Origin of the sequence: Gellertiella hungarica (assembly GCF_014197145.1) — a bacterium.
GTDB lineage: Bacteria > Pseudomonadota > Alphaproteobacteria > Rhizobiales > Rhizobiaceae > Gellertiella > Gellertiella hungarica.
On sequence record NZ_JACIEZ010000008.1, the window covers coordinates 111,918 to 168,590 of the forward strand.

Sequence of the window (56,673 nt, forward strand, 5' to 3'; positions counted from 1 at the left end):
ACGACGTGGCCCAGGCGCTGGATGGAAAGTCGATCCCTTTCCTGTTCGTCAGCGGCTATGGAGAGCAGAACCTTCCCAAGGACTTCGCCGGACGGCCCATCCTGACCAAACCCTTCAGCGGCGAGGAATTGATAGAAGGCGCAACGGGCGTCCTTGGCGAGCGGCATTACTCTGCCTGAGGCAGAGCGACAGCCATGCAACCGCCGGCGTGCAACGGTGTTTACCGTCTGCATCAAGTGGCGGAGAATGCACCATGGATACCTTAGCCGAGGGCAGCCTGCTTCAGGCAGTGCCCTCCAGTCTGCCTGATCTCGTCTATGCGCCGGATATCGAAGCGCCCATAACCCGCAAGCTGGGAAAGCGCGGCTTTCTCTATTACGACGCGGAGGGGCATCGTATCGCGGACCGCGCCGAGATCGAACGCATCAACCGGATCGCGGTGCCGCCAGCCTATAGAAACGTCCGCATCGCCTCCGACCCGCGCGCCCATCTGCAGGCGGTCGGCTGGGACGAGCGCGGCCGGAAACAATATCGCTATCACGCCCTGTGGACCGAAGGGCGCGGCGAGGCAAAGTTTTCACTGCTCACGGACTTTGCCGAAGCACTTCCTCTCATCCGCGAGCGGGTGGACGCCGATCTTCGCCGGCGAAAGCCGGATCGCGACAAGGCACTGGCCTCCGTCGTATGGATCATCGACAACCTCCTCATCCGCGTCGGAAATCCGGCTTATGTCCGCGATAACGGATCCTTCGGGGCGACGACGCTCCGAAACCGTCATGTAGCCATCGACGGCTCCGAAGTCCGTTTCAGGTTTCGCGGAAAGTCAGGCAAGGAGTGGCGCCTTTCCCATCGCGACCGGCGGATCACGCGGACGCTCAGAACCCTACAGGAACTGCCCGGACAACAGCTCTTTCAGTATATGGATGCCGAGGGCGCTCTTCACCCGGTGCGCTCGCAGGACGTGAACGCCTACATCCGGGAAGCCACGGGAGCAGACTTCTCATCACGTCAGTTCCGCACCTGGGGAGCAACCCGGCTCGCCGCGGTCGAACTGTCGAGGCTTGACGAGAACGTCAGCGAGCGCGAACGCAAGCGCATGACGAACAGCGTGATCGACAAGGTTGCGGCACGGCTCGTCAATACCCGCGCGGTCTGCCGCTCCTCCTACATCCACCCGACCGTGCTCGAAGGATTTGAAGAGGGCAGCCTGAAGGACCTCTGGACCCTTCGTCTGTCGCGAAGCGAGAGGCTGCGCCGCTGGCTGGACGAGGATGAACTCCGGGTCCTGCAATGGTTGCGCCAGGCGCAGCAGGCGAGAGCGGCACCATTCCAGCCATGACGAAATCCCCCCGAAGTGTTTTCGTGGATGAGTTGAAAGTTAAGAGCTTTGCATTAGTCTGGGCGAAATTCCCCTGTGGGCAAGGACGGCGTCCGGGGCTTGAGACATGCGAAATCCGTTGGGTTACTTTATCGATCCGGAGCGTCAGCGCGCCTTTTCGGCAGCGGCTGCAACGATCGGCTTTTTTGTTGCCCTTGGACTTTTCGCAGGCTTTTACGCCAACACCGTCGACAACATCGTGGACCGGTTCCTGAACCGTGCCCTCGAGAACCTCCAAGCCCCGGTCGCTGCGGCCAGCAAGGGATTCGAGGCGCTGAATGCCGCTCCCCGCAACGATCGCTGTTCGGAGGAACTCGTCGAGCGGCTTCGCGATGCCTCGTTTCTCCCCGACGGCATCAACGAATTCATGCTCGTCAATGACGGAAAGGTGGAATGCACGAGCACCCTGGGGCTGCTTGCCACACCATTCGAGCTCGGAACCCCCTCGATTGATGCGCTGCCCGGAGGCGGACGCATCTACCGGTTCGGGGTGAACCTGTCGGCCCTCGGCCATCAGGGTCAATATGCCTCCATCGTCCAGGAGGGACGTTTCGCGGCCATCCTCCCTTCTCCCGACATGCCGGGTGCCGCTCCCTCGTGGCTGGCGCTGGAAGGACTGGCCTGGAATGCGGCCCGGCATGTTCCCTACCGGCTGTTCGGACAGGTCGATCTGTTTTTCGACCATCAGAGAACCAATCCCGATGGCGGCCACCTCGCCACCACGCGTCTGCTTTGCACTGCCGACGGCGTGCTGTGCGCCACCGGCAGCATCTCGCTTGCCGAACTGGCACGGAACGGCCTTGCTTGGGGGTTGCTGGCACTGGCCTTCAGCGCCCTTTTCGGCAGCTTCGTCGCCAGCCGTTTCACTGCCTTCCTCCAGCGAACCTTCCGGCTGGAAGCGCGCCTGATGCGCAATCTGGTTCCCGATCGCATCCAGCTTTGCTACCAGCCGATCCTGGATACCCGCACGCGCGGTATCACGGGTTGCGAAGTCCTGGCGCGCTGGAAGGATCTCGATGGCTCGATCGTCTATCCCGACCGGTTCCTGCCCATCCTGGAGCGCGAAAAGCGCATGCTGGAATTTACCCGGATGGTCGTCGACAAGGCCTGGGTCGAGTTGTCGACCTGCCTCCCGCCCGGCCAGAAACTGCAGGTCAACATCAACATCTCGCCGCAGAACGTTCCAGACCCTGCGCTCCCGGGCCTCTTCGACCGCTTCCTTCAGGAGCCCCGCCGCTTTACCCTCGCGGTGGAGCTCGTGGAAACCGAAAGAATGTCCTTCGAGGATGCCGAGCACCTGATACAGCGGCTCAGGGAAAAGGGCATCCGAACCTATATCGACGATTTCGGAACGGGGTATTCCAATCTCGAGAATCTGGCGCGCCTTTCCGTCGATGCCGTGAAGCTGGACAAGAGCTTCGCCCTCGCCCCGGAAAACAGCCTGATGGGGGAAATGCTGGAATTCGCGCTGAAGATGGCAAAGGCCATCGGGCGCTCCACGGTGGTGGAGGGCGTTGAAACGCCGGAGCGGTTCGATCAGCTCCTCAAGCTCTCTGTTCCCGTGGATTACATCCAGGGCTATTTCATCGCCCGGCCGGTGGATATCCGCTCCTTCGCGGCTTTCCTGGCGCAGGGCAACTCCTGGAACAACGGCGCGCAGCAGACCCAGCGGCGGGCATGAGCCGCCGCCGGACCCTCGGATCGACCGTCAGCGAGCGTTATACTTGGCGTCGACGTCGTTGATCGCCCGGACGTTGCCTGCAGACCGTCCGTTCTCGTCGAAGGTCTGGGCGAGGAAGGCGTCTGCAATCGCCTTTGCCAATTCCGTGCCGATGACGCGCGCGCCCATGGTGATGATCTGCGCGTTGTTCGACAGCGCGGCTCTTTCTGCCGAATAGGTGTCATGCGTGAGCGCAGCGCGAATGCCCGGCACCTTGTTCGCCGCGATGCAGACGCCGATGCCGGTACCGCAGACGAGAATGGCGCGGTCGTAGGTGCCGTCGATGACGCCCGAAGCCACCCGATCGGCGAGATTGGCGTAGAAGGCATCCGGGCCCGCATCCGTGCGGGAAATCTCCGACACCTCGTGCCGGTCCTTCAGGTAGTCCGCGAGGACCTTGGCGAGGCCTTCCCCCGCGCTGTCTCCGGCAATGGCGAGTTTCATGTCATGCTCCTTTCAGGGTGGCGGCGCATTTCGACAGGATGTCGAGATAGCCTTCGACGTTCCAGGCCGAACGCCCGATGAACAGCCCGTCCACATGGGGGCAGGCGATGAGTTCCTCACAGTTGCCCGGATTGACCGAACCACCGTAGAGGCAGGGTATGCGGCGCCCGAGAAGATCCCCGGCCACCTCGATGATCTCGGCCTGGCGGGCATCCGCGTAATCGGACGTGGCCGGAATTCCGTTGACGCCGATGGCCCAGACGGGTTCGTAGGCCAGCAGGATATCCGCGTTCCTCTGGTCGCCGGAAAGCCTTGCAAGTGCCCCGCGCACCTGCGCCGCAAGCACCTCTCGCGCCCTGCCGCTCTCCCGTTCGGCCAGTGTCTCGCCGATGCAGATGAGGGGAACAAGCCCGTGACGCACGGCGGCTTCCGTCTTCAGACCCACGGTCTCGTCGGTCTCGCCGAAATGTTCGCGCCGCTCCGAGTGTCCGAGTTCCACCAGATCCAGATGGCAGTCCTTCAGCATGACAGGGGATATCTCGCCCGTCCAAGCGCCCTCATCCGCCCAGTGCATGTTCTGGGCGCCCACTTTCACGGACGTGTCCCGCAGCAGGGCCTTTACCTCGCGCACCGCAGTGAAGGGCGGAATGACGAAGCGCTGGGTGCGGGGATCCCGCCCGCCATCCGCTGCCTTGAGGCCTTCGGCAAACTGGCGGGCTTCCGCCAGCGTCTTGTTCATCTTCCAGCTCGTGCCGATCCAGAATTGCGGCTTTTCCGTCATGCTACCGGTTCCTTGTCTTTCGCCACGTCCAGCATGGCGCCATTCTTTTCAAAAGCCTCGAGCGCCTCCCGCGGCGGCAGATCGTCCGTGATGACCCGTTCGAAATCGCTGATCCTGGCCAGCACATGCAGGGCGCTCTTGCCGAAACGCTGGTGATTGACCAGCAGGCAGGCCCTCGATGCAGAGGCGATCATGGCACGTTTTGCCCTGATGACGCCGTCGTCCATGTGGAACGCCATGCCGCCGGACACAGCCGGCGCCGAAATGAAGGCGATGTCTGCCCTCAGGCGCGCCATCGATTCCTCCGTCACCACGCCGAAATAGGCGTTGAACTTGGCCGAATAGACGCCGCCAAGGGCAATCGTCGTGATGCCCGGCTCCATGCGCAGTGTCTCGATGATGGCCGCATTGTTGGTGATGACCGTCAACGGGCGCTTGCGGGGCAGGATTGACCCCAGGACAGCCGCCATCGAACCGTCGTTGACCGCCACCGTCATTCCAGGCTCGATCAGTTCCAGCGCGGCTTCGGCCATGCGGCGCTTGGCTTCGCCCTCCTGCCGCTCGCGAAAGCGGAAATCGCTTTCAAACTGGGTGCTCGATTCGATCGTGGCACCGCCGCGCACCTTGCGCAGCATGCCGGCCTCTTCGAGATCGTCGAGATCCCGGTGAATGGTCATCCGGGAGACGCCAAACCGCTCCGAGAGGGCATCGAGCTCCACCATCCGCTGTTCGACCAGAAGGTCCATGATGGCCTGTCTGCGATCTTCCCGTTTCATGGACGTCTCTCACCGAGATATTTCATGACCGGGAAAATAACACACCATGTAACATTATCAAGACAATTTATGTGATATTGTGATGATATCTTGTCACATGCGCATAGGGAGTGGTAGGGAGGTCAGGCCACCCATCGCATCAGCCCTTCAAGGAGTTGTTATGAAGTTTTTTGCCGACACGGCGGTCGTCGCCGATATCAGGGAGCTCAATGACTACGGTCTTCTGGACGGGGTCACCACCAACCCGTCGCTGATCGCGAAATCCGGTCGTGACTTCAAGGAAGTGATTGCCGAGATATCGGCGCTGGTCGACGGTCCGGTTTCGGCCGAGGTGGCGGCTCTGGATTTCGAAGGCATGGTGGCGGAGGGCGAGCATCTTGCAAGGATCGCATCGAACGTCGTGATCAAGCTGCCGCTGACGCTTGCCGGCCTCAAGGCCTGCCGTCACTTTGCCTCCAGCGGCATCCGCACCAATGTCACGCTCTGCTTCTCGGCCAATCAGGCGCTGCTCGCAGCCAAAGCGGGCGCAACCTATATTTCGCCCTTTGTCGGCCGCCTGGACGATCTGAACATCGACGGGATGGAGCTGATCCGGGACATTCGCGTAATCTACGACAATTACGGCTTCGAAACGCAGATCCTGGCCGCTTCGGTTCGCACCGCCAATCACGTGCGGGAAGCGGCGCTCGCCGGGGCCGATGTGGCAACGATACCGCCTGCGGTCATCAAGGGTCTCGCCTCTCATGTGCTCACGGACAAGGGTCTGGAGCAGTTTGCCAGAGACTGGGCCGCGACCGGTCAGACGATCCTCTGATCGCTTGAGGGGGGCGGTCGCTTCCTCCCCCTTTACAGGCCTTCGAGAAGCGCCTGCGCCGTCCGCTCGTCGGTGATCAGGCCGTAAAGGGTACGGCTTTCGAGGACGGCGCGAATGGCACCGGTTTTGGCCGGCCCTCCTGCCACCGCGACGATCCGGTCGTCGTCGCGGCCGCGGAACGAAACGGACAGCGTCCGCGCCGTCAGCGGCGTTTCGAGCATGCGTCCGTTGATATCGAAGAAGTGTCCGAGCAATTCGCCCGCCGCGCCATCACGCGAAATCGCGCGGATCTCCTTCGGCTCGATCATGCCCGAGGCCACCAGCTGCGCGTCCGCCTCCACCGTTCCGATGCCGACGATCTTCAGGTCTGCATTATTGGCAAGATCGAAGACCTCGCCCACGCCGCGCTGCGCCAGCAGGACCTCCCTGTCTTCGGTGGAATTGGCAAAAAAGGGAACCGGCATGACATAGGCAAGCGCGCCCGTCTTTTCGGCAATGCGGTGCATGACGTCATGGGGATTGACCGAATAGTTCCGCGTCAGCCCGCCAAGCAGGGAAACGAAGCGCACGTCCCGCGCGGCGAGGCGCGGCATGAGATGGACGGCAGCCGCCAGGGTGCGTCCGTGACCAAGCCCGATCACCCGGTGCTCGCCCAGTTCGATCGCGCGTTTCAGGAAGCCCGCCCCAGCCTGTCCGAGCGCTCTCAGGGGCAGCCCCTCCTCGCCCAGATCGGGAGCCACTTCGCAGTATTCGAGGCCGAAGACACGGGCAAGTCGGGTCTCCAGTTCCACACAGCCGGTGATGTCGCCGTCGATCGAGACCTTCACGACGCCATCGGCGACTGCACGAGCGATCAGCCGGTGGGCCTTCACCGAAGGCACGCCGAGCTGCTTTGCCACGGCCGCCTGGGTCAGCCCGCCCACATAATGCAGCCATGCCGCCCTGACGGCGAGCGATTCGTCGGTATCCACAACGGGCAGCCGGTCTTTCATGGGGACTCCTCAACAGCGGAACGGGTTGCCGCGATCAGCTTGCGGCCTCGAGGATGGCAAGCAGTGTCGCCTGATCGAGCGGCACCGGATTGGCCTTCATGGAGGATGACGCCAGTGCGGCTTCGGCGGCTGCCTGCCGGTCCTGTGCCGTGATTCCCATGCCGCCGAGCGTCATGAGACCAGAAGCACGCGACCAGTTCGCCAGAGCCGAGAGCGCCTTCCCGGACGTCGTTTCGAAGGCCTGCCCGATGAAGCCGAGCACTTCCTCGATCCGCCGAGCCTTCTCCGGTTCGGTCACCGCATCCCGATTGGCGGCAAGGGCATAGGGCAGCAGGGCACCGCAGATTGCGCCGTGCGGGGCCTCGCTGAGGCCGCCGAGCGGGCCCGCCAGACCGTGGACCACGCCGAGGCCGGAATTCGCAAGCGCAAGCCCGCCGCAAAGGCTGGTCCAGGCGATCTGGTCACGCGCAGCCTCCTCCTCCCGAAGCATCAGAATTCGCAGCGCCGAAAGGCCGGACTGGATGGCGTCGCGGCAAAGGGCGTCGGTGAGGCGGTTCGCGCGGCTGCTGATGTAGGGCTCGATCACCTGCGTGACGGCATCGAGGCCGGATTCCAGCGTGACGCGTCTGGGAGAGTTGTCGGTCAGCGCGGGATCCACGATGGCAAGTCTTGCAAGCATCCGCGGGTCGCGCAGACTTACCTTCCGCCGGTGTTCGGGCACCCCGATCACGGCATTCTTCGTCACTTCGGCACCGGTGCCTGCCGTCGTCGGCAGGGCGATGAAGGGGAGCGGGTCGTCTTCGAGAACGCGCCCCGTTCCCACGACCTCGAGATAATCGATGATGGGCCCGGACGCGCGGACCAGTGCCGCTATGGCCTTTCCGGCATCGATGACGGAACCGCCGCCGATCGCCACCACCACATCGGAACCGGAAGCCCGCGCGGCTGCAATTCCCATCTCGATCAAGGGAAGGTCCGGTTCTCCGGGAACGGCAAATCCCGAGATCTCGGCCCCCAGCGCCTCCAGCTCCGCGGCCATCCAGTCGGCTCTCGCCGGCGTTCGACCGTGAACGAGGAAGACCTTGCGGCCAAACGGCAGAATGCGGCGGGCGGCTTCCGAGGCCTTGCCTCGTCCAAACAGGATTTCACCGGCGGTCTGGAAGACAAGCGATTGCAGGGTCATGGTCCTCTTCCGATATCGGCCGTCGCGCACGGAGCGGCGTGCTCCATCGCATGGCATCTCAAAGAAACGCACGCCGTCATGCGGCGGCGGGCGGCGGCCCGCATCCGCTTTTCGCCGGAAAGTGCACCAAAATCCAGTGTTTTCCCGGAGAGCCGGCTTTACCCCGCGAGATCACCGGCCCCGGTGTCGATATGCGGGGCCCAGAACGCGATGCTTTCGGCGATCTGGGGGATTACCTGCCGGTCATTGGGCTCCCGCTCCTTGAAGGACAGCTCAAGGCAGATCTCGTTGTCCACCGCACCGCCCTCGGCAAAGGCCGCAAGCAGCGGCTCGGGCTGTATCCGCCCCTTTGCGTTGAACTCGGCGGTGAATGGCCTGTGCCCGCCCTTGTCCATCAGGCTCTGCTTGATGTGGATGATCGGCGATACCTTCGGGACCGCGCGTGCCCAGGCATAGGGGTCGTAATCCGCGGGATTGGAAGAGGTGACGTCGCCGTGGTCGATATCGGCCATCATCCACATAGGCACGGCCATGTTTGCTGCGCTCAGCCGGTCCTGCAGCGCCAGGCAGGCGTCGATGGTTTCCCCGAATTCGCGGCCGATGCTCATCGGCTCCCAGAAGACATAGTCGAGCCCGGCAGCCTTGGCGTGCTCCGCAACCTCTGCCCAGCAATCGATGGCGATCGATGTCAGCTCCTCGCGCCGGACCCGATCGTCGAAATCGCGATAGGTGAAGATGGCAAACTGGGTTCCGACCGACTTGCCGCCGAGATCGCCGATGATGTCCGCGAAGGTCTTGAACCAGTCCACATAGTAGCGGCGCACCTCGGCATCGGGATGGCCGAAATGGTTGAGCCGGCCATACGGGCCGGTCATGCCGGACGTGACACGCACCCCCGTTCGCCTGAGAGCACGGTCCATCTGCCGCGTGAGGCGGCGGATGACGGGCGCCTGCCAGCTGGGATTGATGAACTCATGGGTAAGCTGCAGATCACGGATGCGCAGGTCGCGGGCAACCGTATCGATGAGGTCGTCCGGATCGGCGAAGCGATTGACGAGCGGGTTGGTGTTCAATGAAAGCGAGAGCGGCATTGGTCTATCCTTGAATTCAGGCGGCGGCGCGGTCGAACTCGGCAGCGAACCAGCTCTCGAACGCCGCCTTCTCTTCAGGCGTCAGATGCAGGGCCTGCTTTGTGCGCCGGACAAGCACGTCTTCTGCCGTCTCGGCCCATTCCCGCGCCACCAGGTAGCGGACTTCCGCTTCGTAGAGATCGGCACCGAAATGACGGCCCAGTCCGTCCAGGCCGGTTGCGCCGGCCACGATCTGCTTCAGGCGCGCGCCGTAAAGACGCCCATAATGCTGCATCAGGCTGCGTGGCATCCAGGGATAGGCGGACTTCGTCGCATCGATGAAGCGGACATAGTCGGCGTCCGGTATTTCCCCGCCCGGCAATGTCGCCGTTCTCGTCCAGTCGGGCCCCATCCTGGGGAAATGGACGGCGATCTTCTGCAGCGCATGTTCGGAGAGCTTGCGGAACGTGGTGATCTTGCCGCCGAAGACATTGAGGATGGGCGCACCGCCGGTCTCGTCGAGATCGAAGACATAGTCCCGGGTGACGGCCGAGGGGTTGCCCTTGCCATCGTCGAACAGAGGGCGCACGCCCGAGAAGCTGGTGATCACATCCTTGCGGCTCAGCTTTTCCTTGAAATACCGGTTTACGGCGGCGATGAGATAATCGATCTCCGCCTCGTCTGCCTGCACCTCCTCCGGCCGGCCCTCATAGGGAATGTCCGTGGTGCCGATCAGCGCCTTGTCACCCTCATAGGGATTGATGAAGATGACCCGCTTGTCGTGGTTCTGGACGAGGTAGGCCTGGCTGCCTTCCCAGAACTTCGGCACGATGATGTGGCTGCCCTTCACCAGCCGCACATTGCGGCTGCTGTTCGAACCGGCCACCCGGCCGACGATATCGTTGACCCAAGGACCGCCGGCATTGACGATCAGGCGTGCGCGCACTGTCTCGGTTGCGCCCGTCCGCTCGTTGCGCATGGTCACCGTCCATGCACCATTGTCCCGGCGGGCGCTGATGCAGGCGGTGCGGGTCAGCACGCGCGCGCCCCTTTCGGCAGCATCCAGCGCGTTGAGGACCACGAGGCGGGCATCGTCCACCCAGCAGTCGGAATATTCGAAACCCCTCGTGTACTTGCCCAGGATCGGCGCGCCCTCCGGATCGCGACGGAGATCGAGGCTGCGCGTTCCCGGGAGCCGCTTGCGACCGCCGAGATGATCATACAGGAAGAGACCCAGGCGGACGAGCCATGCCGGACGGTCATCAGGGCTGTGGGGAAGCACGAAGCGCATCGGCCAGATGATGTGGCTGGCGGAATTCAGCAGCACCTCGCGTTCGATCAGCGCTTCGCGGACCAGACGGAACTCGTAATATTCCAGATAGCGCAGACCGCCATGGACCAGCTTGCCGGACCGGGAGGATGTGCCTTCGGCCAGATCACCCTTCTCGCAGAGGATGACGGAAAGGCCGCGGCCGGCCGCATCACGGGCAATCCCCGCACCGTTGATCCCTCCGCCGATCACGAAAAGATCGACCATACTTGCATCTGCCATCACATTCTCCTCGGGATGCGCTTGTCGCACCCGCTCATCTTGATAGGGACGTCTGCCGAACGTCCTTCATGTTCAGGACGCGCCGCGCCCCTGTTCCGCAGCCAGCGCATCCCAAATGGAAGGCAAGCTTTGCCGCGTGTTGACGTAAGAGGGATAGAGCCGGTCATACCGGTCAGCGAGTTCACCGGAGGGTGCCTCCGCCTCCCCGAGCAGGGGCGTGACCCAATCCGCGATACAGGCATCCATGCCGTCATAGGCGCCGATGGCCACGGCCGCCATCATGGCCGCACCCGCAGCGCCCGCCTCTTCCCGCGCGGAGATCCGCACCGGTGCCCGCACGGCAGCGGACAACTGGGAGCGCAGTGCCCGGGACCGGGCAGCACCGCCCGTCAGCCGCAGCTCCGACGGCATTTCACCCATGGCCGAGTAGCAATCGCGCGTGGCCATGCCGAGCCCCTCGATCACCGCCCGCAGAAGATCGGGAAAGCGATGGCGCATGGACAGGCCGACAAATCCGGCGCGGGCATCCGCATTCACGAAGGGTCCGCGCTCTCCTGCCTCGGAAATATATGGGTGGTAGAGAACGGCGCCCGGCTGCGCGGCTGCCATCCAGCCATCGATCCTGGCAACGAGGTCCGCATGGGATGCCGCCGCGCCGAACTCGGTCAGCAGTTCCCCGGCAAGGCCCAGCACCCAGTCGATGTTGAGCGTTGCGCTCATATTGGTCTGGACCTGCGTGACGATACCAGGGATCGGCAGACAGATCACGTATCCCGTTCCCTCCGCATTGAGGGCAACCGCGTCCACAGGCTTTGCCTGCGTATGCACACCCGTCGAGCCGATGGTCGAACAGGCCGCATTGAGGCCGCCGGTACGGACGCCGGCACCGAGAGCCGTCATCACCATGTCCACATAGCCGAGCGATACGGGGGTCCCTTCGAGCAGGCCCGTTGCCGAAGCAGCAGCTGCCGTCAACCCGTGGGTAATCTGCGTTCCATCGATGATTTCCGGCAGAAGATGGCGCCGATGCTCGAGCCCGAGCGAAGCGATCACGGTGTCGTCGTACCGGCGATTGCGAAAATTGCCGAAGGTAAAGCTGGCCTCGGAGGGGTCCGTTGCACGGATGCCGGTCAGGTTGAGATAGAGCCAGTCCTTGCAGTGCAGGGCTACTTCCGTCCGGTCGAGCAGGTCCGCCGCATGCCTGTCCATGTGGGCCATCTGACTGCCCTGCTGGCACGTATTCAGGCCCGTTCCGGTCGCTTCGAAGCGGGCACGATCGGCAGCACCGGCCGAAAGCCGGCGTACGGTCGGTGCGGCGCGCGCATCGAGCCAGAGCCACGCATTCGCCACGGGCCTGTTGCCGCTGCCCACCAGCCATGTTCCATCGCCCTGGGCAGTCACGGAGATCGCGGCAGTGCGCCGCGCAAGCCCCTCCACCTTCAGCGCCAGACCCTTGAGGGCGGCAACGCAATCTGCCCAGGTCTGCTCAAGCGACTGGGTTGCCGAGCCATCGGCCCCCATCGCATAGCGATTGCGCACGGACGACGTCTCGAGCTGTTCACCGCGAAGGCCGAAGGCGACAGCCTTGATCACGGACGTTCCGGCATCGATGCCGATGATCAGATCACGCATGTCAACCATGGCGCTCTCCCTGCAGCGGCGCCCATAGCCTTTGATACCGAATGCCGATCATCCCTTGCATCCTCCTCCCGCGCTCCTCGAACCGGCTCCCGAAGGACGCCAGGTCCGCATACTGGGCAGTTCCCGCACACTCAGCAACGAGCGACACGAGCGCATGGGTCACCCGGAAGCCAAAACCGCCGGAGACATATCCCACAATGATAACGCGAGATCCGTAATATTTTTCTGCTTACGAATTTTTTTTCATACTCGTCCCGTCCTGTCAACAGCCTCCCGGAAGGAAAACACCACTCCAGCGCCTGAGGGTCGCGAGACGTCCGCAAGAGCACTGACACCTGTCCGTCAGCATCGCCACGCGAACTTCGACACAAGCCTTGCCTTCGACGGGAATATCTGGATAATTTACTGACAATATTGACTATTTCTCAGTTCTCCTTCTGCCGGACACGCACCTCGCAGGTCCTGCACTGTCCCCCGGACATATTTTGCGCCGCACCCATAACCCGACCTAGACGAGTGCATCGCAGCACATTTTTTGCGCAGATTTTGCCCGCTCAACCAGCAGAGAGGTGCCGAAAGCGGCATTGACAGGCCCCTCCTTTTATACCATCCTTTGTTATGTTGATAACACAGATCTATCACATCATGAGATTTCAAGGATGGGCGAGCGGGGCGCGGGAGGAACGTGCGGCTGGCGCCCGAGCAGGTGGAGGAGATTCCATGAAGGATTTGGTCGCCATGATCATCCCTCAGCTTCGCGGAGCCATCGGTGGCTCTCGCCTGTTCTCGAGCGTTTTTCACAGCTGACGACTGCACACCCGCCAGACCGACTGGCCCGAACGGACCGTAACGAACTGCAAGGTTGAACCCCCATGAGCTCCCAGGCTGAAGCCACCTCGTCGAAAGCGCCTCTAGCTTCAAGGCGTGTGCTGCTGAGCATCGCCGCCGGCCTGGTGGTGATTGCGGCGATCGCACTGGATACGACGGTCGTGAAGATCGGCTCCGAGCACGACGTCCAGGTGAAGAGCTTCTCGGCACCCGCATTCGGTGCGGAACAGTTTCCGAAGACTCAGGCCGACATCCTGAAGCGTGCCGCTCCCGCCGCCGAACTCCTCGCCGCCATCACCGCCGACAAGGCTGCCGCAAGCAAGAAGTATGGTGTTGCGACCAGCGTGGGTCCCGTCATTCCCGTGAGCTTCAAGGGCGTCGTGGGAGAGCGCAAGGGCAACATGCATGTCGTGAAGGTCGAGGGCCTGCCGGAGGATATCGTCGTTCGCGTGCAGACTGGCCCGGCCATCAACGGCACGGACCTGCGCGACGCCACCGGCACGATCGAATTCGGGCAGTTCAAGAACCAGATCGAGTACCAGGACGCCGGCTCCGCCATCAACAACGAGATGAAGAAGCAGGTTCTCTCCGCCTTCGATCCGGCGACCCTTACGGGAAAGACCGTCGAGATCACGGGGGTCTTCAAGCTGATAAACCCGAAGGGCTGGATGGTGACGCCGGTGAAGGTGAACGTGCAATGAGCGCAACGGACCAGATCGGCGAAGTGGTTCTGGCGGCGCGCAACATCGCCAAATCCTACGGAAACGTCCACGCGCTCAAGGGAGTGAACTTCGAGGTTCACCGCGGGCAGGTAACCACCCTTTTCGGAGAGAACGGGGCAGGCAAGTCGACCCTGATGAAGATCCTCTCCGGCGTCGTCCAGCCCACCTCGGGCGAAATCATCCTCGATGGAAAGCCGGTGGTCTTCTCGTCCTCGTCGCATGCCCGCGACAGCGGCATCTCCATCATTCACCAGGAATTGTCGCTCGCACCGAACATGAACGTGCGGGACAACATCTTCATGGGCCGGGAGATCATGACGTCGACCGGCGTAGACTTCGCCGAGGAAGAGCGGCAGACGCGCGCCCTCATGGCCGAACTCGAAGAGGACATCGATCCGCTCACGCTGGTCGAAGACCTGCGCCTCGGACAGCAGCAGATCGTGGAAATTGCCCGGGCCCTTTCGGTCAATTCCCGGATCCTGATCATGGATGAGCCCACCTCGGCCCTGAGCGCGACCGAGGTCGAAGTGCTCTTCAAGGTCATCCGCGACCTGAAGAGCAAGGGCGTCTCGATCGTCTACATCTCGCACCACCTGGAGGAGGCCCTTCAGATCACCAACCACGCCGTCGTCCTGCGCGACGGAAACATGACCGCCTATGCGGAGCGCAAGGACATCGATCTGGAGTGGATCGTCCGCAACATGGTGGGCGAAAACTTCGATCTCGGCACGCCCCCCACGGGTCACGCCATCGGTGACGTGGCCCTTTCCGTCGAAAATCTCTGCGTTCCCGATGCCGCCGGTGCCGGTTACAACGTGGTGGACAACATGTCGCTCAGCGTTCGCGCCGGCGAGGTCGTCTGCATTTACGGCCTGATGGGTGCGGGACGCACGGAGCTCCTCGAATGCGTTGCCGGCCGGCTCCCGGCATCGTCAGGACGGGTGCGGCTCAAGGGACAGGAAGTATCGGGTCTTTCCATCGCAGAGCGAATAGACCGCGGCCTTGTCCTCGTGCCGGAGGACCGCCAGCGCGACGGACTCGTCCAGACCATGTCCGTCGGACAGAATCTTTCGCTCGCCAGCATCGGCAATTTCGTCCGCGGCCTTTTCACCTCGCGGAGCGCCGAACAGGCGATCGTCGACGAGGCGATCCGCAAAGTTCATATCAAGACCGATGGGGGCGCGGCAGCCATCGGCTCGCTGTCCGGCGGAAACCAGCAGAAGGTGGTGATCGGCAAGATGCTGGCCACCAACCCGGAGGTCATCCTTCTGGACGAACCCAGCCGCGGGATCGACATCGGCGCGAAATCGGAAGTCTTCAAGCTTCTGGCGGAACGCGCCAGGAGCGGGCTTGCCGTCATCTACTCCACCTCGGAAGTGGGCGAGTGCCTCTCCATCGCCCATCGCATCATCGTCATGCGCCGCGGGCGCATCTCGGCGGAATTCACGTCGGACGTCACCAAAGAAAAGATCATGGCCGCCTCGGGCGAGTCCGTGGCCCACTAGCCTGAATACATGGAGCGCTGATCATGTCAGTCACCAACGCAAAAACCTCTCAGGCGGCACCGGCCAAAAGGTCTTTCGATCTCGGCCATCTGCTGCTGGAAGGCCGCGCCTTCTTCGCGCTCATCGTCATCATCGCGGTGTTCTCCTTCCTGTCGCCCTACTACTTCACGCTCAACAATTTCCTGATCATGGCGTCGCATGTGGCCATCTTCGGCCTTCTCGCCATCGGGATGCTGCTCGTGATCCTGAACGGGGGCATCGACCTGTCGGTTGGCTCGACACTGGGGCTTTGCGGCGTGGTCGCGGGATACCTGATGAAGGGCGTCACCCTGAACTATTTCGGCGTCATTCTCTACCCGCCGGTCTGGGCGGTGGTCGTTCTGACCTGTGCGCTGGGCGCCCTGATCGGAGCAGTGAACGGCGTTCTTATCGCCTATCTGCGCGTCCCGGCTTTCGTGGCAACGCTGGGCGTACTGTACTGCGCCCGGGGTTTTGCACTGCTGATGACCAACGGGCTGACCTTCAACAATCTTTCGGGTCGCCCCGAGCTCGGCAATACCGGTTTCGACTGGCTTGGTTTCAACCGTCTGTTCGGCGTGCCGATCGGCGTGCTGGTGCTGGCGACGCTCGCGATCCTCTGCGGGATCATGCTGTCGAAATCGGCCTTCGGGCGATGGCTCTACGCATCGGGCGGCAACGAACGCGCCGCCGATCTCTCGGGCGTACCGGTGAAGCGCGTCAAGATCACCGTCTATGTGCTCTCGGGCATCTGTGCGGCCATTGCAGGCCTGGTCCTCTCGTCGCAGCTCACCTCGGCAGGACCGACCGCCGGCACCACCTACGAGCTGACCGCAATTGCAGCCGTCGTGATCGGAGGCGCTGCCCTCACCGGCGGGCGCGGGACGATCCGTGGCACCATGCTTGGCGCCTTCGTGATCGGCTTCCTCTCGGACGGCCTCGTGATCATCGGCGTCTCGTCCTACTGGCAGACGGTGTTTACCGGCGCGGTCATCGTTCTCGCCGTTCTGCTCAACAGCATCCAATACGGTGGCCGTCGGGCAAAATCCGCCTGACGTCCATTTTCCGACCTTCTCCGCCACGGCCGAACGAAAAATCGAAGGCGCGCCAGCTGCGGGAAAGCACCGCCGGGTGACCGGCAAACGACCAAGCTCATCAAATGGGAGAGAGACATGTTCAAGAAAACCAAGAGCGTCCTGCTGGCCGCAGCCGCTGCAGCAACCATGTTCGCCAGCTCGGCCTGGGCCGACGGCCTGATGACCATCATCGTCAACGACCCGGCCAACCCCTACTGGCTGACCGAAGGCAACGTGGCCAAGGAAACCGCCGAAAAGCTCGGCTACACGGCTTCCGTCAGCGCTCACAAGGGTGACACCAACACCGAAAGCACGCTGATCGACACCGCCATCACCAACAAGTCGGTCGCCATCATCCTCGACCCGGCCAATGCCGACGGTTCGGTTGGCGCCGTGAAGAAGGCCGTGGATGCCGGCATCCCCGTCTTCCTCGTAAACGCCGAGATCAACCAGGAAGGCCTGGCGAAGGCTCAGCTGGTTTCGAACAATGCACAGGGCGCTGCCCTCGGCGCTACCCAGTGGGTCGAAAGCGTCGGCCAGTCCGGCAAGTATGCCGAACTCTTCGGCAACCCGGCGGACAACAACGCCGCAACCCGTTCGAACGGCTATGAAACCGTGCTGACCCAGTATCCGGATCTCGTGAAGGCTGCCAAGGAAGTGGCCGACTGGGACCGCACCAAGGGCCACGACAAGATGCAGTCCATGCTGCAGGCAAACCCGGACATTATCGGCGTGATCTCCGGTAACGACGAAATGGCCCTCGGCGCCATCGCGGCACTCAAGGAAGCCGGCAAGCTCGCACAGGTCAAGGTGGGCGGCTTCGACGGTTCGCCGGACGCTGTTGCAGCCATCAAGGCTGGCGAAATGCAGTACACCGTCCTGCAGCCGGTTGCTGTCTTCTCCGCCGAAGCGGTGAAGCAGGCCGACAGCTTCATCAAGACCGGCAAGACCGGTGCTGCGACCGAAAAGCAGCTGTTCGACTGCCTCCTGATCACCAAGGATAACGTCGACAAGTATACCGGCCCGTTCACCCTGAGCCAGTAACCGATATCCCGGGAGGGCGCTTCCGGCGCCCTCCCTTTCCCCGGCTCGACCCGCCGGGACCAGACATGGCGCTGCAGCAAGGGTTGCGCGTCCGAAAACCGCAGAGAGGCTCGAGAACCGATCGCGCGCTGCTTCGTCGGCGCAGCGGCTCGCTTTTGCCTTTTGCCCGGATTTCGATGTAGGAGACTTCACCAATCAAGCGGGATTGCGGGGGGAGCCGTGACACAGAAAGCCAGAGTCGGGCAATTGATGGCGGACCAGGTGCCCAGCGACAGCCGGCACGCGCGCCAGATCGCCAGACGGCAATTGATCGCGGAAGCTGTTCTTGCTGAGGGCTCGATGCGCATCGAGGACCTCATGGAGCGGTTCGGCATTTCGCTGATGACCGCGCACCGCGATGTCGACGAACTCGTCAGCCGGGGCCTTTTCCGAAAAACCCGAGGCGTTGTCTCCGCCGCCCCGACAAGCCTGATCGAATCGAGCGATCTCTATCGTGCAACTCGGCAGGCTGCTGAAAAGAAGGCCATTGCCGAAGCCGCCCTGCAATTCATCGAGCCCGGACAGGCGGTCTTTTTCGATGATTCCACCACCGTCCTTCAAATGGCGACAGGGCTGCCGGCAAAGGTTCCGCTCACCGCGATCACCAACTCGCTGACCCTGATGAACGAGCTCAAGGATATCCGGGATGTAACCCTTCTCGGGCTCGGCGGGCAGTTTTACAACTGGTGCAACGCGTTCATGGGCCGGATGACCACCAACGAGATCCGCAGGCTACGGGCGGATACCGTGTTCATGTCGATGTCGGCGATCATGGACGACATCGTGTTCCACCAGTCACCGGAAATGGTGGAAACGAAACGTGCCATGTTCGATTGCGCGGCGCGGCGCATACTGCTTGCAGACCACACCAAGTTCGAACGACGCGCACTCCACAGCTTTGCGGCCCTCTCCGAGTTCGACATGGTGATCGTCGACGAGAACATCTCGCGCGAGCACCTGGAACGGATGAAGGCCAAGCGGATCAACGTGATCATTGCCCCGCTCTCCCGAACTGACTGAGATTATAACGTTAGATATCACAATACGTAACAAGAAATTGCGTTACGTTCTTCTCTGACTTGTGGTAACCCGGTGACGGAAACACGCATGGTGGAGAGTGCAAATGGCATTGCTTCTGGGCATCGATAACGGCCTTACGGTCACGAAGGCGGTAATCTTCGATGAAAGCGGCAGGGCGATAGCGGTTGCCAGACGGCGGGTTCCACAGGACATGCCTCAGCCGCGCTTTGTGGAACGGGACATGACCGGGCTCTGGCGGGCCACGGCCGAGGCAATCGCTGAGGCGATTGCCTTTTCCGCGCGTGCCGCATCCGAGATTGCAGGTGTGGCGGCCACCGCGCATGGGGATGGCGTCTATCTGCTCGACCGCGACCGCAATCCTCTCGGACCCGGGATCCTCTCCCTCGACAGCAGGGCAGGTGCCATTGCGGACCAATGGAATGCAGGCACAGTGGCGCGTGACGCGCTGAAGGTCACCGGTCAGCAACCGCATGCCTCTGCGCCCTCCGCCATTCTTGGCTGGATAAGGGAACACCAGCCGGAGCGCTTCTCGCGCATCGCCTATATCCTCGCCTGCAAGGATTGGCTGCGTTTCTGCCTGACCGGAACGATCGGAACGGACAGGACCGAAGCGAGCACCTCCTTCACCGACGTCCGGGGGCAGGATTATTCGCTTCAGGCGCTCCGGATCTTCGGTCTCGAGGCTCTGTTCGGTGCACTGCCGCCGGTGTCAGGGCCCGCCGACATCGTCGGTTATGTCAGCCGGGAAGCTGCCGCTGTCACCGGCCTTTGCGAGGGTACCCCGGTGGTCGCGGGCCTGCACGACGTCACGGCATCCGCGCTGGGCATCGGTGGTCATCGCGAGGGAACGGTCGCCATCGTGGCAGGCACCTACTCGATCAACGAGGTTCTGTCACGCGTGCCCAAGGTCGATCCCCGGTGGTTCTGCCGCAACGGCATCGACGCAGGCACCTGGAACAACATGTCGATCTCGCCGGCCTCGGCTGCCAATTACGACTGGTTCCTCGATACGCTCTGCCAGGACGCCCATCAGGAGGCGGCGCGCAGCGGAATGTCGGTGCATGATCTGCTCCGCGCCGAGATCGATCATGCCCGTCAGCGGCCGTCAGGCGTGCTTTTCCATCCCTTCCTCTTCGGATCCCCCTATGGCGCCCAGGCGAGCGCAGCATTTGCCGGCCTGCACGGATGGCATGGGCGGGGAGACATGCTGCGCGCCGTTCTTGAAGGCATTGCCTTCAATCACCGCATTCATGTCGAATCCCTGAGAGAGGGATTCGATGTCGAGGTGGCGCGATTGACCGGCGGGATATCGCGCAACCCTGCCTTCGCACAGCTTTTTGCCGATATCCTCGACATGCCTGTCACGGTTACCGAGACCGAGGAGGCCGCGGCCTGGGGTGCGACCCTCTGTGCAGGTGCCGGCGCGGGGCTTTTTTCCTCGCCCTTCGATGATCCCCGCGATCTCCAAGCCCTGTCTCGCGTCTATAAACCCGATGCGGCCCGGGCAGGTGACATGAATGAGCGATACGCGCTTTTCCTGGACATGGCGGCCGCCATGAAGCCGCTCTGGCCACGCATCGAGACCCTGGCCGAGAGGGGGCAGGCATGACACCAGAGAGAACGCGGATCGAGGCCATTGCCGACTTTGTCACCCAACGCGGAGAGGTGAGAATCGACGAACTCGCCGCCCATTTCGGCGTGTCGCGCATGACCATTCACCGGGACATCGACCGCCTTGCACAGCAGGGCGTTCTGCGAAAACTGCATGGGTCCGTCAGCGCTCAGCCTTCCGGAATCTACGAAAGCCATTTCCGCTACCGGTCGGGCGTCGCTTCGCGCGAGAAACAGGCACTCGCCGAAGCCGCCCTCTCCCATATCCAGCCAGGCCAGGTGATCATGCTGGACGATTCGACGACGGCCAGCGCCGTTGCCCCGCTTCTGGGAGCATGCGCTCCGCTGACGGTCGTCACCAACTCCGTGACCGCGTCGAACGTGCTTCGGGAGATGGACGAAATCGATCTGATCTCCGTCGGGGGGCAGTATCACCGCACCTACAATGCCTATATCGGTCACCTGTGCCTGAATGCCCTCCGGGGGCTGCGAACGGATCTTCTGATCTGCTCGGCCTCAGCCGTCCAGGGACTGTCGGCCTTCATTCAGGATCAGCAGGTGGTTGCGGTCAAACAGGCCATGATGGCCGCGGCAGCGCGAAAGATCCTGCTTCTCGATCATTCGAAGTTCGGAAAGACCGCCCTCCATCTCCTCGAGGATCTCACTGCCTTCGACGCCGTGCTGGTGACCGACGGCCTTCCACCGGCCGAAGCCGTATGGCTGGAAAAGGCCGGCGTACCCTTAATGCTCGTCAGGACAACCCGCACATGACATCTTCCTTCCAGGACGACATCCGGAACCGGCTTCGATCACTCGACGGCAGCGAAATCGACGTCTGCATCATCGGCGCCGGCATCAACGGTGCCGGGCTCTTCCGCGATCTTTGCGAACAGGGGCTGCGCTGCCTCATCGTTGACAAGGCGGATTTCGGATCGGGCACAAGCGCCGCTCCCTCGCGTCTCATCCACGGCGGCATCAAGTATCTCGAGACGGGGGAATTCCGGCTTGTGGCGCAATCGACGCTGGAGCGAAACCTTCTGCTGCGAAATGCGCCCCATCTGGTCGAGGCGCTTCCGACGGTCATTCCGGTCTTTTCGTGGATGAAGGGAGTCGGGGCGGCATTGCGGACGCTTTTCGGCTCGACCACGGCTCCCCGCAGCCGCGGCGCCCTTCTCGTCAAGATCGGCCTCTGGCTTTACGATTTCTACGGTTCGCGCGCCCGCGCGATGCCGCGCCACCGCATGATGATGAAATCCAGGGCGCTTGCGGACCTGCCTGCCCTGACGCCTGCAATCGTTGCGGCCGGTCTGTATTATGACGCCAAGATCAGCGCACCCGAGCGGCTGGTGATGGAACTCCTCAAGGACGGGATGGCCGCAAGCGGCGAGTCCGTCGCGCTCAACGGTGCGCGGCTGATCACATCGGAAGACGGCCGGCTGACCTTTCGTCGGCCAGGGGGCGATCTGCTGACAGTCCGGCCCCGCATCGTGGTCAACGCCGCCGGACCGTGGATCGACGAAGCCAACAGCCAGCTGGGAACGCCAACCCGTCTGATCGGCGGGACAAAGGGCTCCCACATCCTCCTGAAACACGACGAACTCGTGCGTCAGCTCGATGGGCGGATGATCTACTTCGAAGCCGATGACGGGCGGATCTGCCTGGTGTTCGACTATCTCGGACGTGCCCTCGTCGGATCGACCGACATAAAGGCCGCCAATCCCGAGGATGTCCGATGCGAGGACTGGGAAATCGACTATTTTCTGGAGAGCTTGAGAAGCCTGCTTCCGGGCCTGCGTTTCGACCGGGAGCAGATCGTCTATACCTATGCCGGCATCCGCCCGCTGCCGGCTTCGGATGCGGCCAATCCCGGCCTGATCAGCCGGGATCACAGCGCGCCTGTGCTGGAGCCCGTGCCCGGGCGTCCTTTCCCGGTCATTTCTCTCGTCGGCGGGAAATGGACAACCTTCCGCGGTTTTGCCGAAGAAGTGGCCGACCTCGTTCTTCAGCGGGTCGGAAAGCCGAGAAAGGTCTCGACACGCAGCTTGCCGATCGGCGGAGGGCGGGGAATGCCCCGTGACTTTGCAGCCCGGGCGGCATGGTCTTCGCAGCTCGCTGCGGAAACGGGCGTCACGCCGGAACGCGCGGAGGAACTGCTGGCGCGCTACGGCACAACGGCAGAAGCGATCCTCAAGGATCCGAGCCCCTATCCGGATGCCGACCGCTTGCCGGACGCACCGGATTATTCGCGGCGCGAGCTCGACTGGATCATCCGCAACGAGATGGTGGCTCATCTTTCGGACCTCGCCCTTCGACGGTGCATGCTGGCGGTACAGGGCCGCATGACCCGCCCGACGCTGGAGACCATGGCGGATCTGGCGGCAGATGCGCTGGGTTGGGATCAGGCGCGCAGGCAGAACGAACTGGCTGACGCCCTGCGGGTGCTGTCGGCCGATCATGGCGTTCGCCTGTGAACACAGCGTATCGCTGACAACGACGCAAATGCCCGTAGGGATGCCGCTTGAAAGCTTGTCCGGACCAACGGTAGTGGCTAGATTGGTATCGTTCTCAGGGCGGGGTGAAATTCCCCACCGGCGGTATCGGGCTTGTCCCGGAGCCCGCGAGCGCCTGCCCGAACGGGCAGGGTCAGCAGATCCGGTGACATGCCGGAGCCGACGGTTACAGTCCGGATGAAAGAGAACCGGCAGATCGGGTCGCCTCGCCAGGGCTGGCGTGCGCCCTCATGTGCCTGTTCGCCCAAGGGATCACCGGCATCTGCGGCAAGGCTGCAGTGCCCGATGGCAAACTTGCCGGAGACGGCAAACCCTTGAAAGGCAAAGAGACATGACCATGACCGTGAAACCCGAACGCAACCGCATCGCCGTGATCCGCGCGCGCTGGCACGCCGATATCGTCGACAATTGCGTTCATTCCTTCGTATCCGAATGGGCGAACCTGGGGGGCGACGCCGGCAATGTGGACATCATCGATGTTCCCGGCGCCCTCGAAATTCCGCTGCACGCCCAGACCCTGATCCGCACCGGCAAATACGCGGCAGTGCTGGGCGTGGCCTTTGTCGTGGACGGCGGAATCTACCGGCACGATTTCGTCGCCGGCACCGTTCTCGATGGCATGATGCGCGTCAGCCTGGATACCGAAACCCCTGTGCTTTCCGCCGTACTGACACCCCATAACTTCCAGGAGTCGGCGGCCCATATCGCCTTCTTCAAGGATCACTTCGTGATCAAGGGCAAGGAAGCCGCCCATGCAGCCCGGCAGATACTCGCTGCCCGGGCCGACATCGCCATGGCCGCAGCCTGACGGGAGGACGGAGGCCGGCTTCACCGGCCTCCGTCTCAGTGAGAATAGAGCGCCGCGGACCGCTCGAGATGCTTTCGCATTGCTTGCTCCGCACCATCCGCGTCGCGCGCCGCCAACCGCTCCAGAATGTCCCGATGCTCCGCGAGGGTGAGTTCTTCCTTGCCTGTCCAGATCAGCATGTCCGTGTGGTAGGTGCGAAGCCAGGCGAGCATTGCCTCGCTCAGGCCGCGGAAGATGGGATTGCCGGAAATGGCCGCAATGCGTGTATGGAATGCCATGTCGGCGGCAATGAAAGCTTCGGCATCGCCGAGTGCTCTCCTCTGCGTTTCCAGGATTTCCGCAAGATCGGCAATGTCTGAGTCACAGGCGCGCAGGGCAGCTTCATGGGCCATGCCCTTCTCGAAAAAGATCCGTGCCGCCTTCAGATGCTCGAGCGAATCCGTCGACTGCTGAAGCATGATCTTCGCTGTCAGGTCCACCTGTCGGAAGAGCGATTCCGCGGTAAGGCGGAGCACCCGGGCGCGTTCTCCATGGGAGATGCTCACCAGCCCCTTGCCCGCGAGGGCTTGCATGGCTTCGCGTATCGCGGGACGCCCCACACCGAACCGCTCCATCAGCTCCCGTTCGGACGGCATTTCATCACCGGGCTTCAGTTCGCCCGAGGTAATCATGCGCTCGAGACGGTCGAAGACTTCATCCGACAGCTTGCGGCGGACGATCTGTTCGGCTGGCTTTGTCATGGCTATCCGCTTGTTCATCATTTCCCTCTTATGCCTGCTCCCTGTCCGGAGGAAAAGAGAGCAGTCTGGGTCGGAGATTGCCCGTTGCAACATTGGCATACTCATTATACCAGTTGCTGTAAAGAAGCGCATGCCCGAGGACCCCGACATGATCATCGTGACCTACCGCATCGAAACAGGCGGCAGCATAGAGGCCATGGCAGCCAAGATTGCGAGCGACCAGTCCACAGGAACCTTCGTCGCCGTTCCCGGGGAGACCGAAGCACTGAAGAACCGCGTTGCGGCCCGCGTTCTCGCCATTCACGAACTGGCTCCGGCGAACCGGCCGTCATGGCCGGAGCCCGATGCGGAAGCAGGGCCGGTCAGGCGCGCCGATGTGGACATCGGCTTTCCCCTCGACGCAATTGGAACGGATCTCTCTGCGCTGATGACGATCGCGATCGGCGGCGTGTACTCCATACGCGGCATGAGCGGCATTCGCGTCATCGACATGAAGCTTCCTGCGGAATTCGGCAAGGCGCATCCGGGTCCGCAGTTCGGGATTTCCGGCAGCCGAAGGCTGACGGGCGTCGAGGGTCGGCCGATCATCGGGACCATCGTCAAGCCGGCGCTTGGCCTTCTTCCCGAAGAAACGGCGGCGCTGGTCGGGGACCTCCTCCAGGCCGATGTCGATTTCATCAAGGATGATGAGAAGCTGATGAGCCCCGCCTATTCCCCGCTCGAGCATCGCGTGAAGGCGATCATGCCGCGGATTCTGGATCACGAGCAGAAAACCGGCAAGAAGGTCATGTACGCTTTCGGAATAAGCCATACCGACCCTGACCAGATGATGCGCAATCATGACATGGTGCTGGCAGCGGGCGGCAACTGCGCGGTCATCAATATCCAGTCGATCGGAATGGGTGGCATGGCCTTTCTGCGCAAGCGCTCGGGGCTGGTGTTGCACGCCCACAGGAACGGATGGGATGTACTGACCCGCCACCCCGGCATCGGCATGGACTTCCGGGTATACCAGCAGTTCTGGCGCCTCCTGGGTGTCGACCAGTTTCAGATCAACGGGATCGGGGTCAAATACTGGGAGCCGGACGACAGTTTCGTCCGGTCCTTCGAGGCGCTGCAGGCACCGCTCTTTTCACCGGACGATCGTCCGCTCCCGGTAGCCGGTTCGGGCCAATGGGGCGGGCAGGCACCGGAAACCTATCGTCGGACAGGACAAACCACCGATCTTCTCTATCTGTGCGGCGGCGGGATCGTCAGCCACCCCGCTGGACCGGGTGCCGGCGTTCGCGCCGTCCGTCAGGCCTGGGAGGCTGCGGTCGCGGGGATCGCACTCGATGAGTATGCGCGTGAGCATCCGGAACTGCAGCAATCGCTGGACAAGTTCGCCAACGCCAAGGACGCTTGACCATGCACAAACCGCTGCTTTCCTATTATGGCGACGACTTCACCGGCTCCACGGATGTCATGGAAGCACTGGCCTCCAACGGGGTGCCGACAGTGCTTTTTCTCGACGTACCGGATGACGCGCTCTTTGCCCGATTCGGCGATTTCAGGGCTTTCGGCCTTGCAGGAACCAGCCGAAGCCAGACACCCGAATGGATGTCCCGGGAGCTTCCGGCAATCTTTCGGTGGCTGGAGGGGCTAAAGGCAGACGTCAGTCATTACAAGGTCTGCTCCACTTTCGATTCCAGTCCCCGGATCGGAAACATCGGCAAAGCGATCGAGATCGGCATGGCCGCCTTTGGCGTCACGCATGTTCCGCTGATCGTCGGCACGCCCGAACTTCGGCGCTACACGGCCTTCGGCAATCTTTTCGCCGGATACCAGGACGGCATCTACCGCATCGACCGCCACCCGGTCATGAGCCGCCATCCGGTCACGCCGATGCATGAGGCGGACCTTGCCGTTCACCTTGCCGCACAGACGGATCTTCCCGTCCGGCTGGCCGACCTCGCGCTCCTGGCTTCCGTGGAGGCCGCGGATGCACTGGACCGCCTGATGGAGAAGGGCCCGGCCATCCTCCTCATGGATGTCGACAGCAGGGAAAGTCAGTTGACGGCCGGACGGCACCTCCTGCGCCTGATCGGAAGCGGCTGCCGTTTCGTGACGGGATCGTCCGGCATCGAATACGCCCTCATCCGCGCATGGCGCCAGGCCGGGATGATTGGCGAACCCGCCAGTTTCAAAGACGCGGGACCGGTGGAACGGATGGCTGCGGTTTCGGGCAGCGTCTCCCCGACAACGGAACGGCAAATCAGGCATGCAGCCTTGAACGGATTTGGCCTGGTGGCGGTGGATCCCGTCGCTCTCGCCCACGGCGATGCCGCTTCGATGGTGGAAAAGGCGTGCGCGGATGCGCTGCAGATTCTCAGGCAGGGCCGCAGCGTCCTGGTCCATACGGCCCTTGGACCATCGAGCGACAGGGGCGAAGCCCTCGACAGGGACCCGGAGGCCCGCCATCGGCTGGGGGCGGAACTCGGTCGACTTCTCCTCAGGCTGATCGAGGAGGAGAATCTGGGCCGCGCCGTCATCGCCGGGGGAGACACATCGAGCCATGCCCTCAGGGAGCTGAAGATCAAGGCCCTCACCACCTGCATGCCGCTGCCGGCCACGCCCGGATCGCCCCTTGCCGTCGCCCATGGGCCTCATCCGGCCACCAACGGGCTGCAGATCGCCCTGAAAGGCGGCCAGGTGGGGCGGGACGATTACTTCCTGCAGATCAGGGACGGGCGGCGGTAGGTGGAATACTCATTGACTCATCATACCAGTTACGTTAGCACCGGATCAGACCAACAGGGAAACCGGACATGACTGCAATTGCGCTCTTCGGTGCCGGCGGGAAAATGGGATACCGCCTGTCCAAGAACTTCATGGGATCGCGCTTCGACATCCGCCACGTGGAGGTGAGCGAGGTGGGGCAGGCGCGGCTCAGGACCGACCTCGGGATAGATTGCCGTCCTTCGGACGAAGCGCTTGCCGGAGCGGACGTGGTGATTCTGGCCGTGCCGGACACACTGATCGGCAAGGTTGCGGCGGGGATCTCCGGGAAGCTGAAGCCCGGTACCATGGTCATTGCTCTGGATGCAGCCGCGCCCTTTGCGGGCCATCTGCCTCAGCGCCCTGATCTCACCTACTTCGTCACCCATCCCTGCCATCCGCCGATTTTCAACGACGAGACGGAGATGAAGGCCAAGCGCGACTTCTTCGGCGGCGTGCATGCGAAACAGCACATCGTATCCGCCCTCATGCAGGGACCGGAAGAAGCCTATACCCTTGGCGAGGAGATCGCGAAGGTAATCTGGGCGCCGGTCATGCGTTCGCATCGCGTAACCGTGGAACAGATGGCCCTGCTTGAACCCGGTCTTTCCGAAACGGTGTGCGCATCGCTGCTGGTTGTCATGCGGCAGGCGATGGACGAATGCATCGCCCGCGGCGTTCCGGCCGAAGCCGCACGCGACTTCCTGCTGGGTCACATGAACGTGCTGGGTGCGGTGATCTTCAAGGAGGTCGACGGGGTCTTCTCGGATGCCTGCAACAAGGCGATAGAGTTCGGGATCCCTGCTCTCATGCGGGACGACTGGAAGAAGGTCTTCGAACCACAAGAGATAGCCGACAGCATCCGGCGCATTACCTGATACCAGGTATGTGCAGCCGGAGCCCTTCGGCAGTCTGGCGGACTTTTGCCGAAGGGTCCCATCCGAAAGACACGAGCCAGGGAGAGCAAGGGGCATGGGGGAACTGAAGGGAGCACTGATCGGCTGCGGCTTCTTTGCCCTGAACCAGATGCTGGCATGGCAGGATGTGGCGAATGTCAGGATCGTGGCCCTTTGCGACACGGACCCGGAGCGACTGCGCTCCATGGGTGAGCGGTTCGGCATAGAGCGGCGTTATCTCGGGGCGGACGAGCTGTTCGCAGCGGGTGGCTTTGACTTCGTGGATATAGCGACAACCGTCCGGAGCCATCGTGCTCTGGTGGAAATGGCGGCCTCGCACCGTATCCCGGCCATCTGCCAGAAGCCATTTGCGGAGACGCTTGGAGACGCAAAGGCGATGGTGGCGGCAATGCGCGATGCCGGTGTGCCGCTCATGATCCATGAGAACTTCCGGTGGCAGACACCGATCCAGACAGTGCGCCGGATTCTGGATGAAGGGGCGATCGGCACACCATTCTGGGGCCGGTTCTCCTTCCGGTCGGCCTTCGATGTCTTTTCCGGCCAGCCCTACCTCGCCGAAGGCGAACGCTTCATCATCGAGGACCTTGGCATCCATACGCTTGACATTGCGCGGTTCATCCTGGGCGATGTCACCCATCTCACGGCACGTACGAAGCGGGTCAACCCATCCATTCGCGGGGAAGACGTGGCCACCATTCTCCTCGATCATGAAGGCGGCGCGACATCGATCGTCGACGTAAGCTACGCGAGCCGGCTGTCCACAGAACCCTTTCCGGAGACCCTCATTGAACTGGATGGAACCGTCGGCAGCCTGCGTCTCACGCAGGGTTACCGCCTCGAGGTTCACAATGCTTCGGGGACACGCCATATCGATGCGAGCCCACGGCTGCTGCCATGGGCATCGAGGCCCTGGCACAACATTCAGGAAAGCGTCCTCGCCATCCAGGAACACTGGGCAGACTGTCTCGCCGCAGGGCGTGAAACCTCGACGTCAGGAGCCGACAATCTGAAAACCTTCGCGCTGGTTGAGGGAGCTTATGCCAGCGCCCGGACCGGTGAGCGCATCCCGGTGGAAACGCTGCTCGCATGAAAAACGCCGACGCCTTCCGCCTGACCGGAACCCGCAAGACCGAGCCGCCCGCACGCGTGCTCAGGGCCGGCCTGCTCACGGCGGAACTTCTGCAGGACGGCCTGCGGACGATCCGCTACGGTGGCGTGGAGGTTATCCGCAGCATTTCCTATCTGGTGCGAGACCGCGACTGGGGTACCCATTCTCCATCCATCACCGGCCTTGCCGTCGAAGAGGCAGAGGGTCGATTTCAGGTCCGGTATCGAGCCCGGTATGGAAGTCCCTCCGCAAGCGAACTCGTTGTCGATGTCTTCATCGAGGGCAGCGAGGAGCGCGTCGTGTTCCGCGCAATCGCCTTCAGCCCCAGCGGGTTCGAGACCAACCGGTGCGGCTTCTGCATCCTGCACCCCATCGTCGGGATCTCCGGGCAGTGGGCAAGGGTGGAGCATGTCGACGGTACGATCGAGAATACACGTTTTCCCGAGCTGATTGACCCCTGGCAGCCCTTCAAGGACATGAGGGCGATCAGTCACGAAGTCCTCCCCGGCGTCCTGGCGGAATGCCGCATGGAGGGAGACATCTTCGAAATGGAAGACCAGCGCAACTGGTCCGACGCCTCCTACAAGACCTATGTTCGGCCGCTTGCCTTGCCATGGCCCTATCATCTGCGGGCGGGGGAGGCTTTCGAGCAGACCATCACCCTGTCTCTCACCGACAAGCGGACGAACCGGCTGGCCGTCAGACAAAACTCCGAAGCCAATATCGTCGAACTGGCGTTGGATGACGCCCTGCATCAGGTGCCGTCGATTGGCGTGGTCATTACGCCCGAGGAGGCGAAGGCATCCCGCGCCGCGCTCACGTCTCTGGCGGACGATCGCCGGCCGCAATTGCTGCTCTTCCATTTCGATCCGCTTGCGGGCAACGACGAGGAAGCCATCGCGGATTTCGCGTCGATGGCGGCAATGCATCAAGGCGAGACGGCAATCGAAATCGCTCTGCCCTGCCGGCTCTCCCCCGCCGAGGAATGCAGCGGCATTGCGGCGGTCCTTGAACGCTGCGGCTTCAGGCCCGGCAGCATCATGATTTCTCCTGCCGTCGACCGCCAGTCGACCCCGCCGGGGAGCCGCTGGCCGGAATGCCCGCCGCTGCAGCAAGTGTACGCTGCCGCTCATGAGGCGTTTGGATCGATACCCATCGGCGGAGGCATGCTGAGTTACTTCACCGAGCTCAATCGCAAGCGCGTGCCGGCAGAAACGCTCTCCTACATCAGCCACGCGACAAACCCCATCGTCCATGCGGCGGACGATCTGAGCGTGATGCAGACCCTCGAAGCGCTTCCCTTCATCACCCGATCCGTCCGGGCCATTTATGGCTCGAAGCCGTATCGACTGGGACCATCGACCATCGCCATGCGGCAGAACCCCTATGGCAGCCGCACGATGGACAATCCGGACGGAGAACGGGTTCCGATGGCCAATCGAGACCCAAGACACAATGCCGCCTTCGGCGCCGCCTTTGCCCTCGGATATGCGGCGGCAGTCCTGCCGGGAGGCCCGTCGCATCTGACGCTATCGTCACTGACGGGCCCGTTCGGGCTCTTTGCCGGGCCCGGGGAACCGGTCGCCGAGGGCGGGATGCGCCCGCTCGCCGAGCCGATCCTGACGCTTGCCACACAGGCAGGCAAAATGGCACGACTTCTGGAGGATCCCGCCGGCGGAAGAGTGGTCGGGATGCAGATCGAAAACCCCCATGGGAAGCAGTTGCTGCTGGCAAATCTCTCGCCTGTCGAACTGGATGTGCGCCTTCCGCAAGCCCCTCAAGGTCTTCTTCGCCGCATTGGCGCCTATGGCCTGCTTCTCGAAAGTGTCGCCTGACACCTCCCTTCCTGTGAATGGCCTGTGCCTGTAGCCGGTCTGCACGGGGTATTGCATTCATTAAATTATAATTTATAACTATCTAGAAAGTGAGGATCATTCACAGTTTGAGAATGCCCGTCAGCCTTCGCTCGACCGAGCCGCCCCCACCAAAAGCCAGACGGTGAAACTTTGCTTTCCATTCCCCGCTTCTCTTCCCCCGACCCCGCAATAAGCACCGACCATCCGGTTCTTCGCGTTCTTTGGGCAGCGGCTGTTCTCATGGCTTGCTGCACCCTTCTGCTGTCGGGGGCCATCCTTTTCCAGTTCTACAATCGCTATGACCGAAGCCGGCACAACGTGGCGGATATCGAGCAGTTTCGCGTGGTGCTCGACGCCGCAACGGCACTGGCAGCGGAGCGCGGCCCTGCGAACTCCGCCATGGGAGAAGCGGATGCGGGCATGAAGGCACGGATAGAGGCGCTTGCCTCGGCCCGGGAAAAGACGGATCTGGGGATCGCCGCGATCGAGGCCCTGGAGGCGGTAAGCAGCAAGCACATGATACCCGCTTCGCTGATCGACAGCATGAAGCGCCAGCTTCTCCGCGCCAGGCGGACGGTGGATGCAGCCATCAACAAGCCGCGGGCACAACGGAGCTTTGCCGATATCCAGTCAGCGATCGAGGCCATGATCGCCACGTCTGACATGATGGACGACGGCGTGCGCTGGATGAGCGAATCGCTGGTTGCCGAAGATCCGGAGCTTTCCAACCCTGTCATCAGTGGGCAGATCCTCAGCCATCTCAGGGACTATACCGGCCGCATTGCATCGCACATCATGGCAGCGGTCATCGCCCGCGAGCCCATTCCGCTCCAGAATCAGATCGAAAGCCGGCTGTCCCGGGGACGGGTCATGGAGCTCTGGCGTCTGCTTTCCATCGCGCGGGCCGCCTATCCCGCCAATCCCGACATTGCGGAGAAACAGCGCATTTTCGAAGAGGCCTTCTTCGGTCCCGGTCTCCGGCTGATCGACAGGACCATCGCCGAAGGCAATGGAAGAGCAAACTACCGCCAGACCTCCGGAGAACTCTCCCGCGACTTCGTCGCTACCATCAAGCCGGTGGAAGAGGTCCGCAAGGCATTCCTTCAGGCAAGCATAGACGATTTGCGGAAGAAGGAGAGGCATGCCTGGTACATGCTGGTCGCCGTCTCGTGGGGCGCCGCTGTCATCACGCTGTTCCTCATCGGCCTGGCAGCGGCGGTGCAGGCCTATCTCTTTGGTCCCCTTTTGCGCGCAAGCGCGATGGTGATCGATCTGGCAGACGGACGCATTCCCGAAAAATCGCCTCGTCGACCGAAGGGGGCCGAGCTCAACCGCCTTTTCGAAGCGCTCTCGGTCCTGACGGACCGCATGGTGGAACGTGCCGCGCTGATGAGCAGGTTGCAGACAGAAGCAGAGACCGACGGCATGACGGGACTGCTGAACCGGGCGGCGTTCGAAAGACTGATGCGGACGGCGGAGGCGCTGCAGGGCACATGCCTTATCCTGATCGATATCGACCACTTCAAAAGCATCAATGATCGCTTCGGCCATCCCGCGGGAGACAACGTTCTGCGCAGCATAGCGGCACTGCTCAAGGTGCTGCCCGCAATGGGGCATGTGCCGGCTCGGTTTGGTGGAGAGGAATTTGCCATACTTTTTCGCGGAGACCTCTCGTCTGCCACGGCGCTCTGCGACGGCTTGCGGGTGGAAATCGCCGCTCTTGCCGTCGAGTTTGACGGTGTCCCCCTGCCCGGCATCACGGCGAGCTTCGGGCTGACCGCCCATCGGGAGGACAGGTTCGAAGACATCGTCCGGCGTGCGGATGCCGCCCTCTATCGTGCGAAGGGGGAAGGTCGAAATCGGGTCTGCATCGCCCACTGAAAATCCGGCTCTTGTCGCGTCCTCACAGTTTCGTGATGATCCTCCTGTAACGGGGCGGACCGCTGCTCCGTATCTCTCCATGGCAGATCCATGGAGGGACCTGCGGACTCGTTGAAGGGAGACCATGATGACCAACAAGACCCTGGTTGGGCTGGCGCTTGCCGGCTCGCTCGCATCCGCCATCGGTGCGGCAGCAACGCCGGCAGCGGCGGAAGATGCAAAGGAAAAATGCTACGGCATTGCCTTGAAGGGACAGAACGACTGCGCCGCGGGAGCGGGTACCACCTGCGCCGGCACGTCCAAGGTGGACTATCAGAAGAATGCCTGGAAACTGGTGCCTGCGGGAACCTGCGAGACGATCAAGACCCCGGATGGACACGGCTCCCTGACACAGGGGCCTGCGCCGGTCTGACCGGAAGGCGGGCGGCATCCCGATGCCGTCCGCAGTCTCGACGAGAGGGGACACGGATGACTTTTTCCAGCACTTCAAACCTTCCGAGAAAAGCCGGGCTCGGCTTCAAGCCGCAGCATTTCGATGCCATCCTGCAGCAACGCCAGCCGGTCGGCTTCTTCGAGATCCATGCGGAAAACTACATGGGTGCCGGTGGCCCACCCCATGCACGGCTCTCGCGCCTTCGCGAAGACTACGCGCTTTCGATCCATGGTGTCGGCTTGTCCATCGGATCGATGCAGCCATTGGACGAAGCGCACCTCGAACGGCTGGCGATGCTGTGCGATCGATACCAGCCGGAGAGCTTTTCCGAGCATCTTGCCTGGTCCAGCCACGACGGTACCTATCTCAACGATCTTCTGCCGCTTCCCTACACCGAGGAAACGCTTGGTCGCGTGGTGGAACACGTGGATCGGGTGCAGACCCGCCTTGGCAGGCAGATGCTTCTGGAAAACCCTGCAACCTATCTGATCTTCAGGGACAGCACCCGTTCCGAGACCGATTTCCTGCGGGAGGTTGCCAGACGCAGCGGCTGCGGCCTTCTTCTCGACATCAACAATGTCTTCGTGTCGGCCACCAATCACAATACCGACCCCGCGGACTATCTCCAGACCTTCCCGCTCGAGCAAGTGAGCGAGATTCATCTGGGCGGCCATCACTGCACGGCAGACGAAGAGGGTGCGCCGCTGCTGATCGACAGCCATGATGCAGCGGTGATCGATCCGGTCTGGGCGCTTTACGAGAGAGTGCTCCGCCAGACCAGCCCGCTTCCGACACTGATCGAATGGGATAACAACGTGCCCGCATGGGACGTGTTGCTGAACGAGGCCGAAACGGCGCAGGCGCTCATGGATGCCTGTCCAAGAGCAGCGGCAGCGTGACAGCCATGACCGCAGAAGAGACATTGGCCTGCTTTGCCCAGGCGATAAGGAACGTCGAGGCCCCCATTCCGGCGTTCGTTTCCTCCTGGAACACGGAACAACCCGCACGACGCTTCGGCGTCTACCGCGACAATGTTCTGCAGGGGCTCATCGATGCCCTTGCGGCCCGCTATCCCGTCACCGAGCGGCTGGTCGGTGCGCAGTTCTTCGGCGGCATGGCAAGGGCCTTCCTTGAGGTCCATCCCCCCCGATCTCCCGTTCTGCTGGAATGGGGAGAAGATCTGGCAGAGTTTGCCGCAGTCTTTCCGCCTGCTTCGGTGCTGCCTTACCTGCCCGACGTCATCCGTCTCGAAACGGCAAAGACAAGAGCCTACCACGCTGAAGACGTCGCCCCGATTGGCGCCGTAGATCTTGAAGCCCTGTCCCCGGGGCAGCTGGCAGACTTGCGCCTTGTTGCTCATCCCTCGCTCGGCCTCGTTCGATCAGCCTACCCGATCGCAAGCATCGTGGAGATGCATGAAGAAGGGAAAGAACCGGACGCCGCACTCGTCTGGATGCCGGAAAGTGTTCTGGTGACCCGCCCGGCCCTGCGGGTCGAGCTGCGTCGCCTGCCGGCAGGCGCTGCCGTTTTCGTGCAACGGCTTGCCGAAGGGGGCACGCTGGGGGAGGCATTCGTTTCCGCCACAGCCAGTGACGCGTCCTTCGACGCGGCCTGGACCATGCGCATCCTGCTGGAGTCCGGTGCCTTTACCGGAAGAAAGGACTGATCCATGGAGTTGCAAGCAGCAAGAGAAATGAACCTGATCGCGGCCATCACGGACCGCCTCAACAGAATACCGCATGACGCATTGGCCCTGCTTGCCCGGGTCTCGATTGCCGCTGTCTTCTGGCAGTCGGGGCAGACGAAGGTCGACGGCTGGTCGGTGAACGACAGCGCGCTTTATCTCTTCGAGAACGAATACCGTCTGCCGTTGATAGATCCCTGGCTCGCAGCACACATGGCGGCGACGGCCGAACATCTCTTTCCTCTGCTTCTGGTGATCGGACTTGCAAGCCGCCTGTCCGCACTGGCGCTTCTGGGCATGACAGCCGTCATCGAGATCTTCGTCTATCCGGCGGCCTGGCCAACGCATGGCACATGGGCAGCCTGCCTGCTTCTCATCGTGGCAAGGGGGCCGGGGCTGATCTCGCTCGATCATTGGCTGCTGACCCGTGCCCGCAGCGCGAGGCCTGCCTAGCCAGCGCGCCTCCGGTCTCGCGGATCAGACCCGTTCGGCGGCACGCTTTTCCGGCTCGTTCATGCCTTCCTGCCAGAACCAGTAATGGATGGGCTCTTCGCAATTCAGACTGACAACCCGGTGCGTCTGATCGGCATCGATCGCGTGGATGACGACGCCTCCGATAAACCCATCCCTCAGATCCTTCAGTTCTTCCACTGCGAGATCAACCGCCTGCCGCAGACTATGGCCGAGGCGCAAAGCCAGGACGATGGTTCGGGCAGTGCCGCATCGCATGGTCATTTCACCTGTGTGGGTGCACGCCGCTGCGCCAAAGCGGCTATCGGCGTAGTATCCGGCACCGGGGATGGGAGAGTCACCCAGGCGACCCGGATATTTCCAGGCCCAGCCGGAGGTGGAGGTCACGCTGGCGAGATCTCCGGCGCTGTCCCTGCCCAGGAAGACGGTGTTATCTCGAACCCGCTCGGGATCGGTGATGGCGTGGCTGAGAGGCGCCAGCGGAATGTCCGGAAAGGCGGCAAGCGCTTCGGGAGAAAGCTCCTTCTGCAACCGTTCCCACCAGACGCGCTTGCTGTCGGGGTGCAGGGTCTCGTCGATCGGGAAGCCCAGTTCGGTCGCGAAGCGCCGCGCCCCGTCCCCCGTCAGCATGACATGCGGCAGGCGGCGCATCACCTCCCGGGCAAGGGCCGCAACGGGAAGTGTATCGGGGACGGCGCCAACCGCCCCTACCTGGCGCGTCGCACCGTCCATGACGCCGGCATCGAACTCCATGCGACCGAGCATGTTCGGCCATCCGCCATAACCGACGCTCCGGACCTTGGCCTCCCGCTCCACTTCGCAGATTCCGGCGACAAGGGCGTCAACGGCACGCTCGCCGCGTCGCAGGCACTCGATGCTTTTGGAGAAGCCCGGCCAGGCCTCGGAATTGGCAATCAGGATCATGGCGCATCCCCTGCCCGGCAGGACCGGAATGGCCGCCGGATTTTCACGCCCTTGCGTAACGAGCGGTTGATCCCTGTGTCAAACCGGAAAATTGGGAGGTATCGCTCCTGCCTGCTCAAAGCCCGGCGAGCTTTCGCAGATCTTCAATGGCCCCCGGGCCCGCCGCAAGGACAAGCGCTCCGCGGGTCAGCCCATCCCGATCGGACGGGAACGGGTGATGCCACCCTCCTGCCTCTGCGATCAGGCAATAGCCGGCAAGGCAGTCCCAGGCGTGCATCACCGGTTCGTAATAGCCGACCAGACGGCCCGCGGCGACGTAGGCAAGCATCAACGCGCCGGATCCGTTGCGCATGAAATTGCCCCCGGCAGCAAGCAGATCACGAACCATGCCTGCCGCCACATCGGGCGTGACATAGCTGTTCGAGCCGAGCCCCGTCACGGCGTTCCGGATGGTTCGGGACGGATCCAGCTTCAGCACCTTGTCGTTGAGTGTCGCACCAGATCCTCGGGCCGCCACGTAGAATTCGTCGTGCCGAGGAGCGTATATGACACCAATGGCCGGATCTCCCGCCTCGAGCACGGCGATGGAAACGCACCAGTTCGGCATGCCGTTGATGAACGGGCTCGTCCCATCGATCGGATCGACCACCCAGACAAAGGAGGAATGCCCCTCCTGAAGTCCAAACTCTTCACCGAGAAAACCATCCTCGGGAAAGGCTGCCGAGACGCGGTTCCTGATCAGGGTTTCGACGTCCCTGTCGGCGACGGAGACCAGATCCTGCATGTCCCGCTTTGTTTCGACAACAAGGCTGTCGCGCCGGTTGAAATAGTCCAGCGCAAGTGCGCCCGCTTCCCGGGCAATCTCCCTTGCCACGGCAAAGCGCGCCGCAAGCCCGCCGTAAGCCGTATTGTCACCCTTTGCACGAGAAGCCATGGTCCGATCTCCCTTGTGGGAAAGACATAGCCGGACCGAGGCGCTCTGGCGATAGCCACAAAAAGCACAGGAACGAAAAATGGCGCACCCGAAGGCGCGCCATGACTGTCTTTTCAGGATGCAGCGGATGGATCAGGCAGCCGGCTGCCGGGTCTTGCGCAGATAGGGAAGAACCGTCTCGTAGGATCCGAAGCGCTTTACGGCTTCCTCGTTGGAAACGGCCGCCGTGATGATCACGTCGTCCCCCTGTTGCCAGTTGGCAGGCGTCGCCACCTGATGGCGCGCGGTCAGCTGGATCGAATCGATGGCGCGCAGTATTTCCGCAAAGTTGCGCCCCGTGGTCATCGGGTAGGTGAGGATCAGCTTGATCTTCTTGTCCGGGCCGATGATGTAGACGGAGCGAACCGTCGCGTTATCGGCAGGCGTGCGACCCTCCGAGCTGTCGCCGGCATCCTCCGGCAGCATGTCGTAGAGCTTGGCAACCTTGAGGTCCTTGTCGCCGATCAGCGGATAATCGACATCGAACCCCGTCGCCGTCTTGATGTCCTGTTTCCACTGAACATGGCTTTCCACCGGGTCGACGGAGATGCCGATCACCTTCACGTTCCGCTTGCGGAATTCCTCGTCAAGCCCGGCCATGGCGCCGAGTTCGGTGGTGCAGACGGGCGTGAAATTCTTCGGATGGGAAAAGAGCACTGCCCAGCTATCACCGATCCACTCGTGGAAGCGGATTTCTCCCGTGGTGGTGTCTGCAGTAAAGTCCGGAGCGACCTGGTTGATCCTGAGTGTCATTGTATACTCCAAATCGGATGGAAAAAGGGAACGTCCTCGGCCTCGGTCCGGCTGAAGCCGGTGCGACCGTTTCGATGTCAGGAGAGGCTTACAACAGCAGGAGCAATGCTACAATGAAACCATAGGACGCAACCGCGACCAGATGATGAAGCCGAAGCATGGCTCCCTGCTGATCGGCGATACCGCTTTCCGAGATGGTGAGGTGCCAGAGGCCCTTCATGGATGTGCTCCCGCGATGTGCAACTTCCCCAGTGATACTCCCGCTCCATAATATTCTATAGATTTAGTATTCTAATTTCCGTCCTGCTTGCACAAAGTTATTCCTGACAGCGTCTGCTTCTGACCCCTTCCTGACAGTCTGCCGGAAAGGCGCGCGGTCAGCCGCCAGCCGCAAGTGCAGAGAGCGCGCGGTAAACGGGAGCATCCAGATCGATGGACAGATCCGAAGAGGCACCCTTCCGGCCGGGAATGTAAACATTCCGTCTCGCGAGAGACTCGATCTGCGTACGGCTGCGCTCAAGCGAAACCTCCGGCTCGGTTCCCGGCTTGAAGGCGATCACGGTCAGGCCGGTGTCCAACAGACCGTCTGCCTGGCGAAAGTCGCCGGCCTCCGTCGACCAGTCGCCGCCGCTGATGCCAGCGGACATGAGTTCCACCAGCAGCGCCATGTTCGCACCCTTGCGGCCCCCGAAGGGAAGCAGCGCCCCCTTCAGCGCCGCCCGGGGATCGCAGGTCGGCACTCCCTCGGCATCGACGGCAAAACCCTCCGGCAAATCCTCGCCACGGGCGGCAGCCGCGATGACGTTGACGAAAGCCGTGGCAGACGAAGACTGGTCGATCACGACCGGCGGTAATCCACGGGGCTGGGGAAACGCGAAGGCCAGGGGATTGGTCGAAAACACCGGCGCACAGCCGGGCTGCGGTGTCACCATCGCGTTCGCATTGGTAAAGGCCAGACAGGCCAGGCCTCGATAGGCCAGCTGCCTTGCATAGTAGCCCAGTTCGCCGGTGGTAAAGCTGTTGCGTTGGGTGAAGATTGCAATCCCGAGGCTGTCGGCAATGGCTGCTATCTGATCCAAAGCCAAACCGAAAGGCAGCTGCGCGATGCCGCCATCCGCATCAGCCGCAATCCATGCGGGAAACGGATGGCTGATCCTTGGATTGCTGCGACCATTCAACCGACCCGCCTTCATGGCATGCAGATAATCCAGGAGATGAGGCAAGCCGACCTCGTGGCGTCCGTGCCGATGCGCATCCAGCGTTGCATGAGCAAGCGTTTCGGCCGTTGCACCATCGGAACCGCAAACCAGGCATGCCTGGGTGGCGAGGTGCTCCGCTTCGTCGAAGGATAATGTCACGGTCTCAGGCATCGGCGTTCCCCTTTTCCGCTGAACCGGCTGTCAGATCGATTGCCCAAGCACCCGCCCCTCGTAAATGGCGGCAACGGCAAGGCGCGGAGCCAGTGCATCGCCGATCAGCTCAACGCCAAGCTCGGAATGGGTTTCGCGAAGGGAGTCATGAAGCCAGGTATCGGCCACGTTGGTCGTAGCCAGCACCAGGCTGTCGGCGGCGATCCGCTGCTCCGCCCCGTCCAGGTTGTTGCGAACGCGTGCCGATTTCCCCTCCCAGGCTGTCACGCAGGATTCCGTTATCCAGGAGCCACCCGCTTGGCGAAGACGCGCACGGGCAATCTTGTCTCCGCCGGTCCTTCGAAGAAACTCGCCCAATGTCGCCCAACCGGTCACCACCGTAACGCGATGGCCGCGCCTTGCAATCTCAAGCGCCGTGCCCAGACCACGCCAGTCCCCGGTGTCGTCCACCAGGATCACATGCTCGCCCAGGCGCGCCGCGCGCGTCATCACGTTTTCCACCGACCACACATTCGGCTTCTCCACGCCGGGCAGGGTGGCCATATCGGGAAGGGAACGCTGGAACCCCGTTCCTGCGGGCTGGGAGCCCGTTGCCACGATCACCCTGTCCGCATCCCATGCGGCAATCTCGTCCGGATCGAGCGGCGCATTCATCAAGATCGTGACTCCAAGCCTGTTGAGCTGGCGCTCATACCAGGCAAGCAGATCCAGTATCTGTTCCCGGCGCGGCTGCATTCCGGCCAGGCGGAACTGTCCTCCAAGCTGGGCTCCGGCTTCGGCCAGAGTAACGCGATGCCCGCGCTCGGCCGCCACGCGGGCTGCTTCCAGACCGGCTGGACCGCCGCCGACAACCAGCACCTTCTTCGGCGCATCCGTCTTCACAAAGCGATCCCCGCCCCATTCGAATTCCCGTCCCGCTGACGGATTCACGAGGCAGGAAATCCAGTAATCGCGCGAGCGGCGGCCCCAACACATCTGGTTGCAGGAGATACAGCCCCTCACCTCGTCGTGCCGCCCATCAGCGACCTTTGTCACCCAGTAGGGGTCGGCGATCTGACCCCGCACGATCGATACCATGTCGGCTTGGCCGGATGCGATGACGGCAAGGGCATTTTCCGGCGTTCGCAGATGGCTTTCAGCCTGCACGCGGGTGTGTCTGCACACGGACTTCAGTGCTTCGGCATAGGGTGCGCCGAGCTTGTCCGCATAATGGAAAGTCGGGATGATTCCGCCATAGTCGAAGTAGCTGCCCGTCCCGCAGGTGATGTAATCGATGAGGGCACGTTCGTCATGGTAACGGGCAATCTCCTGCAGGGTTTCCGTCTGCATGGCTGCGTCGACGGATTCATCCACGCTGGTAGCCATCCCGATGATGAAATCATCGCCCACGGCTTTCCGAATGCGGCTTGTTATCTCCGTCGAGAAGCGCATCCGGTTGAGGAAGGTACCGCCCCAGCGGTCATCACGGCGATTGGACCATGGCAACCAGAACTGGTCTATCAGCGCATGATAGGCTCCGAACAGCTCTATGCCATCGAAACCGGAGGCCTGCGCCCGCAGGGCAGCTTCGACGAAGCAGGATATGATCGTCTCGATTTCGCTGTCGCTCATGCGATGGCTGCCATCGCCATCATGATAGGAAGGCAATCCCGACGGAGACCAGTTTGCTGCATAGGACAGGTCATAGTCTCCATGCTGGCCGACGTGATAAAGCTGGTGGATCATGACCGATCCTTCGGCCTTGCAGGCCTCCGTGATCCTCCGGAATCCCGAAATGACGGCATCGTCCTGGTGGCGGAAGTTTCCCCGGGTCAGCCGGGCCGTCTGGTGAACGGGTATTGGCTCGACGACGATCATTGCCGCGCCTCCTCTGGCCCGTTCCAGATAATAGCCCAGATGCCGGGCGCCCGGCAGCCCGTCCTCCGCCATGTTGGCCGTATGTGCGCCGAAGTTGACGCGGTTGCGAAGCGTCCTGTGCCGCAGGGTCAGCGGCTCGAACAATTTGGATGTCGGTTGCACGATGACGTTCCCCCTCATGATCCTCGCCAGACGGCTGGCCGTGAAGACAGAAATTACGTCTTCGGGCGAACGGGGATTGAACAGGCGTCTCCAATAATTGAACATGCGTGCCAATCAACCGAAGCGAAGCGGGACTGAGGATGACGCAGCCCACAACCCGGCAGAGACCGGAAAAGCGAAACCTGCCCTACATGCGGATTGCGATCGTCCTCTGTCCGGGCTTCACCTTGACCCCCATGGCCAGCTTCGTCGACGCCCTGCGCCTTGCCGCAGACAGGGAGGACCGAAGTCGTCAGATCTATTTCGCCTGGGAGTTTCTCTCGATTACCCCCGAGCCGGTGAGAGCGAGCTGCGGACTGGAGGTAGGCCAGCAAAAGGCGCTGGCTGACATCGATGGCTTCGACGGCCTCGTCGTCTGCGGCGGTCTTCTCTCGGAAATGGACGGCTTGCCCAGGAGCGCGTTTGAGCCCATACGCCGTGCAGCCGAACGTGGCATTCCCGTCGTCGGCCTTTGTACCGGCAGTTTCATTCTGGGCCAGTGCGGCCTCCTCGACGGAAGGCGGTGCGCGCTGCACTTCGAAGTCCTCACCCGGTTCCAGGATCGGTTCCCGAAGGCCAGTGCCACCAGCAGCGAAAACTACATCGCCGACGGAAACATCATAACCTGCCCGGGAAGCGTGGCCTCCATAGAGGTTGCGGCTTATCTCATCCGTCAGTTCTCCGCGCCGCACTACGCCGCGAAGGCCTACGACTATCTCTTGTTCCGTCCGGGAACGGTGCGCCTTCGCGCCAGTCTCGGCCCTCTGGGAGAAGCCGTTGCAAAATCTGCGCGTCTCACTCAGGAGGCCGTTCGTTTCATGGAGCATCGGATGGACCGGCCTTGCGAGATAAGCGAACTATGCGCGTCGCTCGGCGTCAGCCGCTCCGTTCTCTACCGCTGTTTCCGCCGCGATCTGGACTTGAGCCCCCTCGAGTTCTGGAGGGAAATGCGCCTCCTGGCCTGCGCCGAACTGCTCCAGCGGGGCAGGCATGGCGTGACCGAAGTCGCCTACATCTATGGTTTTAGCGATGTGTCCCACTTCTGCCGCCTGTTCAAGGCGCGCTTCGGGCTAAGCGCGGGGCGCTACCGTTCCACCATCTCCGCACGTCCTGCTGTCTGAGGGACGCCGACCTTCATCATGCAATGATCTGCCCCGGTCGCAGCCGATAACGACACCCGGATCGCAAGAAGATAGATCCGAAACCCATTTTCCTGTCTTCTGCTTGCAGTTCGTATGTTACGGGAAGCAAGATCCGTGTTGATGGTGGCTTGATCGGATCGGTTTGAGTTTTTGGGATCTGGTTGTTGGACGCAAGAAAGCCCGCCTTGGTTTTACCGTTGCGGGCTTTTTGTATGTCTGGGGATTTGGTTGCGGGGGCAGGATCTAATCTTCACTTGTTGCCCGAGCAAGTAAAGATGGTTGCGGGGACCGGCGTCGATCATAACTTGCGATCGACGCCGGTAAAGATGGTTGCGGGAGGGCGCAACCATCTTTACTTGCGAGCCTCTTGCAATAAACCGTCGATGGTCACCGCTGAGGAAGCTGTAGGTGAAGTCCAAAGCTTTCTCACAAATCTTTTTCAGACAGCAGCTTAGAGGAAGGACGGAGCCGGGTGGTGGGGGCGGCGCTATTCTTCCTTCAATTTCCCTAGTCTTCGAGAATCTGGCAGGTGCAGAGAGAGCACCGCGAACTCAGCGTAGAAGCATCTGGGGGAATCGTGCAGACGAGCTGCTACGGATCTCAAATCAGGTCATGCAACTCTTTTAAGAACGCAGCGATGTTCTCTTCGTTACGCTTATAGTACGTCCAAGGCCCGACCCGGCGCGATGTAACCAGCTTTGCGCGTTGCAAAGCCGTCAAGTATTGCGAAATGGTCGATTGGGATAAGCCAGCGCGCTCCTGGATGATGCTCACGCATACCCCAACTTCGTCGGGATCGACATCCTGTTCGGGGTAGTTCTTTCGTGGCTCCTTGAGCTTGGCCAGGATTGCCAAGCGAGCTGGATTGTCGAGTGCCTTGAGGGCTTCACTGACATCGATAGCCATGATCTTCCGCCGTAGAGATTTTTCACGATATTACGATACCTCGGTATCGTATGCAACGGACCGCCAATCTTCACGACCAGCAGGAATCCAAACCGGTTCCCGCTGGCTGACCGTGAAGGGGCTAGTACCACGAGGGCTTGTCGCCTTCGGTGCCGGGCTTGTTGACACCGACTGAACCGCGCACATAGCGCGTCGGGTCCAGCGACAGTTTCACCACGAGGTCGGCGATACTCTTGCGGGACACTTCCGTGCCCTTAAAGGGCTCGCCCTTCTGGGTAAGCTCATACTCCACCTCGTCGACGTCGGTGAGCCACGCCGGCCGCACGATGGTATAGTCCAGCTTCGAAGCCTCGATAACCTGAGCAGCCGCGCTGTAGGGCTCCAGGTATCCCCCGTCGAGCATCTGGTGATTCCACTTACCGAACTCCCCTGGGACCTCGTCGTAAATGCCCAGGGTCGATATCCAGATCAGGCGACCGACACCCGCCGCTTCCAGTGCCGCGACGACTGACCTTGCCTGGTCTTCAATGTCGTCCCCTCCCAGATTGGCATAGACGATGTCCTTGCCTTCTACGACCTGTCGCAGGTGGTCGGTGTCGGTGACGTCACCCTCAACAATCTCGACGCGATCTCCTGCCAGATTTCGCAGGCGCTCGGACCTTCGCAGATAAAGGGTCAGGTCGAGACCTTCCTCATCGACAAATTGACTCACCGCATGGCGCGCTATCTTGCCGGCAGCGCCCAATACCAAGACCTTGGTCATGACGTATCTCCTTCTTTGACGATCTCCACCATTGGAGAATTGCTTTGAATTGCTGTTTTCGGGACTTCGCGCCCCATGACATGTACCGGCTCAGGCAGCTTGGGCGCCAAACCGGGGCACGATGTGCGAGCCAAGCTCTTCGACGACTTCGGGAGCTGGTCGACGACCGTATTTGAGATTGAGGATGACGTGATCCACACCGATCCCCTCGAGGGCTTCCAGCAGCTTCAGGAGATAGTCTCTCCCAAGCCTGAACCCCAAATGGATCGGAGTCGGAGGCGTCGCGGGATGCGTGTCGAGATCGATGTAAAGGGACTGGAGGAATGGCTTGTAGACGTCGCCCACTTGCGTCGCGACTGTCTGGCGCCAGCTCTCCACGACTTGCTGCTGCGCCTGAGGCGGGCGTGGATATGTTATCCATCCGCTGCTTTCCCGCGCGATCCATTCAAGCGATTGACGACTGTTTCCGGTCACGAAGAACGGAATTTCATTCGTCGTCGGTTTCGGGATCAAGTCAGCGTTTGCGAGAAGTCCGCGACCCCATTGCAGGGTTTCGAAGCTGGTACGCTGCGCGCGCCGAATGATATCCAAGTTCTCGCGAAAGATTTCTCCCCGTTTATCAGGATCCAACCCGAAGGCGGGAAATTCGACAGGTCGATCACCCGACGCGACGCCTAGAAGCAGCCGGCCCTCACTGAATTGGTCCACGCTAGCTGCGGCCTTCGCTGTATGGAGGGGATGGCGCAGGGGGATCGCGATTGATGCGGTGCCGAGCGCAATTTTCGACGTCTGTGCGGCGATGAAGCCGAGATAGACCCACGGATCGAAAACTTGCCCTACATCGCCAAAGCTCGGGTCGCGCAAGGGCACATCGCGAAACCAGAGCGTTGAAAACCCCAGCTCCTCCGAGCGCTTTGCCAGCTCAACCTGGTTGCGCATGGTTGGCATATCGCCGTCAAACGCTTCGATAGGGAAAAACAAGCCGACGCTGAGCTTTCCACGCCTGAACGTGTGCCGGAATCCGCGGTGCTGATCGTAGGAGATTGGACTGGGTTGATACATGGTCTGGATTCCGTTCGCTGTCGTTGATCTCCTCATCACAATAACTGGATATCGGGATTTATCAATATCCCAAAACATAGAAATGCGTCGCTCGGCCAGTGTCTCTTGTAGTGCATAAGGAGTTTATGGTGGCGATCCGGCAAATCGGGTTACGTAACTCCACACGCGGATCGCCGACCTCCCGTTATACCGGCCGAGGCGGCCGACCTATCTGCCGACCGCTGCGCAACTTAGGCGAGCCATGGTCCGCCCGAGTACGCTTTGTCGCGGTAGCGGCCTAACCTGCGTCAGGCTCCGGTAGGAATGCGAGCAATAACTTTGATCTCGAAGTCGAAGCCGGCGAGCCAGTTGACGCCGATGGCCGTTCAGTTCGGATACGGAGCTTGCGGGAAGGCTTCGTTCTTCACGGTCATAAATGTTTCGAATTGCCTCTCGGGATCGGTGTGGAAGGTCGTCACGTCGACGATGTCGTCGAACGTGCAGCCCCCGGCGGCGAGAGTGGCGCGCAGGTTGGCGAAGGCGAGGCGAACCTGCTCGGCATAGTCCGGCTCTGGTGAGCCATCAGTTCGGCTACCGACTTGGCCAGACACGAACAGCAGATCGCCAGAACGGATCGCAGCCGAATATCCATGAGCTTCATAGAGTGAGTGGCGGTCAGCAGGGAAAACAGCTTGAGGCTGGGGCATGACATGGTCCTTTCAGGTCTCTTCTCCCGCATAAGGCCGATCGGGCCGCGGGACTTCACAGCAACTGGCACATTTGATATACGAGCCGTATGTGGAATTAATTCATATACGGCCCGTATGTCAACCTGCATACGGACCGTATATGAGAAGAGGTTGGACATGCCCCCCCGAAGCCGCGTCGAAACGATGGAAGAGAATCGTGCCAAGCTAATCGCGGCAGCGCGCAAAGCGTTCGCAGAGAAAGGATTTGCCGCATCGTCGATGGACGACTTGGCCGCCGATGCAGGGCTGACGCGAGGCGCCCTCTACCATAATTTTGGCGACAAGAAGGGCCTGTTGGCCGCCGTCGTTGCCGAGGTCGATGGAGAGATGGCAATGCGTGCGCGAAAGGCAGCGTTAGGGAAGAAAAGCGGGTGGGAGCAATTGTTGGCGGAAGGCGTTGCCTATATCGAAATGGCACTTGAACCCGAAGTCCAGCGGATCGTTTTACTGGATGGCCCGGCCTTTCTGGGCGACCCATCGCAATGGCCGAGCCAGAATGCGTGTCTCCAAATGACGAAGCAGGCCGTCACCGGGTTGGTCTCAGATGGGACTATCAAGCCGGTAGATGTTGATGCAGCATCTCGACTGCTTTCGGGCGCAGCGTTGACGGCCGCCTTGTGGGTAGCGGCGAGCGAAGAACCGCGAGCGGCTCTTCCCAGAGCCGTTGAGGCGTTTCAATTTATGGCTTCGGGACTTCTGGCGTAGTCAGGCTAGCTGCCCCCTACGCCCACCCGTCATGCCTTGTCGCTTGCCGATCCGCGGTCGCTCGCCGGGAGTTCGCCGCGGATGACGTCAAGATAGTAGCTGTCCTGCGCCTGGACTTCCTGTGCCGCCTTGAGCGCTTGACGCGCAAGCCCGGCCGGAAGGATGACCGTACCGGCACCGTCGGCAAATACGTAGTCGCCGGGGACGACCGTTACGCCCGCGAGATTGACGGGTTCGTTTACTGCGACAGGCATTAAGTCCCCCGTTCCAGCCCTTAGCGTGGTCCCCCGGCAATAGAAGACTGGTTCGTAAGTCGCGAGTTCCTCGAAGTCGCGCAGGCGACCGTCTGTGATCATGCCGGCGAGTTCCAGATTGTGCAGCCGCGAAAGTTTCGTTCCGCCGCCAACCGAAACGTCCGAATGGCCGCTGCTGTCCAACACGAGAACCTTGCCTTTGGGTGTTGCGCCGACGGCCTCGTAAAACAGACGGGAGAAGCTGTTTACATTCTCGTCGAAGAGATCATCGCGCAATGGCAGCATACGCATGGTGACGGCCGGCCCAAAGAGCACCTTCCCAGGCGTCGGAGAGACGAGATCGAGCACGTGGGCTCGGTGGTTGCAGATGCGCCCAAGGGCATCACAAACAGATGCCGATGTCACGGATTTCCAAATGTCGTCGATATCTTCCATCATTCGGTCCTTTCAAACTATGCTCAATCGCCCCACGCCATGGCTTTGGAGCCAAAGCCTGCGATAAGCGTGGCCAATACGCCGACGATGACCACATATGCGAGCAATGCCTGCCAAGCCGCCCCTGGGAATCCGGTCAGCAACAGGGTGTCATTGCCACCTGGAATGAGCACTGCGCCCAGGCCCATAAGAATTCCGCCCGTCAGATGACGTAGCATGCCGCCCCAGGTCGGAAGCTTGAAGCGGAACGCTCTGTTGCGAAGAAGTGAAGAGGCGATGCTCCCCAAAGACATTCCCATCACAGCGACCGCACCGGCAACGGGCACGCTCACCACGGCCTCGATGGAGGCCGTTATCGAGAAAAGCGGCGCTACGCTCGCGAGCGTTGCAAAGCTTACGCCAATCAGGCCCATGGAAACGGTAAGAACACGGAAGTTGGCACGGTCGCGACGGGCGAGAAAAAATCGGATTCCAACGACCACAATGATCAGCCCAACGAACAGCATGGCGCCCCCGAGCAACGGCAAGCTCAGCGGAGGGTGCTCAGGAAGTAGTTTTGCGATCGGTTCGACGAAGGTGACAAGGAAGATGCCCACAAACACCAGGCTGACCTGGATATCACCGTTGCCGATATGGCCAATGGATCCGAAAACGCAGGCGCCATTTACGTAGCTGCCAAGCGCGAAAAGGATTGCACCCGCAAGCAGATATTCTATCGGTAGCCAACCTGCGGGCATGAACGGTGCGACGTCAAGAATGGCGTAGACAACTCCCGCCCATAGAGCACTTTCCAGCAGGGCAATCGATCTGGCAGGCCGCTTACGCAACACCCAGTCGGCCGTAGCGATCACGGTGCATATCGAACCGCGATTGAGCGCAAATCCGAGGATGAACGCGAGCGCCGCAATCAACAATGCGCCCAGCCAGTCTGTTGCGGACATGCTGGAGAACGATAGTTCAGGGAAAATGCTCGTCATTTCATAACCATTGCTTGGGCGTCGCGGCGCGTGTCGCTACGCTGATATCATTGGACAAGTTGCTCGGCAGTCGCCGTTCATCCTATGTCGACGACCACTCGCCCACGTATCTTGCCTTCCAGTATATCGGTTGCGGCCGACTGCACGTCGGCAAGCTGAATGGAACTGGTCATGGCGGCCAGCTTGTCACGGTCGAGGTCACGGGCGATCCGATCCCAAGCTTCCAGTCGCAAAGACTTTCTTGCTCTCACCGAGTCGATGCCGAGTAGTGCCACACTTCGCAGTATGAAAGGAGCGACAGAGGTTGGCAGATCCATGCCACCGGCAAGGCCGCAAGCAGCGACGGCTCCGCCGTATTGAATGCTCGAAAGAAGATTGGCCAAGGTGCTGGAGCCGACCGAGTCGACTCCGACCGCCCAACGCTCTTTTGCCAGCGGGCGGCCCGGACCTGAAAGCTCGGAACGCTCGATAATCTCGGTCGCTCCGAGTTCACTGAGATAATCCGTTTCGCTGACACGTCCCGTCGAGGCAACAACGTGCCAGCCGGCCTTGGCGAGAAAGGCGATAGCCATCGAGCCGACGCCCCCAGCCGCGCCTGTCACGATCGCTGGGCCGTCAGCCGGGCTGCACCCGTGCCGTTCCAGAGCGAGTACCGACAGCATTGCGGTGAAGCCCGCCGTGCCAACTGCCATGGCCTGAGATGGCGTAAGCCCCTTCGGCAGCGGAATAAGCCAGTCGCCGCGGACCCTTGCTTTCTCGGCATAGGACCCCAAGTGCGTCTCGCCGGTCCCCCAGCCGTTGAGGATAACACGATCACCCGCCTGAAAGTCAGGGTTGTCGGAAGCCTCCACGATACCCGCGCAGTCAACTCCCGGAATCATGGGAAACCGGCGCACCACCGGGCTCTTGCCGGTCAAGGCCAACCCGTCCTTGTAGTTGAGCGTGGAGTGGGTCACCCTGATTGTGACGTCACCATCCATCAGATCGGCGACCTTGAAATCCTTGAGGGCGACAGTCTGGCCGTCGTCGGTCTTTTCTATAACCAGCGCCTTGAAACTACTCATGAAGATTTCCTCCCCAGCAACCGAAAGCCCCGAACGAAGTCGATCACCTTCTCAGTGGACATCTCACAGGGCTTGAGCGACGTGTTGCCCGACCCCAGACGATACATATTGAAACTGACGATATCGGCTCCCGCCAATTCGCGAGCGAACAGGCTGTTGCGCCGCCCGTCGTCAGATCGACGGACACTGACGCCATACCGCCTGCCCTGGTAAACACCTTCGCTGTAGCCCGAAGGCAAAGCGTCTAGTGCAGTTTCGAAATCACCATTTCCATCAACGTTCTCGCACGTCGATCGCACCGCGCATCCGTAACGCTGGCCAGGACCTTTTCCGAGAGCCACTGGATCGCCGGTCGTCCGATCGCTAGGCAACATCTTCGACCACCAGCTTCCGCCCCTTGAACTCCACCGTTTCGCCAGTTTGCGCGCCTTCAAGTGCTTCGAAGATCGGGGCCATCGTAGAAATCCCCATCATCTCGCGACCGTCGATTGTGAATCTGCCGGTGGACACGGCTATGACGAAGTCGCGACCCGATAGCCGGACGAGAGCGCCAGCAGTTACGGTCGACTTCGGGCCAAAGTCGATCTTTCTCAACGTTTCGAGCTTGTCGCCATAGTCGTGAAGGGTGTCATCGAGAGCCTCGGAAAAATCGCTCGCTGTTTCAGCCTGGGCTTGCTCATCGTTTTCGATCGGCTCGCTGCGATCTAGCCGAGCGTCTGCAACATAGTCGAGATACTCTTCCCGGGCGCTCTGAAAGGCGGCAGCTTCAAGCGAAAGCATGGTCTCTTTGATCAGGTTCTTGTCCATCATTGCTCTTCCTTGGGGTCTGATTGTCTGGGTTCTGACGACCGGCCATGGACGCTACCTGATGGCCGGACGGTGCTCACTCGTCGTCGGGGAGTTCCGTGCCCTGATATGGAATCCGGTTCAGTCGGGAATCCCGCAGAATGCTCGTGACCAGCCACACATACGACTGCTCCGCGGTGTCAAAGCCGAGCACCGAGTACGATTGACCGAACGGGCAGTCAGGAAAGTCCGGGAAGCCTATACGCAGTACGTAGCGCTCGGGATCGTTATCGAACTCCCGCTTGTAGACTTTGCGTAGGCCGTATCTGCTCGGGACATCGTTGTCGCCAACGACATCCGTGTCACGCTTTGCGAGCAGCCGGTCGGCCAATCCACTGTTGCCGATCTCCTCGAATATATCGAATGCATCCACCAGCAATCCCTTGCTTTGGGACTCTCGGTCGGAGATGGCATAGATGTTTGAAGCATCCTCCCCATCCCGGCCGCTCACCAAGCGGAGGGCGGAGTCGACTTGGATGTTGCTCGTCTCGAGCTCGGAGCCGAGCGCCAGATCAAAAAGTCTGCCATCTCTTATGCGGTATTCACGCTCATAACCTTGGCTTACGAGCTGGTTCACCGCTTCAACAACATCAGATACTCTTAGTCTCATCTGCATCTCCTTTGGTGTTATTCGCTCATCAGGGGCGCCCGGAAGTATCAACGAACACCATGCTTATGATTGCATCCTGACGAACGAATTCCCAATGTGCTGTGACTATAGTTTTCATACGGAGCAGGCATGTCGCGCCATGCTGGCGCGATCACTTCTCAGGCGTTCCAGCCGCCGTCGACGTTGAGGTTTTCGCCGTTGATGAAGGCAGCATCCGGGCTGCACAGGAAAGCGATAGCTGCGGCTATTTCCTCCACCTTTCCATAACGGCCTACACTTGTGAGCCCCACGTTCGCATCATAGCCTGGTGTCCCAGGAGGAGGTGCAAGCTCGGTGTCGATCGGGCCTGGCTGGATGCCGTTGACGGTCACACCAGTCGGGCCTAGCTCGCGCGAAAGCCCGCGGGTGAAGCCACTCAGTGCGAACTTGCTGGCGATGTAGAGCGTGACGCCAGCGAGGGGCGCCGCTTCGCCGAAGGCCGAGCTGATATTGATGATACGCCCCCATCCAGCCTGTACCATACGGGGTGCAAGCTTCTTCGTCAGTTCGACGGGCGCACGGATATTGAGATTGAAATGAGTGTCGTAGGCCTCCTGAGAGGACTCAAGAAACGGGCCGAATTCGACGGTGCCTGCACTGTTCACCAGGATATCGACCCGACCGCTGAAGGCTCCTCCGAAAGCTGTGTCAGCGGAAGAGGCCAGTACCGCGATACCGTCGAGAGTGGTGAGGTCGGCACGGACTGCTTCTGCCTTGCCGCCGGTGCGACGAATCTCTTCGACAACCGCGTCGGCGCGCGCCGCGCTAGCAGCGTAATTGACAATAACCGAGGCGCCGTCGTTAGCCAGGCGGATTGCTGTCGCAGCGCCCATCCCTCTGGAGGAACCGGTGATAAGGGCGAGCTTGTTTTCGAGAGGCTTATTCATTTGAAAATTTTCCTTACTGGATTCTGGATTTCGAGCGCGATCGGAGCAGCGGGCGTCGATGCGAACCACGCGGCGTTGTCCTGGACAGCGGGTTGGTAACGGGACGTCTCTGGCGCAAACCGGCTTTACGGGCGGGCGCCAGAGGTTCAACCGAAGATGAGACTCAGGCGAGGACCGATGAATTCAGTCGCTCAAGCACCGGCAGCAGTATGGATGGGTCCGGTCGGCGCGTGTAATCGGGATTCACCTCGGCGTAGGCAACAACGCGGTCGCCGCCGATGACGTAGCGTGCAGGCATGGGCAAAACCCATGACGGATCGTCGTTTATGGTCGGCAAATCGTTGCCGAACGTTTTGTAGAGATTGACGAGATCACTCGGCAACGCAAAGCGAACGCCGAAGGCCGCCGCAACTTTGCTTCCCTTGTCGCTGAGAATCGGGAAGTTGAGACCGTTATCCCGCCTCGACTTGCGACTGTTTGAAGGCGTCTGCGGCGAGATGGCGACGAGCTGCGCCCCACGAGATTCGAATTCAGGACGTGTCGCTTCGAGCGCCTTCAGGTCTATGTTGCAGTAGGGACACCAGACGCCTCGATAGAAGCTGACGATCAATGGACCGTTTGCCAGCAGCTCCTGCGAACTGACAGCGTTTCCGTCCGCACCCTCCAGCTTGAAATCCGGCGCGACTTCGCCCGCCTTGAGTGCGCGATCAGCCAGGCCGCTTTCTATCAGGTCGGCCGTCGCTCGACGCATCGTGTCGAGTTGGGCCTGGGTCGGCTTTCTCGGCAGCTCTCCAGATTCGAACCTCTCGCGGAACGCATCAAGTTGGTCTTGCAACGTCATGGCTTTCTCCTTCGTGGACCTTACGGAAGGAGGATGTATTTTATTTGTGTATCTGTCGGTATAAGCTCATTTTGAAGAACATTTATTCGGAATCCAAATGAGTGACCGATGGCAAGAACTGAGCGTATTTGTCCGTGTTGCTGAAGGGGGTAGCTTTTCGCGCGCCGCGCGCGAGTTGCGTATGTCGCAGCCTTCGGTATCGCGTATCATCAGAGAGCTGGAAGCACGCCTTGGCGTGAAGCTGCTCCTTCGCACGACACGCCACCTCTCATTGACGAATGCTGGCGCGATCTTCCTGGAGCGTGCAAAACCTGTGATCAATGACTGGGAGGATGCGGAGGATGCCGCACGCGGGGCGGATTCCCTGCGCGGTGTGATCCGGATCGCTATGCCAGTGATGTACGGTACGCGGGCGGTTATTCCTTGCATGCCGCTCTTTCTGGCGATGCATCCGGATCTTCGCGTTGAAATCACGATGTCTGACGAGCGGCAGAACCTCGTCACCGATGGAGTGGATCTTGCCATTCGCGTTGGCACACTTGACGATTCAAGCTTTGGAGCGAGAAAATTGGCCACCCTCAAACGGATGGTCGTGGCCTCACCGGCCTATCTGGAACGGCGGGGCGTCCCCAATAACCCAGCCGATCTGTCCAATCACGACTGCATATTGGGGTTGGGTGGCGTTGGTCGCGAGGATTGGAGCTTCCGACGCAGTGGGACTGTGACCTCGGTAAACGTTCAAACTCGCTTCCAGGTCGATTCCGCCTCGGGAATCCTTGCCAGCGCTATTTCCGGGCTAGGAATTTGCATGGTCTCCGATGCGATGGCTTCCGCTGAACTGCGCTCCGGAACACTTTGCCAGGTTCTTTCTGAGTACGAGATGAAAGGTGATGACATCTTTGCCGTCTTACCAGGTGGACCGCGCCCATCCGCAAAAGTGAAAGCTTTGATCGACTTCCTGATCATAGAATTGGCGAATGTCCATCAAGGCTTTTGAAGAAACGTGTGAAAGCGGTCGCGCCACCCCTATGCGCCATCGTGCTTGTCGACATCCTTTTCCGCCATCGGCAAAGAGACGACGAAAAGCGCGCCTTTGCCCGGCCGAGTATCAACCCTAACCGTACCGCCGTGCCGCTCTGCGATTTGCCGGACGAGGGTTAGGCCGAGGCCCCACCCACCAGCGGCTTCCCCGTAGCCGCCTGGACGGTAGAAGGGCTCGAAGACCTTGCTGACGTCGTTGGCCGGGATACCGGGACCATGGTCGCAGACTGCAAGTTGCGCTCGACCCTTCACATGCGACACCGAGATTTCAACCGGCAGTCTGCCATGGCGCATTGCGTTCTGTACCAGATTGCGCACCAATTGGTGAAGCAGACGCCTATCGCCCAGCACCTCCATTGAAGTGCCTGAGACCTCCAGTCCTGATCGCGCGGCCTCCTCGGCCACGAGAGCCAGTAGATCGATCCGCTCACTCGGATCGGTAATATCGGTGTGGCTCAGTCGGCTGGAGAGCAGAATTTCACCGACCAGCGTGTCGAGTTCATCGAGGTTGCGGTAGATTTCCTCACGCCGCTCAACGCTCGGATCGTGCTCATACAGATCCATCACCAACCGCAGCCTGGCGAGCGGTGAGCGCAGTTCGTGGCTGGCATTGGCCAACAGCGTATGATTGGATGCAATCAACGCCTCCACGCGCGCGGCTGCATAGTTGAAGGTTTTGGCCACGACTGCGATTTCATCACCTCCCTGGACTGGAGCGCGCGCCGACAAATCGCCTGTACCCCATGCTTCGACGTTCCGCCGTAAAAGTTCAAGGCGCTTCGTCAAGTGATGAACCACTGGCCAGGCCAGCAGCGCGGTAAGGCTGCTCACAACCAGGAGCAAAATAAGAGGATTGCCGCGCGGCGGGCCAAAGGGCGGCTGTAGCCTGACAACCAGCGTCCGGCCCTCAGATAGCGCGACCGTGATGGGATCGAACCCTGGTGCCGGCGGTGTGGATGGCTGATAGCTCGCGAGAGCTAAGCCGTCGGCGTCACGCACGGTCAGCTCTGCCCCAGTTGCCATTCCGAGACGGTCCAACGTGGATTGAAGCGTTACGGAGTCGGCGTCTTCTGGCAAGGCGGCAGCGAGCACCGCGGCGCGTTCGGTATAGAGATTTCGATCATTCCCAAATCCGACCAGCCACACCACAGTTGCGATTCCGGTGACCGCGAGAAGCGCGATGCTGCCAAGAAGCGTCAGATAGATCTTGAGAAATAGGCGGCTGGTCATAGTCAGCCGTTCTCCTCCTGTCGACGGGCGAAGACATAGCCCGCCCCGCGAACGGTTACGATGCGGCGGGGATGTTTCGGATCGTCCTCGATGGCTGCGCGGATTCGGGAAACATGCACATCGATCGAGCGGTCGAAAGCCTCGCTCCCGATCCCGCGCACCCGATCGAGCAACTGGTCGCGCGAGAGGATGCGCCCGGCGCTCTCTCCGAGAGCTAACAAGATATCGAATTGATGCCCGGTCATGTCGCACCGTATGCCGTCGAGCCTGGCTTCACGCGATCCGGGGTCGATCTCCAGCCGACCGAAATGCAGAACGCCGGGTGCGTTCACTCCACCGGTGCGGCGGCGCAGCACGGCGCGAAGGCGGGCTAGTAATTCACGGGAGCTGAAGGGCTTGGGCAGATAGTCATCGGCGCCGATCTCCAGACCAACGATGCGATCGGTCTCATCACCCTTGGCGGTCAGCATCAGCACCGGCACGTCCGACGCCGCGCGTATCCGGCGCAGCACATCGAAGCCATCCAGATCAGGTAGCATTACATCAAGGATCACCGCGTCCACCCTGTGGCGTCCGGCCTCGGCCAGCCCTGCCGCAGCATTGGCGGCAGTCTGAACCGAGAATCCATTCCCTTGGAGATAGTCACGCAGCATGGCGGAAAGCCGCGTATCGTCGTCGATGATCAGGATTTGCTCCGCCATACCTCGTCCTTTCCCTCATTTAACCGGAACGTGCGTACCACATGCGCCGCAAAATACTGTCGCGCCGAACAAACTGATGGTAAAGCGCCGCGCCGACATGTGCCGCGATAAGAAGAACGATGAGCAACGCGCCGACACCATGGGCGGTGCGTGGAGCAAATTGGGTGAAATCGGGAAGGGTCCCGTAACCGCCGAACAGGGCATTTCCGGCGCCGCTTACCACCAGCAACGCTATGCCGCTGCCGAGCATAAGAAAGAGGATGATATAGAGTAGAGCGTGGACGGCCCGCGCGCTTCTTTCCTGCCATCTTGGTACACCTAAAACCGGTCCGGGCTTACAGTCCATCAGTCGCCACCAAGCAATACGGACAACTGTCAGCACAAGGACCGCGGTCGCCATGGGAACATGCAGTTGCAGCAACCGTGCCTTATCGGCGGAATCGACCGCCATTGCTGCTGCGAAGCCCGAGCCGACCGCCACGAAGACCGCGACCGCGCTGAGCCAGTGAATTGTGACGGCTACGCCGCCATAACGGTCATTACGACTTTTCATTTGAGGTGAACTCCAAGAATCTGGGGACTGAGTAGCGTCGGCGTCAAATGACCTTCCGGCGTTGACGCCGTTCGCATTCAGTTGCCCCCAAAGCCGTGACCAAAACCGCTACGCCGCCTAATGAGTTCTGCTCGTTGCTCGGCCGTGAGTACCTCTGCGACATCAAGGAATGCCTCTAGAGCCCGGGCTGAAACGGTGTCACCGGTTTCGAGCATTTCCTGACGCAGGCTTTCAAAAGCCGCAGCCTCGATGGTTTCGGCTGCAAGGAGCGATGCGAACTGCTGCTTGCGAGTGCCAGCTTCCGACATTCTCAAGCGTATTTCGGCGCCCGCTTCATCGAGAATGCTGCGGATTTGTTCACGCTGTAAGTCGGTTGCATCGACCGATACCAGCGCCTCCTCAAGCACCGAG

The 56,673-nt window shown here is 61.4% G+C and carries 55 protein-coding genes, 1 pseudogene and 1 riboswitch (2 of these 57 running past the window's edge); of the genes and pseudogenes, 26 read left to right on the forward strand and 30 right to left on the reverse strand.

Annotated elements, in window-relative coordinates; genetic code table 11:
- From GGR23_RS17275 to GGR23_RS17285, 3 genes are all read left to right on the forward strand, one after another.
- Positions 1-179, forward strand: the final stretch of a protein-coding gene (locus tag GGR23_RS17275) for a response regulator (RefSeq protein ID WP_183367582.1). 1,657 nt of this gene lie to the left of the window's left edge; the window shows 179 of its 1,836 coding nt (coding positions 1,658-1,836); its start codon lies beyond the left edge, outside the window; it ends in the stop codon at positions 177-179.
- Positions 180-253: 74 nt separating this feature from the next.
- On the forward strand, positions 254-1,339 hold the full coding sequence (locus tag GGR23_RS17280) for a DNA topoisomerase IB (protein ID WP_183367583.1): 1,086 nt from the start codon (positions 254-256) through the stop codon (positions 1,337-1,339).
- A 106-nt stretch (positions 1,340-1,445) separates the two neighbouring features.
- Positions 1,446-3,059 carry an EAL domain-containing protein gene (locus GGR23_RS17285; RefSeq protein WP_183367584.1) on the forward strand — a complete coding sequence of 538 codons (1,614 nt, stop codon included), beginning with the start codon at positions 1,446-1,448 and terminating at the stop codon, positions 3,057-3,059.
- A 27-nt stretch (positions 3,060-3,086) separates the two neighbouring features.
- On the opposite strand, the gene derI is transcribed toward GGR23_RS17285, so the two are convergent.
- From derI to GGR23_RS17300, 3 genes are read right to left on the reverse strand one after another with little or no spacing between them, the layout of a single operon-like run.
- The gene (derI, locus tag GGR23_RS17290; RefSeq protein ID WP_183367585.1) at positions 3,087-3,542 is read right to left on the reverse strand and encodes a D-erythrulose-4-phosphate isomerase; all 456 of its coding nucleotides are present in this window, start codon (positions 3,540-3,542) and stop codon (positions 3,087-3,089) included.
- A gap of 1 nt (position 3,543) precedes the next feature.
- Positions 3,544-4,323: a triose-phosphate isomerase gene (locus tag GGR23_RS17295; protein ID WP_183367586.1), complete on the reverse strand. Its 780-nt coding sequence runs from the start codon at positions 4,321-4,323 to the stop codon at positions 3,544-3,546.
- Positions 4,320-5,099 carry a DeoR/GlpR family DNA-binding transcription regulator gene (locus GGR23_RS17300; RefSeq protein WP_183367587.1) on the reverse strand — a complete coding sequence of 260 codons (780 nt, stop codon included), beginning with the start codon at positions 5,097-5,099 and terminating at the stop codon, positions 4,320-4,322. Before GGR23_RS17300 ends, GGR23_RS17295 begins: the two co-directional genes overlap by 4 nt.
- 160 nt (positions 5,100-5,259) lie before the next feature.
- Here GGR23_RS17300 and fsa point away from each other — a divergent pair, with 160 nt between their 5' ends.
- Positions 5,260-5,913: a fructose-6-phosphate aldolase gene (gene fsa / locus GGR23_RS17305; RefSeq protein ID WP_183367588.1), complete on the forward strand. Its 654-nt coding sequence runs from the start codon at positions 5,260-5,262 to the stop codon at positions 5,911-5,913.
- Positions 5,914-5,945: 32 nt separating this feature from the next.
- Here the strand turns inward: fsa and GGR23_RS17310 are convergent, their stop codons facing one another.
- The 5 genes from GGR23_RS17310 to GGR23_RS17330 form a co-directional block, all read right to left on the reverse strand.
- Positions 5,946-6,905, reverse strand: a complete 960-nt coding sequence (locus GGR23_RS17310; protein WP_183367589.1) for a sugar-binding transcriptional regulator — start codon at positions 6,903-6,905, stop codon at positions 5,946-5,948.
- Positions 6,906-6,939: 34 nt separating this feature from the next.
- On the reverse strand, positions 6,940-8,088 hold the full coding sequence (locus GGR23_RS17315; RefSeq protein WP_183367590.1) for an iron-containing alcohol dehydrogenase: 1,149 nt from the start codon (positions 8,086-8,088) through the stop codon (positions 6,940-6,942).
- 158 nt (positions 8,089-8,246) lie between these two features.
- Positions 8,247-9,179 (reverse strand): sugar phosphate isomerase/epimerase family protein, encoded by a 933-nt coding sequence (locus GGR23_RS17320; RefSeq protein WP_183367591.1) that lies wholly within the window; start codon positions 9,177-9,179, stop codon positions 8,247-8,249.
- A gap of 16 nt (positions 9,180-9,195) precedes the next feature.
- Positions 9,196-10,710 carry a glycerol-3-phosphate dehydrogenase gene (locus GGR23_RS17325; protein ID WP_183367592.1) on the reverse strand — a complete coding sequence of 505 codons (1,515 nt, stop codon included), beginning with the start codon at positions 10,708-10,710 and terminating at the stop codon, positions 9,196-9,198.
- A 72-nt stretch (positions 10,711-10,782) separates the two neighbouring features.
- A complete protein-coding gene (locus tag GGR23_RS17330; protein WP_183367593.1) occupies positions 10,783-12,351 on the reverse strand; it encodes an FGGY-family carbohydrate kinase in 1,569 nt (522 codons plus the stop codon).
- A gap of 872 nt (positions 12,352-13,223) precedes the next feature.
- On the opposite strand from GGR23_RS17330, the gene GGR23_RS17335 reads away from it, so the two are divergent.
- The 9 genes from GGR23_RS17335 (at position 13,224) to GGR23_RS17375 (ending at position 23,553) form a co-directional block, all read left to right on the forward strand.
- Positions 13,224-13,880, forward strand: a complete 657-nt coding sequence (locus GGR23_RS17335) for a DUF2291 family protein (protein ID WP_183367594.1) — start codon at positions 13,224-13,226, stop codon at positions 13,878-13,880.
- On the forward strand, positions 13,877-15,406 hold the full coding sequence (locus tag GGR23_RS17340; protein WP_183367595.1) for a sugar ABC transporter ATP-binding protein: 1,530 nt from the start codon (positions 13,877-13,879) through the stop codon (positions 15,404-15,406). Before GGR23_RS17335 ends, GGR23_RS17340 begins: the two co-directional genes overlap by 4 nt.
- Before the next feature lie 23 nt (positions 15,407-15,429).
- Positions 15,430-16,479 (forward strand): ABC transporter permease, encoded by a 1,050-nt coding sequence (locus tag GGR23_RS17345; protein ID WP_183367596.1) that lies wholly within the window; start codon positions 15,430-15,432, stop codon positions 16,477-16,479.
- Between the two features lie 117 nt (positions 16,480-16,596).
- Positions 16,597-17,544 (forward strand): D-ribose ABC transporter substrate-binding protein, encoded by a 948-nt coding sequence (locus tag GGR23_RS17350; protein WP_183367597.1) that lies wholly within the window; start codon positions 16,597-16,599, stop codon positions 17,542-17,544.
- A 249-nt stretch (positions 17,545-17,793) separates the two neighbouring features.
- On the forward strand, positions 17,794-18,603 hold the full coding sequence (locus tag GGR23_RS17355; protein WP_183367598.1) for a DeoR/GlpR family DNA-binding transcription regulator: 810 nt from the start codon (positions 17,794-17,796) through the stop codon (positions 18,601-18,603).
- Positions 18,604-18,706: 103 nt separating this feature from the next.
- The gene (locus tag GGR23_RS17360) at positions 18,707-20,233 is read left to right on the forward strand and encodes an FGGY-family carbohydrate kinase (protein WP_183367599.1); all 1,527 of its coding nucleotides are present in this window, start codon (positions 18,707-18,709) and stop codon (positions 20,231-20,233) included.
- Positions 20,230-21,006 carry a DeoR/GlpR family DNA-binding transcription regulator gene (locus GGR23_RS17365; RefSeq protein ID WP_183367600.1) on the forward strand — a complete coding sequence of 259 codons (777 nt, stop codon included), beginning with the start codon at positions 20,230-20,232 and terminating at the stop codon, positions 21,004-21,006. The genes GGR23_RS17360 and GGR23_RS17365 overlap by 4 nt, the downstream gene beginning before the upstream one ends.
- Entirely contained in the window at positions 21,003-22,706 is a 1,704-nt protein-coding gene (locus tag GGR23_RS17370) for a glycerol-3-phosphate dehydrogenase/oxidase (protein WP_183367601.1), read from the forward strand. Before GGR23_RS17365 ends, GGR23_RS17370 begins: the two co-directional genes overlap by 4 nt.
- Before the next feature lie 86 nt (positions 22,707-22,792).
- Positions 22,793-22,938, forward strand: a riboswitch (FMN riboswitch).
- Between the two features lie 138 nt (positions 22,939-23,076).
- Positions 23,077-23,553, forward strand: a complete 477-nt coding sequence (locus tag GGR23_RS17375; RefSeq protein WP_183367602.1) for a 6,7-dimethyl-8-ribityllumazine synthase — start codon at positions 23,077-23,079, stop codon at positions 23,551-23,553.
- Positions 23,554-23,588: 35 nt separating this feature from the next.
- Here GGR23_RS17375 and GGR23_RS17380 read toward each other — a convergent pair whose 3' ends face one another.
- Positions 23,589-24,293: a transcriptional regulator NanR gene (locus GGR23_RS17380; protein WP_183367637.1), complete on the reverse strand. Its 705-nt coding sequence runs from the start codon at positions 24,291-24,293 to the stop codon at positions 23,589-23,591.
- Positions 24,294-24,441: 148 nt separating this feature from the next.
- Between GGR23_RS17380 and oiaX the strand changes: the two genes are divergently transcribed.
- The 10 genes from oiaX to GGR23_RS17430 all read left to right on the forward strand — a co-directional run bounded on the left by oiaX (position 24,442) and on the right by GGR23_RS17430 (position 35,382).
- Positions 24,442-25,698 carry a 3-oxo-isoapionate-4-phosphate decarboxylase OiaX gene (gene oiaX, locus GGR23_RS17385; protein ID WP_183367603.1) on the forward strand — a complete coding sequence of 419 codons (1,257 nt, stop codon included), beginning with the start codon at positions 24,442-24,444 and terminating at the stop codon, positions 25,696-25,698.
- 2 nt (positions 25,699-25,700) lie between these two features.
- Positions 25,701-27,032: a four-carbon acid sugar kinase family protein gene (locus GGR23_RS17390; RefSeq protein WP_183367604.1), complete on the forward strand. Its 1,332-nt coding sequence runs from the start codon at positions 25,701-25,703 to the stop codon at positions 27,030-27,032.
- A gap of 68 nt (positions 27,033-27,100) precedes the next feature.
- On the forward strand, positions 27,101-27,928 hold the full coding sequence (locus tag GGR23_RS17395) for a phosphogluconate dehydrogenase C-terminal domain-containing protein (RefSeq protein WP_183367605.1): 828 nt from the start codon (positions 27,101-27,103) through the stop codon (positions 27,926-27,928).
- Positions 27,929-28,022: 94 nt separating this feature from the next.
- The gene (locus tag GGR23_RS17400; RefSeq protein WP_183367606.1) at positions 28,023-29,057 is read left to right on the forward strand and encodes a Gfo/Idh/MocA family protein; all 1,035 of its coding nucleotides are present in this window, start codon (positions 28,023-28,025) and stop codon (positions 29,055-29,057) included.
- Positions 29,054-30,910 carry a D-apionate lactonase gene (apnL, locus tag GGR23_RS17405; protein WP_183367607.1) on the forward strand — a complete coding sequence of 619 codons (1,857 nt, stop codon included), beginning with the start codon at positions 29,054-29,056 and terminating at the stop codon, positions 30,908-30,910. The genes GGR23_RS17400 and apnL overlap by 4 nt, the downstream gene beginning before the upstream one ends.
- Positions 30,911-31,171: 261 nt before the next feature.
- Entirely contained in the window at positions 31,172-32,812 is a 1,641-nt protein-coding gene (locus GGR23_RS17410) for a GGDEF domain-containing protein (RefSeq protein WP_183367608.1), read from the forward strand.
- 127 nt (positions 32,813-32,939) lie between these two features.
- A complete protein-coding gene (locus tag GGR23_RS17415; RefSeq protein ID WP_183367609.1) occupies positions 32,940-33,224 on the forward strand; it encodes a BufA1 family periplasmic bufferin-type metallophore in 285 nt (94 codons plus the stop codon).
- 56 nt (positions 33,225-33,280) lie between these two features.
- Positions 33,281-34,144, forward strand: coding sequence for an MNIO family bufferin maturase (bufB, locus tag GGR23_RS17420; RefSeq protein WP_183367610.1), 864 nt, complete (start codon positions 33,281-33,283; stop codon positions 34,142-34,144).
- 5 nt (positions 34,145-34,149) lie between these two features.
- Positions 34,150-34,911: an HvfC/BufC N-terminal domain-containing protein gene (locus GGR23_RS17425; RefSeq protein WP_246365766.1), complete on the forward strand. Its 762-nt coding sequence runs from the start codon at positions 34,150-34,152 to the stop codon at positions 34,909-34,911.
- A 3-nt stretch (positions 34,912-34,914) separates the two neighbouring features.
- Positions 34,915-35,382, forward strand: coding sequence for a DoxX family protein (locus GGR23_RS17430; protein WP_183367612.1), 468 nt, complete (start codon positions 34,915-34,917; stop codon positions 35,380-35,382).
- Between the two features lie 24 nt (positions 35,383-35,406).
- Here the strand turns inward: GGR23_RS17430 and GGR23_RS17435 are convergent, their stop codons facing one another.
- The 6 genes from GGR23_RS17435 to GGR23_RS17455 form a co-directional block, all read right to left on the reverse strand.
- Positions 35,407-36,324: an isoaspartyl peptidase/L-asparaginase gene (locus tag GGR23_RS17435; RefSeq protein ID WP_183367613.1), complete on the reverse strand. Its 918-nt coding sequence runs from the start codon at positions 36,322-36,324 to the stop codon at positions 35,407-35,409.
- Positions 36,325-36,439: 115 nt separating this feature from the next.
- Positions 36,440-37,258 (reverse strand): inositol monophosphatase family protein, encoded by an 819-nt coding sequence (locus GGR23_RS17440; RefSeq protein WP_183367614.1) that lies wholly within the window; start codon positions 37,256-37,258, stop codon positions 36,440-36,442.
- 132 nt (positions 37,259-37,390) lie between these two features.
- A complete protein-coding gene (locus tag GGR23_RS17445; RefSeq protein ID WP_183367615.1) occupies positions 37,391-38,050 on the reverse strand; it encodes a peroxiredoxin in 660 nt (219 codons plus the stop codon).
- 88 nt (positions 38,051-38,138) lie between these two features.
- Positions 38,139-38,270 (reverse strand): hypothetical protein, encoded by a 132-nt coding sequence (locus GGR23_RS23490; RefSeq protein WP_281375752.1) that lies wholly within the window; start codon positions 38,268-38,270, stop codon positions 38,139-38,141.
- Between the two features lie 157 nt (positions 38,271-38,427).
- Positions 38,428-39,420, reverse strand: a complete 993-nt coding sequence (locus GGR23_RS17450; protein WP_183367616.1) for an Ldh family oxidoreductase — start codon at positions 39,418-39,420, stop codon at positions 38,428-38,430.
- Positions 39,421-39,450: 30 nt separating this feature from the next.
- Positions 39,451-41,457 (reverse strand): oxidoreductase, encoded by a 2,007-nt coding sequence (locus tag GGR23_RS17455; RefSeq protein ID WP_183367617.1) that lies wholly within the window; start codon positions 41,455-41,457, stop codon positions 39,451-39,453.
- Positions 41,458-41,579: 122 nt separating this feature from the next.
- Between GGR23_RS17455 and GGR23_RS17460 the strand changes: the two genes are divergently transcribed.
- Positions 41,580-42,599, forward strand: coding sequence for a GlxA family transcriptional regulator (locus GGR23_RS17460; protein ID WP_183367618.1), 1,020 nt, complete (start codon positions 41,580-41,582; stop codon positions 42,597-42,599).
- A gap of 621 nt (positions 42,600-43,220) precedes the next feature.
- On the opposite strand, the gene GGR23_RS17465 is transcribed toward GGR23_RS17460, so the two are convergent.
- From GGR23_RS17465 to GGR23_RS17480, 4 genes and pseudogenes are all read right to left on the reverse strand, one after another.
- Positions 43,221-43,520 carry an ArsR/SmtB family transcription factor gene (locus tag GGR23_RS17465; protein WP_425486195.1) on the reverse strand — a complete coding sequence of 100 codons (300 nt, stop codon included), beginning with the start codon at positions 43,518-43,520 and terminating at the stop codon, positions 43,221-43,223.
- Positions 43,521-43,647: 127 nt separating this feature from the next.
- Entirely contained in the window at positions 43,648-44,289 is a 642-nt protein-coding gene (locus tag GGR23_RS17470) for an SDR family oxidoreductase (RefSeq protein ID WP_183367619.1), read from the reverse strand.
- A 90-nt stretch (positions 44,290-44,379) separates the two neighbouring features.
- Positions 44,380-45,351, reverse strand: a complete 972-nt coding sequence (locus GGR23_RS17475; protein ID WP_183367620.1) for an LLM class oxidoreductase — start codon at positions 45,349-45,351, stop codon at positions 44,380-44,382.
- 287 nt (positions 45,352-45,638) lie between these two features.
- A pseudogene (locus GGR23_RS17480) lies at positions 45,639-46,037 on the reverse strand (RidA family protein).
- A 159-nt stretch (positions 46,038-46,196) separates the two neighbouring features.
- Between GGR23_RS17480 and GGR23_RS17485 the strand changes: the two are divergent.
- Entirely contained in the window at positions 46,197-46,784 is a 588-nt protein-coding gene (locus GGR23_RS17485; protein WP_183367621.1) for a TetR/AcrR family transcriptional regulator, read from the forward strand.
- Positions 46,785-46,813: 29 nt separating this feature from the next.
- On the opposite strand, the gene GGR23_RS17490 is transcribed toward GGR23_RS17485, so the two are convergent.
- The 7 genes from GGR23_RS17490 to GGR23_RS17520 all read right to left on the reverse strand — a co-directional run bounded on the left by GGR23_RS17490 (position 46,814) and on the right by GGR23_RS17520 (position 52,737).
- Entirely contained in the window at positions 46,814-47,473 is a 660-nt protein-coding gene (locus tag GGR23_RS17490; RefSeq protein ID WP_183367622.1) for an RraA family protein, read from the reverse strand.
- Positions 47,474-47,496: 23 nt separating this feature from the next.
- Entirely contained in the window at positions 47,497-48,450 is a 954-nt protein-coding gene (locus GGR23_RS17495; RefSeq protein WP_246365728.1) for a YeeE/YedE thiosulfate transporter family protein, read from the reverse strand.
- 77 nt (positions 48,451-48,527) lie between these two features.
- Positions 48,528-49,514, reverse strand: a complete 987-nt coding sequence (acuI, locus tag GGR23_RS17500; RefSeq protein ID WP_058096419.1) for an acrylyl-CoA reductase (NADPH) — start codon at positions 49,512-49,514, stop codon at positions 48,528-48,530.
- 363 nt (positions 49,515-49,877) lie between these two features.
- On the reverse strand, positions 49,878-50,321 hold the full coding sequence (locus GGR23_RS17505) for a hypothetical protein (RefSeq protein WP_183367623.1): 444 nt from the start codon (positions 50,319-50,321) through the stop codon (positions 49,878-49,880).
- Positions 50,322-50,397: 76 nt separating this feature from the next.
- The gene (locus GGR23_RS17510) at positions 50,398-50,970 is read right to left on the reverse strand and encodes a hypothetical protein (protein WP_058096417.1); all 573 of its coding nucleotides are present in this window, start codon (positions 50,968-50,970) and stop codon (positions 50,398-50,400) included.
- Positions 50,971-51,128: 158 nt separating this feature from the next.
- Positions 51,129-51,965 carry an SDR family oxidoreductase gene (locus tag GGR23_RS17515; RefSeq protein WP_210297006.1) on the reverse strand — a complete coding sequence of 279 codons (837 nt, stop codon included), beginning with the start codon at positions 51,963-51,965 and terminating at the stop codon, positions 51,129-51,131.
- A 94-nt stretch (positions 51,966-52,059) separates the two neighbouring features.
- Complete coding sequence (locus GGR23_RS17520; protein ID WP_183367624.1) at positions 52,060-52,737, reverse strand: peroxiredoxin-like family protein; 678 nt, start codon at positions 52,735-52,737, stop codon at positions 52,060-52,062.
- A gap of 97 nt (positions 52,738-52,834) precedes the next feature.
- Between GGR23_RS17520 and GGR23_RS17525 the strand changes: the two genes are divergently transcribed.
- A complete protein-coding gene (locus GGR23_RS17525) occupies positions 52,835-53,734 on the forward strand; it encodes a LysR family transcriptional regulator (RefSeq protein ID WP_183367625.1) in 900 nt (299 codons plus the stop codon).
- Between the two features lie 29 nt (positions 53,735-53,763).
- Here the strand turns inward: GGR23_RS17525 and GGR23_RS17530 are convergent, their stop codons facing one another.
- From GGR23_RS17530 to GGR23_RS17545, 4 genes are all read right to left on the reverse strand, one after another.
- Positions 53,764-55,008, reverse strand: a complete 1,245-nt coding sequence (locus GGR23_RS17530) for a sensor histidine kinase (RefSeq protein WP_183367626.1) — start codon at positions 55,006-55,008, stop codon at positions 53,764-53,766.
- Positions 55,009-55,010: 2 nt separating this feature from the next.
- The gene (locus GGR23_RS17535) at positions 55,011-55,709 is read right to left on the reverse strand and encodes a response regulator (RefSeq protein WP_183367627.1); all 699 of its coding nucleotides are present in this window, start codon (positions 55,707-55,709) and stop codon (positions 55,011-55,013) included.
- A 19-nt stretch (positions 55,710-55,728) separates the two neighbouring features.
- A complete protein-coding gene (locus GGR23_RS17540; protein WP_082657961.1) occupies positions 55,729-56,262 on the reverse strand; it encodes a cytochrome b in 534 nt (177 codons plus the stop codon).
- 77 nt (positions 56,263-56,339) lie between these two features.
- Positions 56,340-56,673, reverse strand: partial view of a Spy/CpxP family protein refolding chaperone gene (locus tag GGR23_RS17545; protein ID WP_183367628.1) — the 3' portion only. It continues 158 nt past the right edge of the window; the window shows 334 of its 492 coding nt (coding positions 159-492); its start codon lies beyond the right edge, outside the window; it ends in the stop codon at positions 56,340-56,342.

Coding starts and splice junctions, on each gene's coding strand:
- GGR23_RS17280 (WP_183367583.1), top strand. CDS start 254: ATGGATACCTTAGCCGAGGGCAGCCTGCTTCAGGCAGTGCCCTCCAGT.
- GGR23_RS17285 (WP_183367584.1), top strand. CDS start 1,446: ATGCGAAATCCGTTGGGTTACTTTATCGATCCGGAGCGTCAGCGCGCC.
- derI (WP_183367585.1), bottom strand. CDS start 3,542: ATGAAACTCGCCATTGCCGGAGACAGCGCGGGGGAAGGCCTCGCCAAG.
- GGR23_RS17295 (WP_183367586.1), bottom strand. CDS start 4,323: ATGACGGAAAAGCCGCAATTCTGGATCGGCACGAGCTGGAAGATGAAC.
- GGR23_RS17300 (WP_183367587.1), bottom strand. CDS start 5,099: ATGAAACGGGAAGATCGCAGACAGGCCATCATGGACCTTCTGGTCGAA.
- fsa (WP_183367588.1), top strand. CDS start 5,260: ATGAAGTTTTTTGCCGACACGGCGGTCGTCGCCGATATCAGGGAGCTC.
- GGR23_RS17310 (WP_183367589.1), bottom strand. CDS start 6,905: ATGAAAGACCGGCTGCCCGTTGTGGATACCGACGAATCGCTCGCCGTC.
- GGR23_RS17315 (WP_183367590.1), bottom strand. CDS start 8,088: ATGACCCTGCAATCGCTTGTCTTCCAGACCGCCGGTGAAATCCTGTTT.
- GGR23_RS17320 (WP_183367591.1), bottom strand. CDS start 9,179: ATGCCGCTCTCGCTTTCATTGAACACCAACCCGCTCGTCAATCGCTTC.
- GGR23_RS17325 (WP_183367592.1), bottom strand. CDS start 10,710: ATGGCAGATGCAAGTATGGTCGATCTTTTCGTGATCGGCGGAGGGATC.
- GGR23_RS17330 (WP_183367593.1), bottom strand. CDS start 12,351: ATGGTTGACATGCGTGATCTGATCATCGGCATCGATGCCGGAACGTCC.
- GGR23_RS17335 (WP_183367594.1), top strand. CDS start 13,224: ATGAGCTCCCAGGCTGAAGCCACCTCGTCGAAAGCGCCTCTAGCTTCA.
- GGR23_RS17340 (WP_183367595.1), top strand. CDS start 13,877: ATGAGCGCAACGGACCAGATCGGCGAAGTGGTTCTGGCGGCGCGCAAC.
- GGR23_RS17345 (WP_183367596.1), top strand. CDS start 15,430: ATGTCAGTCACCAACGCAAAAACCTCTCAGGCGGCACCGGCCAAAAGG.
- GGR23_RS17350 (WP_183367597.1), top strand. CDS start 16,597: ATGTTCAAGAAAACCAAGAGCGTCCTGCTGGCCGCAGCCGCTGCAGCA.
- GGR23_RS17355 (WP_183367598.1), top strand. CDS start 17,794: ATGGCGGACCAGGTGCCCAGCGACAGCCGGCACGCGCGCCAGATCGCC.
- GGR23_RS17360 (WP_183367599.1), top strand. CDS start 18,707: ATGGCATTGCTTCTGGGCATCGATAACGGCCTTACGGTCACGAAGGCG.
- GGR23_RS17365 (WP_183367600.1), top strand. CDS start 20,230: ATGACACCAGAGAGAACGCGGATCGAGGCCATTGCCGACTTTGTCACC.
- GGR23_RS17370 (WP_183367601.1), top strand. CDS start 21,003: ATGACATCTTCCTTCCAGGACGACATCCGGAACCGGCTTCGATCACTC.
- GGR23_RS17375 (WP_183367602.1), top strand. CDS start 23,077: ATGACCATGACCGTGAAACCCGAACGCAACCGCATCGCCGTGATCCGC.
- GGR23_RS17380 (WP_183367637.1), bottom strand. CDS start 24,293: ATGACAAAGCCAGCCGAACAGATCGTCCGCCGCAAGCTGTCGGATGAA.
- oiaX (WP_183367603.1), top strand. CDS start 24,442: ATGATCATCGTGACCTACCGCATCGAAACAGGCGGCAGCATAGAGGCC.
- GGR23_RS17390 (WP_183367604.1), top strand. CDS start 25,701: ATGCACAAACCGCTGCTTTCCTATTATGGCGACGACTTCACCGGCTCC.
- GGR23_RS17395 (WP_183367605.1), top strand. CDS start 27,101: ATGACTGCAATTGCGCTCTTCGGTGCCGGCGGGAAAATGGGATACCGC.
- GGR23_RS17400 (WP_183367606.1), top strand. CDS start 28,023: ATGGGGGAACTGAAGGGAGCACTGATCGGCTGCGGCTTCTTTGCCCTG.
- apnL (WP_183367607.1), top strand. CDS start 29,054: ATGAAAAACGCCGACGCCTTCCGCCTGACCGGAACCCGCAAGACCGAG.
- GGR23_RS17410 (WP_183367608.1), top strand. CDS start 31,172: ATGGCTTGCTGCACCCTTCTGCTGTCGGGGGCCATCCTTTTCCAGTTC.
- GGR23_RS17415 (WP_183367609.1), top strand. CDS start 32,940: ATGACCAACAAGACCCTGGTTGGGCTGGCGCTTGCCGGCTCGCTCGCA.
- bufB (WP_183367610.1), top strand. CDS start 33,281: ATGACTTTTTCCAGCACTTCAAACCTTCCGAGAAAAGCCGGGCTCGGC.
- GGR23_RS17425 (WP_246365766.1), top strand. CDS start 34,150: ATGACCGCAGAAGAGACATTGGCCTGCTTTGCCCAGGCGATAAGGAAC.
- GGR23_RS17430 (WP_183367612.1), top strand. CDS start 34,915: ATGGAGTTGCAAGCAGCAAGAGAAATGAACCTGATCGCGGCCATCACG.
- GGR23_RS17435 (WP_183367613.1), bottom strand. CDS start 36,324: ATGATCCTGATTGCCAATTCCGAGGCCTGGCCGGGCTTCTCCAAAAGC.
- GGR23_RS17440 (WP_183367614.1), bottom strand. CDS start 37,258: ATGGCTTCTCGTGCAAAGGGTGACAATACGGCTTACGGCGGGCTTGCG.
- GGR23_RS17445 (WP_183367615.1), bottom strand. CDS start 38,050: ATGACACTCAGGATCAACCAGGTCGCTCCGGACTTTACTGCAGACACC.
- GGR23_RS23490 (WP_281375752.1), bottom strand. CDS start 38,270: ATGAAGGGCCTCTGGCACCTCACCATCTCGGAAAGCGGTATCGCCGAT.
- GGR23_RS17450 (WP_183367616.1), bottom strand. CDS start 39,420: ATGCCTGAGACCGTGACATTATCCTTCGACGAAGCGGAGCACCTCGCC.
- GGR23_RS17455 (WP_183367617.1), bottom strand. CDS start 41,457: ATGAGGGGGAACGTCATCGTGCAACCGACATCCAAATTGTTCGAGCCG.
- GGR23_RS17460 (WP_183367618.1), top strand. CDS start 41,580: ATGACGCAGCCCACAACCCGGCAGAGACCGGAAAAGCGAAACCTGCCC.
- GGR23_RS17470 (WP_183367619.1), bottom strand. CDS start 44,289: ATGACCAAGGTCTTGGTATTGGGCGCTGCCGGCAAGATAGCGCGCCAT.
- GGR23_RS17475 (WP_183367620.1), bottom strand. CDS start 45,351: ATGTATCAACCCAGTCCAATCTCCTACGATCAGCACCGCGGATTCCGG.
- GGR23_RS17485 (WP_183367621.1), top strand. CDS start 46,197: ATGCCCCCCCGAAGCCGCGTCGAAACGATGGAAGAGAATCGTGCCAAG.
- GGR23_RS17490 (WP_183367622.1), bottom strand. CDS start 47,473: ATGGAAGATATCGACGACATTTGGAAATCCGTGACATCGGCATCTGTT.
- GGR23_RS17495 (WP_246365728.1), bottom strand. CDS start 48,450: ATGACGAGCATTTTCCCTGAACTATCGTTCTCCAGCATGTCCGCAACA.
- acuI (WP_058096419.1), bottom strand. CDS start 49,514: ATGAGTAGTTTCAAGGCGCTGGTTATAGAAAAGACCGACGACGGCCAG.
- GGR23_RS17505 (WP_183367623.1), bottom strand. CDS start 50,321: ATGGACAAGAACCTGATCAAAGAGACCATGCTTTCGCTTGAAGCTGCC.
- GGR23_RS17510 (WP_058096417.1), bottom strand. CDS start 50,970: ATGAGACTAAGAGTATCTGATGTTGTTGAAGCGGTGAACCAGCTCGTA.
- GGR23_RS17520 (WP_183367624.1), bottom strand. CDS start 52,737: ATGACGTTGCAAGACCAACTTGATGCGTTCCGCGAGAGGTTCGAATCT.
- GGR23_RS17525 (WP_183367625.1), top strand. CDS start 52,835: ATGAGTGACCGATGGCAAGAACTGAGCGTATTTGTCCGTGTTGCTGAA.
- GGR23_RS17530 (WP_183367626.1), bottom strand. CDS start 55,008: ATGACCAGCCGCCTATTTCTCAAGATCTATCTGACGCTTCTTGGCAGC.
- GGR23_RS17535 (WP_183367627.1), bottom strand. CDS start 55,709: ATGGCGGAGCAAATCCTGATCATCGACGACGATACGCGGCTTTCCGCC.
- GGR23_RS17540 (WP_082657961.1), bottom strand. CDS start 56,262: ATGAAAAGTCGTAATGACCGTTATGGCGGCGTAGCCGTCACAATTCAC.